Raw genomic sequence first — 57,671 nt, forward strand, 5'->3', positions numbered from 1 at the left:
GATCGAATTGGCAAAACCTACAGCTAGTATGCGTTCGAGTTCCACGGAACTACCCCGCAGGGGGTAAGTTCCGTTTAATTTTTAACCGCCGATGAACGCGGATAAATGCCGATTGTTTATCTTAATTCTATCCTTTGACTCCCGCAGCAGTTTCAGTTGGCACAATGTATTTTTGCAAGAGCAAAAATAGCCCTAAAACGGGAACAATAGAAATAATAGAACCCGCCGCAACTAAACGCCAATCTAAAGAAAATGTTCCGGCTAAATTGGCTACCCCTAAAGGTAAAGTGTAATATTCCGGTCTGTCTAAAACTAGCAGCGGCCACAGAAAGTCGCTCCAAGAACCGATAAATACGAAAATTCCTAGAGTGACTAAAGCTGGCTTAATTGCCGGAATCATGACGTGCCACCAAATGCCTAATTCACTGCAGCCGTCGATGCGGGCGGCTTCTTCTAGTTCTTTGGGAACTGCTAGGAATGCTTGTCGCAATAAAAATATGCCGAAGGCTGAGGCTAGTCCGGGAAAGATTACCCCTAAATAACTATTTTTTAGTCCGAGTTGTACAGTCAATATGTATAGGGGAATCATGACTATTTGGAAGGGAATCATGATTGTGGAAATGATTGTGATTAAGATGGCTTCGCGGCCGCGAAATTTGAGTCTGGCTAAGGGGTAAGCGGCGAGGGCGCAAAAGAGGACGTTGATGCTAACTGTGAGGCCGGCAATTAGGGTGCTGTTGAACAGGTAACTGCCGAAGGGGTTGGTTTGCCAAACTTTGATGAAGTTTTCGAGGGTTGGCTGTTGTGGCCACAGTTGCGGGGGAAATTGAAAGATGTTTTCGTTGGGGGATTTGAGGGAGGTACTGAGCAGCCACAGCAAGGGAAACAGCATTAAAAGTGCGATCGCGCTCATGATGCTGTACGTCCACAGGGTCCTCCACCGCGAGGGAGTGTTGTTTGGGGAATTTGGTTTTTTAGTTTTGAGATTGTTCATTGTTGGGATATGATAATAAGTCCTTGCTTCGTGAGAAGCCTTGTTGTCCATAAGGGGATTATTGCCATGAAACCGTTTATTTACGAAACTATGTACATTCTGCGCCCTGATTTGGGTGAGGAAATGACAGACCAGGCGATCGCTAAATATCAAACTATTTTGCGCGATCAAGGTGCTGAAAACATCGAAACTCAGCACCGCGGCAAGCGCCGTTTGGCTTACGAAATCGGCAAGCACCGGGACGGAGTATACGTTCAAATGAACTATACAGCTCCGGGCGCTGCAATTTTCACCCTGGAGCGCGCGATGCGTCTGAGCGAAGAAGTGATTCGCTATTTGACAATCAAGCAAGATGTGCCAGATGCACCTGAAGCGGAAGCTGAAGCTGAAGTCGCCGAATAGCATTTGTGTCAACTTAACGTCTTATGTAGTACCAGTCTGCTGTTTGACGATTAGGGCCGCTTATTCCCCGGCACGCCTTTCTTAAGGGCTACCCTGTACACACAACTTGAAAAACTAACGTCAGAGCCTTTCGCTCCCCCTGGCATCCTCCTGAAAAAGAGGCTAGGGGGATTTCTGGAATTGTGGGTATAGCATAGTTTCTTAAGGGCGGGACTTGAGGTTAATTGAAATTATAAGTAGGTAAGGGGGATTAAACCGAGCTATGTAACAATATGTCAACAGGGCTAACTTAGCCACGCTTAGGTCATTTGGATACTTTACAATCCTTAATATAATTGTGTTTGACAGCGCCTACCTACTTACTAGATTTACAAAATTACGAAAGTGCTTTAATGTTTAAACAGTGAGGATTAAATCCTATCTAAAAAAAACTTCATGATTAGAAAAACCGTTCATAGGTTCATCACGTTAGTATTAGCAGGATTGCTATTGGCGATTAGTGGCGGCTGCTGGACATCGCGAAGTTTATCACAAATCCATCCTCATGTTTTTTATGTTGCACCAAATGGCAGTGATGCAAATAACGGTTCACTTGAGCATCCTTGGTCAACAATTAATCACGCAGCGTCGGTATTAAAAGCGGGTGAAGCAGTTTATATTCGGGCTGGAACTTATCGCCTCACTGAACAAATTCAAGCTAACAATTCAGGGACAGAAAAGGCTTGGATTACTTATCGAGCCTATCCTGAAGAACGAGTTATTATTGATGCGGATGCAGTTAAAGTAGAGCCTCCCTCTGGTAAAAAATCCCATTATCCTCACGATCAAGGTGCATTTTTATTACAAAATGTTAGTTATATTCAAGTCAAAAATTTAGAAGTTATTAATTCTCATAATTCTGGGATTACAGTTAGAAATAGCCATTTTATTAACCTTTATAATAATAAAACAGAAAATACGTTTTCCCCAGGTATTGGTGTTTGGTGGGGCGATCACTATAAAGTAATGGGAAATACGGTTATTAATGCAAACGACCTGAAGATGGCTGACTTTTTAAATGATTTCCCAGAAGCTCCCCATGAAGCAATTTCAATCGGTGGGGTTGAAAACTTTGAAGTTGCTTATAACTTAGTTAAGGATGGGAAAAAAGAAGGGATTGATGTTAAAGAAAAGAGTAAATATGGAACCGTCCATCATAACTATATTCACCACATGGCACGACAAGGATTATATATTGATAGTTGGTTTGGAGTCTTAGAAGATGTTGAGGTCTTTAATAATGTTGTTCATGATTGTAATGGTGCAGGATTTGCTTTAGCAGTAGAAGGAGGAGCAGAAGCAAAAAATATTCGATTTCACCATAACTTAATTTATGATAACTGGGGAACCGGAATTCTCTTTGCCCGATGGGGAAATGATGGGTTACGGCATAATATTAAAATTTATAATAATACGGTTCATCATAATGGTTATGGTAAACCGAACCCAGGAGAAAGCTTTTTTTGGATTACTGGAGGGTTATATTTATTTTCTGATAATCTTCAAAATGTTGAAATCAAGAATAATATTTTTAGCAATAATATGGGATTTCAAATCGGTTATAGCGATCGCTATTTGGCGGCTAACTCTGACATCGAAAAGATTTTTCGTCAAAAAGATCTTGAGATTAGCCAGAACTTAATCTTTGGAGAAAATAACACCACCCGTCCGATTTATGCTGGATGGCTTCCTGATAACTATGCTAATATCTATGGAACGAATGGAACTGCTGCAGTCAGAGAAGAACCTCAATTTGTTAATCCTGAAGAAGGGAATTTTTACTTAAAATCTCCGGTCAGTAACCCAACCTCATTAACTGCTAATTCTAACACATCTCAGATGAGAGTTGGAGCTTTTCCCCATGGAGAAAAACCCCATTTTTGGTGGCAGGGTAAGTTCCCACCTCAATTTCCTGATTTACCCCAATAAACCCTTCATTAAAATAAGTTGTGTCTGTAATAATTAATTGTTAATAGTTGTATTAAGTACCTAAACAAAATTAATTACACAACTCAATAATAATGATTTAAGTAGGTAAGCGGGATTAAACCGACCTATGTAATAATATGTAAACAGGGCTACCTTAGCCACGCTTAGGGCTAAGGATAATTTACAATCCTTAACATAATTGTGTTTTACAGCGCCTACCTACTTAGCTACTTATTAAATTTACTGTTAACTAAGGCAAATTCGACTTTCTTGAGAGGCAAAATTCTGCATCTATAACTCTGAACCAAACTATAAAGTTATTGTGGCCCTTGGCAATTAGGTAGCCGCTAAAATGTGGCTCTTAGAAGAGGAATATTGTCAAATTTTGCCAACTGCTGCTTGAGGTTGGGTCTGAATCAACTAGCCCAAGCTCGATCGCACTCCCTGCAACCTCGATCGAGATTCTCGCCCCATAGCCCCATTGTAAAGTTTTGTTACAATTTTAATTTGGTAGCTTTAGATACAGAATTGTCTGTTATAGTGATAGAAGAGAAGAAAAAACCAGCCCAACATTAATCTAAAGAATACCGAGGAACTCCCTATGTCTACCGAAAATCAAGCTCGCTCTCTGATGATGCGCCACCACCAACTGGTGAAGAACCGCCAGCAATCCATGCTCAACCGCACCGCCACCGAAGTCGGGATGGAAGATACGCACTACTGGGGTCACATTCAAGGCAAACCGCAGCCCAGCTTTCAAGCCAGTTACGATCGCAGCAACGCCACTATGAGCTAGGGCAAGCTCAATTTCGACAATTGTCTACGAAGTTATTACCTATAATTTGGAGAAATCAGTTATGTCAACTCAAGAACAAGCCCGCACCCTGATGATGCGCCATCAACACCTCGTCAAAAACCGTCAGGAATCCATGCTGAGCCGTGTGGCTGCTGAAGTTGGTTTAGAGGCTGTCTCTCCAGCGAGTATCGATCGCAAATAACTCCTTTTTTCAACGGCGAGATAGTTGAAGCTAGTTTGTTGTTTGCCAGCTAAAAATTAATAATGTCAGTTACAAAATTATCGCGACTTCTTCTTGAGTTATAACTCTAGATTGGAAGCCGCGATTAGTTTTATGGGGAATTGGGAATTGGGAATGTGGAATGGGAAATTGGGCTCAAAAGAATGGGGAATCTAAAATCTAAAATCTAAAATCGTTCGACTGAGCGCTCACGCCGAAGTCTAAAATCTAAAATCTAAAATCTAAAATCTAAAATGGTATAATCCCCTTTCAGCAGATTGAAGGCTACTAGGGAGGTCATGATGTCGGACTGGAAAGAAATTGACGGCGGAGTTACAGCACCCAGAGGGTATCGAGCCTCGGGAATTACAGCGGGCTTGAAGCCTTCAGGCTTGCCAGATTTAAGTTTAATTTTGTCAGAGGTAGACGCCATCGCCGCCGGAGTCTTCACCACATCGACTGTCCGGGCCGCTTGCGTGGACTACTGCCGCCAGCGTTTGCAAGCTAAACCCAGCGCCAAAGCAATTTTGTGCAATGCGGGACAAGCTAATGCTGCTACTGGCGAACAAGGTTGGGCAGATGCCCTCGAAAGTGCCAAATTGTTGGGAGAAGCGCTGAATATTCCTCCAGAATCGATTCTTTTGGCCTCCACTGGCGTCATCGGACAGCGGATAAAAATGGAGCCGCTGAGGGCGGGAATTCCCCGATTAGTTGCTGAGGCATCGGAAACTGGTTCCGATGCGGCGGCTAAGGCGATTTGTACGACTGATTTAGTGCCGAAAACGATCGCCCTAGAAACCATGTTTGGCGATCGACCCGTCCGCATCGGCGGGATTTGCAAAGGTTCGGGAATGATTCACCCGAATATGGCAACAATGCTGGCATTTGTAACTTGCGATGCAGCAGTGTCATCGCATTTGTGGCAAGAAATGCTGAGTCGGGCGGCTAACAGAAGTTTCAATCAAATTACTGTTGACGGCGATACCAGTACCAACGATTCGCTAATTGCTTTGGCAAACGGTCAATCCCGTACACCGGCAATTACGGAAATGGGGGCGGATGCTGAAAAATTAGAGGCGATGCTAACAGAAGTTTGCGTACATTTAGCAAAGGCGATCGCCCGTGACGGCGAAGGTGCAACTTGTTTGGTAGAAGTGCAAGTTAGTGGCGCGCTGGATGAAGTTTCTGCGAGTAAAATTGCCAAAACAATTGTCGGTTCTTCTTTAGTGAAAGCTGCTATTTTCGGACGCGACCCGAATTGGGGCAGAATTGCGGCGGCGGCTGGGCGCGCTGGTGTACCTTTCGATCAAGAGAATTTGCGGATTCAATTGGGGGATTTTTTGATGATGGAAAACGGACAACCTAAAGAGTTCGATCGCGCTGCTGCGAGTAATTATATGAAAGCGGCTGCGGAGGGGGAATATTTGAAGGCTGATACGGTTGTAATTCAGGTTAGTGTCGGGAATGGCAGCGGTTTTGCGAAAGCTTGGGGATGCGATTTGAGTTACGACTACGTGAAGATTAATGCGGAGTATACGACTTAAATAAGTCCACGGGGTTAGAAGTCCGGGCCGTTAGAAACCGCGCCTACACAAACAAAACCAGACGAGAGCGGGTTAAAGGCAAATTTCACACAATTTAAACTAAACTTCCCCCCACGGGGGGAAATTAAAAAATCTCAAACCTTTACTCACCGAGTTAATCTCAGCTTTTTTGCTCCTCATTTTAAAATCGCTAAAGCCCTTACCGAGATAAGCTTTTTATGATTTTAGCTAAAGAGCGCTAAAAATCTTATTCAGACTAAGTTTCAAGACTTTTTCAGCTTATTATTAATAAGTCTAATATAAAGTTTGAAAACACGCCCTAACCAAAACTATCGGAGACAAACACATAGCCACCACCATACCCGACAGCATTATCCACTAATATTAAGCCGTCATTGGTCTGCGGATCGCCACTCTGAGCAAGTCCATAATTCACCACGCGCAACAACCGCTGCGGCGTAAACGATTCTAATTCCACAAAATTACCTGCATCCAGCCATGCTAGTTCTTGTGCTGTTAAACCTTGCCTCACGGTGTCGGGTAATTGACGGGCGGTTTGTGCCATTGTTTGAGATTGCTGTACAAACATATCGCGGGTTTCCAAGATTTGACGGGGAGAAATTCCCAAATCCAAAATCGTGACGGCTTGATTTGCAAACCAGTTTGGACTGGTTCGTAATTGATGTACTAAACTAACTCCAGCAGGGTTCGCATCGTGCAGCGCATAGACTTTTAAATCGGCATTGCGTCGCAGCATTTCGATGACGGTGTTGAAGATGCTTTGGGGATAGCCACTAATACTAAGAATGGCGCAGTTGTTCTCAAAATGGACGTTGTTGGCAATTAGGAATTGAGCGATTTCGTCGCTGTCGCAGATGATGGCGCGATCAAAGCTGTAGGCGCTGACTTCGCGATCGATGCTGGCGGGTAAAGCTTCTTGGCGAGGTGCAGGGAGCAGTTTTTCTAATGTGCCGTTCACTGTTTGCCAGTCTCGCAGCCATTTATCGCTCTGCGCTTGATTAACGAGAAATATTTCACCCGTTATCTGTGGGCGATTTTTTTGTGAAATGCCGAGCCAGTAGGAAAATAGCCCTAGTGTAATCGCTACGATGTATCCTGAGAAATAATTAAGTATCAAGCTTCCTGAAATGCCTGTTACTAAAATAATTACCCCTAAAAGTTGTAGGTTTTTAGCCTTGTTTTTTCTGTTGTGAATACTTTGGCTAGGAGATTTGCTGCCTTCAAAAAGTGCCCAAATCCAAAGAACGTTGTAAACTGCAAACGAAATCAGAATTACTAATTTTAAATCGACCCCATAACCGCTCAAAATAGCCGCGGAAAAAATTCTCACAAAAAAGCCAAAGATTAAGTAGAACATAATCCAGTCGCCTATGTACCCTGATGTGCGATATTTAAGTCGTTTATCAATGAAATACAAAAACTGTTTTGGCGTGAAAAATAGCATATTATGACTGCAAATATCTTCTATCGCCTTTTTGAAAAAGGGATCGGTGAATGCCAACTTTTTATCAGTGACGGTAGTGGGTTCAAAGACAAATGGATGGTTGCACCGTTTACAGCGACCTGAGTTCCTGGTACGATCGCTCAAAATGTTGTCGGTATTACACTGGACGCATTTCATTCCCATTTCGGTTACTCCTGATTGATTTAATGGATTTATATCGTTGGCGGTTGTTTTGGAATGGTTTTACCGCAGAGGGCGCAGAGGGCGCCGAGGAAGAGAAGAGAGATAATAAGTAGAAGGAAGAAGGAAGAAACTATGCACAATGCCCAATGCCCAATGCCCAATGCCCTCTTAAAAGATTTGCCCGTTTAACAAAATGGAATAGTCTTCTCGCTGTCGAATTAATCGATCGCCCTTAGCATCAATCAACACCTCAGCAGGGCGGGGGCGGTGCAGAAAATGCGACGACATCGCATAACCATAAGCCCCGCTATCCAAAATCAGGATCGCATCTCCAATTTTGAGTTTCGGTAGCCAACAATTGCGCCCCAAATAATCCCGCGAATAAGTCGTGTTGCCGCAAATATCCGTTTGATGTCGCGATACATCGTCGGTTTCCCAAGTTGCGATCGCCCGATAGCCCCCGTACACCGCAGGCACCGATAGATTTGATACAGTCGTATCCACCCCGACAATTTGCCGATAGCCCAACCACTTCACCGACACAACTTTCGCAAGCAAAACGCCACAACCTGCGATCGCCGATCGTCCCGGTTCAATCACCAACTCGATCGGGCGAGATAGCGCACTCAATCGTTCAGTAATCGCCGCACCAAACTCCCGCCAGTCAAACACCGCACCGCCTCGATAGGGATAGCCAAAACCACCGCCAAAATCGAGAGTTCGCCAATCGGGCAACAGTTCGGCGATCGCAATTAGCCGATCGATCGCCTGCGTAAAAGCACTCGTGGCGTTCGTTCCTGTCCCCCGATAAAAATGCAATCCGGTAATCCTCAACCCCTGCTGCTGCGCGATTTCGTTGGCTTTCTCGAATTCGGCGGGACGCACTCCAATCCGACTGTCTCCCGTCAATTCCGGTGAGTTGAGGCGCAGTCCGATTTCGGCACGGATCGATCGCGGTTGACTGCGCGAATATTCGCAAAAATCCTGGAGTTGCGACAGACTATCGAAGTTAAATCGATCGATCTTCCATTCAATCAATTGCTGAATATCCGCCCTGTTGAGGTTACTGCCGGTGTAGACAATGCGATCGCTCGTAAAACCCGCTTTCAGCCCCAAAAAAACATCTCCCGGTGTATTCGCGTGTAGCCCCCAACCAGCCTGCTGAATCAATTGCAACAGAGCAATATTGCCGTTGGTGACGCTAGCAAAATGAAACTGAACGTGCTGATAGTCGATCGATCGCGTAATATGCTCAAGAGTCTGATTGAGGATCTCGGCCTGATACACATATAAGGGCGAACCATAAGTTGACAAAAGTCGCTTGGCTAATGCTTCCGAGAACGGTGGCGAATGTATTTTGGTTTCATTCTGTAGCAAAGATTCAGTCATATAGAAGAAGTTCGGCAACGGATTTTGTAACGGATGTAACGGATGTAACGGATGTCAGTCTGATGGAAGTCGGAAGAAGAAATAAGAAATAAGGAAGAAGGAAGAAGGAAGAAGGAAGAAGAAAGATTGTAAAATCGAGTGAATAGTAGTCAACAGTCAACAGTCAACAGTCAACCTCCTTCGATATTTCCAAATGCGCTGCCCGATAGCCGGTGGCAACCAAAACACATGATCCAGCGATCGCTTGCCCGGAATTTCGCCTAAAACCTCGGTTCGCCATGCCTGCCACATCAGCAGCAGCCAGAGATTATTGCCAATATAGCGATCGCGCATAGCAACTCCGAGTTGTCCCGATAACATCGCGTCGGCCAAATAAGGTTGCCAGCAATTTTGCGATCGCAACACATTCGGATTCAGCCGATCGCCGATCGCAGCCCAAAACTCCCGGTAATACCAAACCTTCAACGGCACACCCATCCCGCGCTTTTCCCGCCAGACAATTTCCGGCGGCAGCCAGCGTTCAGAGGCTTTTTTGAGGATGTATTTTTCGCACGCACCTTGCAGCAGCAGCTCGCCAGGGAGTTGAAACGTCCACTCCGTGAGGTCGGGGTCGCAGAAGGGCGATCGCACCCACAAACCGCAAGCAAACGCCAATGCCGTTGCCCTCGGCTGAATATTTTGGGCACCTTTAAGCATCAGCGAAGCGCGCCGTAGCCTCGCTAGCAGGGAAGGACAGGTTTCGGGATCGATCGCGTCTTGCAGATAAACGCTCACATCGTGAGACTGGATGCGATCGAGCATTTCTGGCGAAAAAATTTGTTTTTCATAACCATAAAATCGCTGAAACGTCCGCAAATACTGCTGTTCAAAAGTTTCTTTTCCGGCAGGATGTTCTGCACTGTAAACTCCGTGTGCAATCAAAGGCTTGTTCGTCCATCCAGCAAATAGCTGATCGCCATTCTCGCCATTGAATACAACTCGCACGTCTTGCGCGGCCGCCTGTTTGAGCAAAAACAGCGGGGCTGTTGTGCCATCTCCATAGGGTAAATCGAGGGCTTTGGCGGTTGGCCCGATCGCCCGCAACACAGCATCGCCCGTCGCCGCCACTCGGATCAGCGGAATCTGGAAAAAGTCCGCCACCTGTTGGGCGTAGGGCAGTTCGGAATAGGCTTCGACACCAAAATCGAGGGCATAGGCGCGCACCTGCAAGCCTGCTTTCACTAGCAGCGCCGTCACCAGCGAGGAATCGAGGCCGCCGGAGAGTAAAACGCCCACGGGTTCGTCGATCGGCAAATCGGCTACTTGTCGATCGATCGCCTGTTGCAACAGCCCTTGCAATTGTGCGATCGCCTCATCCTCACGGCGCAGTAATTGGGGCGCTTCTTGCCAAGCCGATTGCAGCGATTCCCTACAGGATAGCTTCGCCGCCCGTACTTTCGGCCCATCGTTAACATCGGCGATTCCCCAAATCATCTCGCTTCCGGCTGCTACGGATGCAATTTGCTCGATCGGAGTTAACGGCGCGGGCACGTAGGAAAAACAAGCATAACTGTGTAGCGCGATCGGGCTAATTTGAGGGGAAGCAATCAGCGGTAGCAGCAATTGCATCCGCGTCGAAAACCAAATCGTTTCTCCCAACTGCATCCAGTAAAGCGGCACTCGCCCAAACGGATCGCGCCCCAGCCGTAGCTGTTTCGCTTCTACCGCCGCCCAAGCATCTCCCGGTAAATCGGTTGGCTGAAATCGCCCGCAAGCATTCAGCGTCACTGTGTCAGCCGTGAGTACAGATGCAGAGGCGATCGCCCACTCGGATAATTTGCCCTGCCGAATGCAGTAATCTGGGACTAAACGGCTGAGCGTTTTTGTGCGATCGTCCTCTCCCCAGTAGCCGATAAAATGTGAAGGTTTGTCGATCGCACCCATTAGATGTCTCCAATAATTATTGTGGAACAGGCCGGAAAGCCTGTTCAAAACAGGCTGTTTTTGGATAAGTCTATGTAGATATCTCCCATAATGATTGTGGAACAGGCCGGAAAGCCTGTTCAAAACAGGCTTTTTTGGATAAGTCTATTTATTTCACAGTGAAAGATTCAGTGCTGATCGCGCGCCCATCCAGCGACATCCGAACTTCCCATTTGCCTGGGGCAGCAGCAGATCCGAGATCGTAAAAGCAGTGCGTATTCCAAACCGCAGTATCGATCGTGCGAGTTTGATACCTGCCCTGATGAACAACGTCACCGCTGGGATTAATCCAATCGCATTGCAGAGACAACTGATTGCCGATCGGAGCATTTTTCAACGTCACCTGGTAGTAGATGCGGGGGTTGATTAGACGGTTGACTTGAGTAAAGCTGTCACCACCTTTTTTCGATAGCGCAATCCTGTCTTCTCCTCCCACAACTTGAGCAGTTTTTTGTTGCTGATTTTGCCCGAACAGCACGCCTATACCGATCGCAGAAATGACAACGGCTGTCGAGGCGATCGCGATCCAGCGATTCCGTCGCTGCTGTTTTTCTAAGACTTCGCGGCGGCGCATTTGGGCGATCGCATCTTCTAAAAGCTCATCAGGAAGATTCAACTCCCGTAAAATTTCTCTTACCTGATCTGGGGCCAATTCTAACTCGCGCTGCTGCGATAACTTGTCGATTTCAGCGACTACCTGTGCTAACTGAGTGTGAGTGAGCCGAGTTTCCATAAAGTTCTTTCCAGTAAAAATTAGATATATAAATCACCCCTCTCTTCTCTTCCTCTGCGCCCTCTGCGCTCTCTGTGGTTAAATTATCCATATTATTCAATAAATAGCTCTCAAAGTCAATTCATAAAAATCATAACCTTGACCTCATAAAAATCATATTTATAGAACTTAGTATAGATACCCAAAAACCGTTTTTTATTTTCCAAAAATACTTCGTTGCAACCCGCAGATTAGGTAAAATAGCCGATTTATTTGTGGGAGTGAGTAAATCCTGACTTATATAAAATCCAGACTGGCAACTTCCTCAACTTTTTGAGACTCGATTAAAAAAGGCAATTTGCCTAAATCTAGTTTTTCCTGTTGGCGATTCAACCAAATTGCGTTTAATCCCGCATTTTTAGCACCACAATAATCTGCTTTGAAGCTGTCACCGATATGCAACACCTTCTCGGCAGTGCAGTTGTGCTTTTGCAAAGCCGCAGTAAAAATTTTAGAGTCGGGTTTTGCTGCACCAACCTCGGTAGAAATTGTCACTGATGTGAAATAACCAGCTAAATTTAGTGCTTTTAATACTGCATAAATTCGGGAATCGAAATTCGATACTACTGCTAATTCAATTCCTTGTTGCTGCCACTTATTTAAGGCTGGCAATACGTCGGGATAGACGAACCAAGGTTCGGCGGTGGCAAAATGAGCGTAGAGTTCCCCAAAGAATGTGGAAAAGTCTGAAAATTGGTTAAAAATGCCTGCTATTTGGAATGCCTTTGCGGAAACTGCTTGCCACCACTCAAATTCTAATTGGGGAATTTTTGCTGATTCTATCCCTGGAAATGCCATTGGACTTGCGGAGGCGAAGCTTTGGGAAAATGCTGTATTTAACTCTTCACTATTAACTGTTACTCCAAACCTCTGAGCTATTTGTCCGTATACCTCGCCGACGCTACCGCGAACATCAAATAGTGTACCGGCAGCGTCTAAAAAAATTACTTTTTTCATTGGTTATTTGTTATTTGTTTGTAGTAAGAACTTTAGTCTTGATTGCCTAGGATTTTAGGTTTGAGGACTTCAGTCCTCACTACAAACTTTTTTAGTTGTGAGTTGTTTGCGGATTCACCACACCAGAATGATTGGCAATGTTGCCCGCAGGTTCAAATCGGCCTCCTAAATATTTCGCTAGGAATTCTTCGGCGACCGCATAAAAGTGCAGGCGATTTTCTGGGCGCGCAAATCCGTGTCCTTCGTCTGTATAAAGCACGTATTCTACAGGTTTGCCGGCTTGCTTCATGGCATTGACAATTTGCTCGCTTTCTGATTCTTTTACTCGCGGGTCGTTAGCACCTTGGGCGATTAGTAAAGGTTTCTGGATGCGATCGACAAAAAATAAAGGCGAGATCGATTTCAGAAACTCTGGTTCTGTTTCCAGATTTCCGACGCGGTGATACATATTTGCTTTGAGCGGTTCCCAGTAAGGGGGAATAGTTTGCAGCAGTGTAATCAAATTGCTCGGCCCGACAATATCGACGGCGCAGGCAAAAACATCGGGACTAAAAGTCAATCCCGCTAAGGCAGCATAACCACCGTAAGAACCGCCCATAATCGCAATTTTATCGGGTTGGGAAATTCCTGTTTCTACAAGCCAATTAACCCCATCTAGCAAGTCGTCGTGCATTTTAGCCGCCCATTCGCGATTGCCGGCATTGAGAAAGGCTTTGCCGTAGCCGGTGGAACCGCGAAAATTGATTTGCAAAACGGCGTAACCTCGGTTTGCCAGCCATTGGGCTTGTGGATTGTAACCCCAGGTATCGCGTGCCCAGGGGCCGCCGTGAACCAGCAAGACTGTCGGTACGGGTGTTGAGACACCAACAGGTTTTGTCAGGTAGCCGTGAATGGTTAAACCATCTCTTGCGGTGTAAGAAATGGGTTCCATTGATGAGAGCGGTAGCCCTTCGAGTTTTGGTTGGTTGCTGAACAGGAAGGTGAAGGTTTTGGAGGCGCGATCGAACGCATAGTAGTAAACTGGGCCGTCGTCTGTCATGTAAGCGACTAGCCAAGTGGTATCGGCGAGGTTGCGGCTGGTGATGGAGAATTCGCCGGGGCGGAATTTGCCGAGCTCCTCAAAATCCTCTGCTATGCTTTGGTCTAAAATCTGCCACTCTTCCTTGTCCTTGTAGAAGGAAACCGCCTGAATCTCTCGCTTGGTGGGGTGTACGACAATGCCGCCGACATCGTATTCTGGGTCAGAGGCGAGATCGGTTTCTTGTTTGGTTTCTAAGTCTAATGCGATCAAACGTTCGGCGTTAGCATCATGATTGCCGATCATGTAAAGAATTTTGCCGTTTTCTGAGAACATGACGGCACCACCTTCCTCATCGGGCCCCCACCTTCGCAGGCTTTCCCAAGACTTGTCGGCGGTTTCTCGAAACACCAATTCTGAGCCACCGTCAGCAGTGGTGGCTGTGGCCGCCCGCACTTGGAATTGGGCGTCAGCAGTCCAACCGACGATGTTACCTGGGTTGTCGGTGTCAAATTCAACTGCACCATTTTTGAGGTTGATGCGGTAAACGTCGTGTTTGCTGCGATCGCGGATGTTCATTCCCACTAATATTTCATTGGGGAAGTTGCGGTCAAAGGCGATCGGCTGAGCTTGAACGCCTTGAAATGGTGTCAAGTCGCGCACCTGATTTGACTGGATATTGACTAAATATAAATGCCAGTTTTCATCACCGTCTGCATCTTGGAGGTAAATTAAATCTTCGCCGCTGTAAGCCCAGAAAAAGATGCGAATGCCTCGTTTTTTATCTGCTGTCAATTGGCGATCGTCTGCTTGACCGACGGTACGCAATTGGACTTGCAAAACGTTGTTGTTATCTGGTGCAATGTAGGCGAGATACTTGCCGTCGGGTGAAAGTCGGGGGCTAGTTTTTTCGGGATTTCCGAACAGAATTTCCCGCTCTATCAACGGTGGAAGTTCAGTTTTGGGCAGTTGAAATGTGGAATTTTGCATTTTTTATCGTGCCTAATATTCTCTGAATCTACACTCCGACAGAAAAAACCAGATTTTTACCAAATATGCGGGTAGTAGTCAAGTATTTTCGTGAAAAACCCGGTTTCGAGACCGCCATCATAAGTCCTACAATTAACAATCACCCGTCAACGGTCAACAGTTAACTGTCTACAATTAACTAGCTTTTAAGCAACTCCTGAATCGGCTTGCTAATCCAATTGAAACCAACTTTTAGTTGATGGTCAAATGTTGGCATCCGATAGAGATAAGCTAAGCGGCGAGCAATGTGAGCTAGTTGTCCGTCGAGTTTAATTCCTAAACCGGCCAGGGTGGCGTTGTCAATTCCTAATGTCATCATTTCTCCTAGCGGCTGATAGCGGAAAGGAAGTAATGGGCGGCCGGTGAGGGAGGCCCAAATGTTCCAGGCGGTGTAGTCAGCTTGCTGGAAGGCTGTTTGGGCTGTTCCGGGGACTTTTTGACCAGTTGCATCGTGACATTCTGCTAAGTCTCCTAAGGCAAATATGTCTGGATGGTCGATAATTTGCATTTGCGAATTGACTATTAATTGACCGCGGCGGTTTTGTTTGAGGGGTAGCGATCGCACTGCTTGACTAACTTGAGTTCCTACTGTCCACAGCACTATGTCTACGGGGAGAACATCTAATTGTCCTTTATAAAGTAAGGATATTGTGTCCGCTTCGATCGCCTCTACTTCTGTTTCTAAGTCGATCCACACTTTCCGTTTTTCTAAAGCTTCGCTGGCGGCTTGGCGGTTAAACTCCGGTGATGTCCGCAGAATCATGTCCCCTTGCTCAACTAACCGCACGCGACCTTTTTCTCCGAGTCGATCGGCTAATTTACAAGCTAATTCTACTCCTGAATAACCGGCCCCGACGATCGCCACCCGAATTTTGTCGTTGTTGCTGGCTTCTAAAAACCGCAGTCTTTCTTCTAAGCGGTAGGCGTCGTCGAGAGTGCGAAACGAGTAAGCGTATTCAACGGCACCCTTGACCATATCTAGGGGCGTTTCGCCACCTAAAGCTAAAACTAGGCGATCGCACGGAATTTCTGGCCCGTCGTGCAACTGTACTCGCTTTTCCTCCACATCAATGCCGGAGACAGTACCCTGACAAAAGCGCACACCTGTTTTTTGCAAGAGTTCGGCAAACGGTGGGGCAATTTCCCAGGTTTGGAGTTCGTCGGTCAGCAGTTCGTACAGCAGGGGAACGAACAAAAATCGATCGCGGCGGTCAACTAGGACAATTTCGGGTTTTTCGGTTTTGGAGAAGGGTAACTGACTCAAGCGCAGGGCTGTGTAGAGTCCGCCGAAGCCTCCGCCGAGAATGCAAATCCGGGGTTGTTGTTGAGTCATGGTGTTTTGTTTGAGGGGCGATCGGTAGCAAGGAAACTTATCTTATTCTAACGAGAGTGAGGGAGTGAGGGAGTGGGGTAGTGGGAGTGGGGAAGGGGGAGAGTGGGGGAGTCGGAGAGTGGGGGAGTGGAAAAATCTTCCCTCTTTCCCTCGAACCTCAACATCGATCGGTTAAATCCGTTAAACTCACATCTGGCACCATTCTCAATAAGGCAGGAATTACGCACTCAAGGGCGTTAAACCAAGGGTTTGAGATTGCTTCACTACGTTTGCAATTACAGAAAATCGTAGTACCTGCGTCCAGGACTATAAGGATTTTAGGGGATGGATCTCCTGCCAAACCCCTACTCCCCACAAGAAATTCATTCTTTGTGGAACAGGCCCTCGGGCCTTTTAAGCGAGAAGGGTGCAACATCTCAGTGAAATGCGTTCAATCCGTTAGACAATGCGTTTCCGAACAGTTTTCTATATCTCTAGGCTTGATTAGCTCTACCTATTAGCCAACCTCAAATTTTCTGAATGTTCGCAGAACTAATTTTGTACTATATTAGTTTATAACGAATTGTTACGCAAATTAAATTCACTTTTTATAGGGTCATCTACGCTAACACTTGCCCCCGCACTCACAAGTGAAAAAAAACCATGCAAATTTCTTCCAATTCTTCTAAATTTAAGAACGGCGAGCACAATAACGAAGACGGCTCATCTTTGTTAAAAAGCGAAGAACGATATAAAAATTTAGTAGCTAATATTCCCGGTGCTGTCTACCGCTGTACCTGCGAGTATACGGACGCCGGGGAATTAACACGGACAATGGCGTTTTTAAGCGAGGCTGTTCAAGAAATATCAGGCTATCCCTCTTCTGATTTTATCAACGATCGCGTCCGTTCTTTTTCCAGCATTATCCATCCTCAAGACCGCAAAAATGTGGATGCTACTGTCAAAAAAAGTGTAGCAACCAGAACTTCGTACATCCTTGAATACCGGATTGTCCGGGCTGACGGCGAAATTAGCTGGGTTTACGAAAAAGGCAAAGCTGTTTGCTGCGAGGCGGAAGAGGCTAGAGGAAAACAAGAGGAACAAGGGGAAATTGAGGGCTTTTTGTCGGCTGTGGTTTCGCCGGTTTCGCCGATCGCAAATTCTGTATGTCGGGTTGTTTATCTCGACGGAGTGATTTTGGATATTACTGAACGAAAGCGAGCTGAGGAAAACCTGCGAAACACTCAAGATTTTCTCAATGCGGTACTGCAAAATCTGCCGATTAGTGTCTTTATTAAAGATGCGGTCGAGCAAAAGTTTATTTATTGGAATACTGCTAGCGAAGAATTGTTTGGCTATTCGAGGGATGAAGTTATCTTAAACAATGCTGCTGGCTTTTTGGACTCAGAGCAGGCAAATTACTTGCAAGCACAAGATTTAGAAGTATTTGCAACGAGAAAAGGCGTCGATTTGCCCGAACAAACTCTGGAACTTCCGCGCCTGGGAAAGCGGATTTTGCACACGAAAAAAGTTCCTTTGTTTGACGATTCTGGCGCGCCTAAGTACATTTTGGGTATTGCTGAAGATATTACGGAAAGCAAAAACACTGAAACTGAATTGTCGCGCTTGGCCATTGTGGCTCAAAAAACGCAAAATGGTGTAATTATTACTGATGCTCAAGGCTGCATTGAATGGGTGAATGAAGGATTTACTCGGATTAGCGGTTATGTGCTGGCAGAAATGCAGGGAAAAAAACCGGGTGATGTACTGCAAGGCCCTGAAACAGACCCGCTAACTATTGCTCAACTGCGATCGGCTTTGGCTGCAGGCGTGCCGTTTAATCAGGAAATCTACAATTACAAAAAGAATGGAAAGGGTTATTGGGTGGCGCTTTCTATCGCCCCAATTTATCAAGAAAATGGTGAACTCGAAGGTTTTATTGCGGTGCAAACTGATATTACGGATCGCAAGCAAGCAGAGGAAACACTCAGGGAGAGGGAGAATTATTACCGCTGCATTGTCGAGACGGCTTCGGAGGGCGTTTGGATGTTTGACAGCGAAAGTATCACGACTTTTGCTAACTCTCGAATGGGCGAAATGCTGGGGTATACTGTAGAGGAAATGCTGGGGCGATCGCTATTTGAGTTTATAGATTCCGACTCTAGGAAAATAGCAGAAACTTACGTCAAGCGCAGGCGGCAAGGCATTAGCGAACGCCACGATTTTAAGTTTACTCGCAAAGACGGATCTCACTTGTGGGCGATCGTGTCGGCGACGCCGATGTTCGACGCTGAGGGCGAATTTTCAGGGGTGTTGCGGATGATTACCGATATTAGCGATCGCAAACAAGCAGAAGCAGAATTGCGCCAAACTCTCAAAGAGTTGGAATTTGAAAAATTTGCTTTGGATCAATCGGCAATTGTCTCGAATACCGACGAATTCGGAGCGATTACCTATGTCAACGATCAATTTTGCGAACAATTTAAATATTCCCGAGAAGAACTGATCGGCAAAACCCACAGACTTGTCAATTCTGGCTATCATTCAGCAGATTTTTTCAAGAAGCTTTGGTCAACCATCCGCCAGGGCAAGGTGTGGCGGGGAGAAATGAAAAATCAAGCTAAAGACGGCACATTATTCTGGTTGGATACTACGATTGTACCTTTCTTAAATACGAACGGCCAACCCCATCAATATGTAGCAATTCGCAAAGATATTACCAAGCGCAAACACGCAGAAGAAGCGGTGCGACTTTCCGAAAGTCAATTGAGGGCTAAAAATCAAGAATTGGCCAAAGCCCTACGGGACGTGCATAAAACTCAAAGCATGATGGTTCAAAATGAAAAAATGGTAAGTTTGGGGCAATTAGTCGCTGGGGTTGCTCACGAAATCAACAATCCAGTTAGCTTTATTTACGGCAACGTCATGCACGCTGACGATTACTTTAAAGACTTGCTAAAACTGCTCCAACTTTACCAGAAGGAATACCCGCACCCAACACCGGCAATTAAACAAGAAATAGATGATGTAGATTTGAATTTTCTGCTCAAAGATTTGCCAATGCTGTTAAGTTCGATGAAAATGGGAGCCGAGCGAATTCGCCAAATTGTGCTGTCACTGAAGAATTTTTCGCGATTAGATGAAGCCGAACAAAAGCAGGTGGATATTCACGAAGGGATTGAGAGCACTTTGTTGATTTTGCAGCACAGGTTGAAAGAAACCGCAGGGCGTCCTAAAATTTTGCTGCTCAAAGAGTTCGGCAATTTGCCCCGCGTACAGTGTTATGCAGGACAGTTAAATCAGGTTTTTATGAATATTATTGGCAATGCAATTGATGCTTTGGAAGAGGCAATGGAGACTGGACAGTGGGCGGAGGGGGAACAGGCGCCTATTCCTTATTGTCCTTCGCCGACGCTGCGGATTTGTACGGAGGTAAAATATGAACAGGATACTTTGATGCAGGCAGATTCTGCTGTTTCTGATGCTTCGGTTCGGCATCCTTCTCATATTGTGATTCGGATTGCTGACAACGGCCCGGGGATTCCGATAGATGTTCACGAAAGGCTATTCGATCCGTTTTTTACTACGAAAGAGCCTGGTAAAGGTACTGGTTTGGGGCTGTCGATCAGCTATCAAATTGTGGTAGAAAAACACGGCGGGCAGCTTAAATGCCATTCCGCACCGGGTCAAGGCACGGAATTTGCGATCGAGATTCCTGTCGGCAAAATAGTTAGTTAGTAAGGTGCGCCCATCAGCACCCTACTGTTAGTTAGGTGCAATTCCTACAAAATTTCATCCCACAGTTAGGAAATAATCAAATGAATTACAACGTAATTTATGACGGCAATTGCAATCTCTGCGTTACTTTGGTACAGTTACTAGAAACCTTAGACCAAGGCACGCGGTTTGAGTATATTCCCATGCAAGATTTAGAGGAATTAAATCGCTTTGGGATTACGTCTGGAGACTGCGAAATGGGGATGATTTTGATAGATGGCAACACCCCAGAACGGCGCTGGCAGGGCAGCGATGCGGCGGAGGAAATCGGGCGGATATTGCCGGGAGGCGAGGTGTTTGTGGCTGCTTATCGGGCAATGCCGGGGATGAAGTGGATGGGCGATCGCGTGTACGAACAAGTCCGCGACAACCGCTATACTTTGTTTGGCAAGCGATCGACTACTTACAAATCTGTTTATCCGGTTGGCTGTAGGTCGATCGACAATTGCGATAATAGCAAGGACTAAAGTCCTTACTACAAACAGGTTCGCAGTGAAAACTGAATTCCTCAAAAAGATTGATTAAACAAATCGAATATCTGCTGGCAAAAGTCTTTGAGTTTTTGCGCCGACTCCACCGCAGGTTCGGTTTGGCCGAGAAAATTCCAATTTTCCACGGTAGAAAAGTGCCACTGCTGACCGCTATGATCGTAACCGGCGGCCTCAACTCCGATCGCCCGCCGATATCCTTCGACCGGATCTTGGTAAAATCGGATTTGAATCAAAATGCTGCGGCTTTGCAGCAAGCGACTTCTACCGGGAAAATGGAAGCCAATGTCGATCGAATCTGGATCTACAAGTTCTCTGGTATCCTCGTCATTCATCCAAGGTTTCAAATCGACTTTTGCATCCGGGAATTCGGACTTGAATAAATTAACAACCGTAGCAATTTTGCTGGCAACTTCTATATTTTTGGCTTGTTCGGCAGCGTTCACTCGAAAAACTCCTATCAAATAGAGTTATTACATGATTTAGCTAACAATGTAACTGCATACTACCTGCTTTAAACAGTGAACTGTGGACTATTTGATAGATATTTAGGAGTTGACAAATTTCCCCGTGTGTGTTAAGCACCAGTCATAACATTTGAGAGTTGAGATTGGAGATTAAACAATTGGCAATGACTGATTCCGTAAACGTGGTGAATAAATTTTATCAAAGCGGCAGGGCGATCGCAAATTCCGTACCTTCTCCCAGCACCGATTCGCAAGTTAGTTTACCGCCGTGGGTTTCTTCTACAATTTGCCGGCTGATAGACAACCCCAAACCAGTACCTTTTCCTACTCCTTTGGTAGTAAATAAATGGTCAAATATTTTCGACTTGACCTCCGATGACATCCCTTGACCGTTATCTTTGATTTTAATCACCACGCTGTTGTTATCGTCCCCGAGATGAGTGATAATGGCGATCGTATTGGGTAAAGCTTCAATTTCAGCGTAAGTACGACCCTGATTGAATTCGTCAAAACACTCGATCGCATTTGCCAGCAAATTCATAAATACCTGATTCAGTTGCCCAAAATAACATTTAACTGGCGGGATATCTCCGTATTCTTTGATAATCTTAATCGCCGGGCGAGTATCTTTAGCTTTCAGGCGATACTGTAAAATCATCAAAGTGCTGTCGATGCCCTCATGAATATTTGCTGACACTTGATTCGCACTATCAGCGCGGGAAAAAGTCCGCAAAGACTTGCTAATATTGCGGATGCGGTCTGTACCTGATTTCATAGATAAAAGCATTTTCGGCAAATCTTCGATCAAATATTCTAAATCAATCTCCGATGCTTTATCCTCTAACTCATCTCCAGGATTAGGAAATTTTTCTTGGTACAGTTGTAAACAATCAATCAAATCTAAGCTAGCCTCAGCAGCCGCATCAAGATTGCCCGAAATAAAACCGAGCGGATTGTTAATTTCGTGAGCAACCCCTGCAATCAAGTTGCCGAGAGCCGACATTTTTTCGCTTTGAATGAGTTGCAGTTGCGCCTGTTGCAATTCATTGAAAGATTTTTCTAACTGTTGAGATTTTTCTTTCTCGCGCGCGTACAAACCAGCATTTTCTACAGCAATAGCAACTTGAGAAATTAACACTTTGAATACTTCTACTCTCTCTGCTGTAAAAGCCCCTACTGTCAAAGCATTTTCTAAATAAATTATTCCGCGCCGCTGAGATTGATAAATCATCGGCAAACAGAGGATTGATTTTGGTTGATATTTCTGAATGTAGGTATCTACCTTAAAAGGTTCGGCGACAGTCGCATTGTCTAAAACCAGATGCTTCTGACTGCGGTGTACGTAATTAATCACAGACAGGGGAACATCTTGACGATTTTCTACGGGAATAGAGGGTAAAAGGGTCACTTTATCCTCCGCAAAAGTGCCAGTAGCTTCTATGCAGAGGATATCGTTTTTCAGCAGCAGCAGCACTACTTTTTGAGCCGCCGCATTTTCTAAAATAATTTTGATTAATTTGGTCAACAATTTTTCAAGAACAATTTCACCGTTAAGGGCTTCCGCCGACTTAATAAAAGTAGTTAAGTCTAAGAAATCGCCTAAACTACTACTGGTAGTATTTTCAGTAGTTGTGCGGGTGACATCGAGGGTTGGGGTTTGAATTGTGCGCGTCTGTGCTGTTAAAAAAGGATGTGTTGATTCTAAGTGTTTAACTTTAGCTAGGGCTCCCCAGCGGATGTAGCCATAATAAGCTTTAGTCAGATATGCTTGAGAAACTATCTCTTTACCCCAAGCTTGATAAAATTCTCCTGCTAATTCATAGGCTAATGCTTCCTCTTGAATGTAACCGTTTTTGGCTGCTCCATCAATTGCGCGATCGTACAATTCCATTGCTTCAGTATTTTGCCCCAAAACTCGCGCTGTTTCCGCTGCAACCAAATCGTATTTGTGTTGATAATTCATCGGAGCATGAACTGCCCACTTTCTCATCTTTTTTTGGTTTTGTACAATTTTTTTTAGATATTGCTTTTGCTCTTCTTTGCCAGTTGCGGGATACAAGGCGAGGAGACTGAGAGAATAGTAAAAATTATTCACTGAAACTACATAAAATCCGGCTGCTGCTTCTTCATATTTCTCAAATAACCGTGAATTTTCTAAGGCTTGTAAGTAGTTTCGGAAGAGAAAATTTAGCATGGCTTTGGCATTATAAACCACACAAACTAGTATAAAGCTTTTAGATTCTATTAAAGCGGGGAGCGTTTTTAATTCATTGAAGCTCTCGCCGACTAAATAGCATGGTTCGACAGTTTTGCCACACAAATTGAGGGCAGTCTGTTTCTCTACACTTATATACTGTACAGCCATTTCTATTTGAGATTGCTGCATTAGTTTCAGATACTTACTTATCTCCTCGTCAACCTGAGCGAGAGGCTCTCCCATCCACAGTTTATAAGTACAATATATATTAATAGAATAAGCTGCATATTCCAACTCTCCCGTTTCCATCCCAGCTTGAAAACTTTCTTTTAGATCGCCTAATCCTGACTTGACAGAGGCTTTCCAGTGGTTAATAAAAGCACCAAAGGGTGTATAAACTCTACTTTTGATTGAACGGGATGGAAATTTGTCTAACATCCTAATTGCCAGTTGACCGAATTGGTAGGCCAAACTACTGTCCCCTAGCTTGTACATAACTACCCCATAAAAAACGTAGGCAATACTCGCATAAGGCGAATTACCATATTTAATGCACAGCTTGACCATCCTAGATGCCAGTAGCGGTACCAGTGGGGGCTTAGCCTGAACAGCAGTGCTGATAATCCCTGATAAAATCCGCATGGCTGCTTGTTTGTCGGGATCGGTCATTTCTGGCAAGTTAGCTAAATCCTCAATTCGTTTCAATCCCAAGCTCAGTTTTGTATTAATCACTCCCGCTAAAATATTGAAAAAATTGGGGTTTTGAGGAAAAGAAATGCCTAACAGTTTTAGCACTTCCAGTCCTGTATTTAGTGCTTCTATCAGTCGGATTTGAGCATTGTAAGAGTGGATTTGAAGTTCATAAACATTCACTTTTTCCAGTAGAGTTTTAGCTTTTTGCAGTACGATATGGACCAGTTTTTTTGAATCTTCATAGTTGATGTTTAAATATTCAGCTCCGGCTGTTGACTCGTAAATTGCTAAAGTTAAGTCATACTGACTTTGCCAACAATCCACTGGCAATAATTCCATAGCAACCCGCAAATACCTAACAGCAGCTTCATAAGCAGCCGCCGCTTTCGCCTTGCGTCCAGCAGTTAAATTTAATTTGGCTAACTGCGTCTTTTCAGCAGGCTGGCTAATGGTGTCAATTCCGACATTCAACTGATTGACGATATCAAAGATATTTTCTTCTAGCTTGTCTGGGGGAGTATTCTGTAACAGTAATTGACCGATCTTTAAATGGGTAGATTGCTTTTGATCTTCTGGAATTAGCGAATATGCGGCTTGCTGAACGCGATCGTGCAAAAATTTGTAACTAACCCGCGAAGTGTCTAAGTTGAGATAGATTGATTCGGCTCGATCGAAAACTAAAGGAATGCGATAAGCATCGCTCAAGGGCAGAATCAACCCTGCTTGCAAAGCTGAATAAAGTTCAGTGGCTGTAGCATTAGCTGAGTTTTCGCGGACAAGTGACAGGACATCAAGAGTAAATTTATCCCCCACGCAAGCTGCTAATTTCAAAACTTCTTGCGCCGCTGCGGGGAGCTTTTCAATGCGAGAAGCTACCAGTTCCACCACACTTTTATCGGTGATTCCAATGGCTTGGATTTCATCGAGACTCCAATACCAGCAACTTTGACTTACCTCATTTGTAATGTGATTAAATTCAAATTTCAAAAGAGAGTCTTGATAAAGTGCTTGGAGTAATTGGGTCAAGAAAAAAGGATTGCCACCTGTTTTATTCCCGATTAAATTGGCTAGATTTGTTACTTGTTCTGTGCAAGTGTTAAGTGTTTCAGTCACTAATTCGGTCACATTTGCTAAATCCAGCGGTTGCAACACGATATTGTTGACTCTTGTACCAGTTTTTTCAATCTCTTCAACAGTCTGAATTAAGGGGTGGGTCGGACTAACTTCATTGTCTCGATAGGCACCGATTAGCAACAAATATTCTTGGTCAGGGTCAGTTATCAGTATTTGCATCAACTTTAATGTTGCTGAATCTGCCCACTGCAAATCGTCTAAAAAGATAACTAGGGGGTGTTCTTTTTGGGCAAAAACGCGAATAAATTCTTTGAATACCCGATTGAAGCGATTTTGGGATTCTACAGGGGGGAGTTCTGGGACTTCTGGCTGTTTGCCGATGATTAATTCAACTTTTGGAATTACGTCGGCAATTACTTGGCCGTCTGTTCCCACTGCTGTTAAAATTTTAGTGCGCCATATTTCTAATGAAAGTGCACTTTCTGTTAGTAGTTGCCGCAGCAATGAGTTAAGTGCTTGGATTAATGAGGCATAAGGAATGTTGCGTTTTAATTGGTCAAATTTGCCGCTGATGAAGTAACCTTTTGACCTAGTAATTGGTTTGCTAACTTCGTTAACTACGGCTGATTTACCGATGCCTGAGTAGCCTGATACTAGCATTAATTCGCTGCTTCCTGATGCGGGCGGGTTTTGTTCTAAGGTTGTTGGTTTTTCTAACAAATTGTTGGCTAAACCAGCCCTTACACGTTCAAATGCTGCTAGCAATTCATTAACCTGATTTTCCCGACCGTACAATTTTTGGGGAATTAACAATTGGCTGAGAATATCTAAACGTCCGGGGATGAAGTCGGCAATTTGTCCGGTGGTTTCTAACTGATGCAAAGAAATTTCTAAGTCGGCTAACAATCCGGCCGCACTTTGATATCTATCTTCGGCATTTTTTGCCATCAATTTCATCACTATCTCAGAGATGGCGACAGGTATTTCAGAATTGATTTTATGGGGATATGTTGGTTGAACTGCAATGTGGCTATAAACTACTTCTAAGGGGTCGTTGCTGGGGAAAGGCAATTTTCCCGTCAGCATTTCATACAAGGTGATGCCGAGGGAATAAAAGTCGGTGCGGTAGTCGAGGGTACGGTTCATTCTCCCGGTTTGTTCGGGTGACATATAGGCTAATGTGCCTTCGACTGAGTTGGGATTGTTAAATTGCGGATTTTCTTTGTTGAGTTTTGTAGCAATGCCGAAGTCGGTGAGTTTTACTTGTTTTGTTTGCGTGTTAATTATGATGTTGCTGGGTTTGATGTCTTTGTGAATAATGTGCTGAAAATGCAGGTAGTGTAAGGCTTTGACTATTTGGATGGCGATGTTTAAATTTGCTCGCAGGCTCAAGGTTTCTCTTTCCAGAAGTTTTGCGAGGGATTCCCCGCCAAAGTCTTCTAAAACGATTCCTAATCGATGGTCAAATGTTTCGAGACTGATGGCTTTGACGATTTGTTCGCTGTCTAAATTTTTGCGGATTTGATATTCGTGCTTGAGCCTGGTAATGGCTTCGAGGGTGGGATATTCGGCTTTGAGGACTTTCAGAATTGCTGGGGGCGCATGTGTCGGTGTTTGTCCGCGATAGATTATTGTTTCGACGCCTTCGTGCAGAGTAAGATTGATTTGGTATTTGGATAATTTCAACATAATTTTAATTATAAATTACCGGATTTAATTGTCATTAAATTAACACTACTTTATCTTGATTTTGTGTGATTCAGATCGTGTATTTTTCGCTCCCAAATCACAGCGAATATATACTAAGTGACAACGCGGCCGTGTTCGCGGGTGTCAACAAAAATCTTAAATGTAATATCTGTCTGGTGTGTGAATCCAGAATGATTTCGCTCCGCCCTTTTTAAGGGGGATTGGAGCGATCGCACTGGGCCTAAAATACATAGGAGGGGATGGCAGCGATCGCACTGGGCCTAAAACAGGCAATTGAACGGGTTCTCAATCGCTGACTACCGTAACTTCACAGATAGTAGGAATAGATTCCGGTTCAGGCAAAATACGCACGCGGGCGAATTTTAAACCGCTGACTCCTTGCAGTGATTCTACCATGCCAGTCTGAACTTTTGGTTCTACCCAACCTTCGCGAGACAAGTAGCGCAAGTATTGTTGGTACTCTTCCCATTCGTCTTCGGTTGAATAAACTACCGTTAACATTCCTGGCTGGGTAATCCGCTCTTGTGCGTCTTTGTCAACGGCTTTTTCGATACGTTTTTTCACGAGTTCGTAGCGGATGTCGCGAGTGCCTTTTACGTCAAACATTTTTTCGGTGTTTTCGTTGTGAAAAATGTCGATCGTGGTATTCTGCACTAAGACTAAATGGGCGAGTTCCATGTTAATTTGAGACTCGGCTTGCAGGCGAAAAACTGTGCGACCGCAGTCGCAAATTGCTCGCAGTTGTTCGTACCGCAAACTGTGCAGGTGAAACTGGCTAAATTTGGGGTCGATCGATTTTCCTACATAAATCATGTGATCGAGCCCGTCGGTGCATTCGATGTCGCAGTAGTGGGGAAGAATTTGCTGCATTTTTTCTTGCCAGCGGGCCCAAGTTTCTTGGAGTTTGGTGCCGATTAGGTTCAGCATTTGGTCGTAGCGGGTGCGATCGCTGTAAACGCAGTTGTGTTCGTTTTCACAGGCTGCTTGGTAAGCTTCAACGGCTGCCTGAACCCTGGGGTCGCACTGCACAAAATAGTCAAAATATACTTCTAAATGCTCGTTTAAATACTTGGCTGCTCGCACCTCCATATCGACTGTTACTTTTTGTTTTAAACGCTGAATGTAGTCGAGCAAGTCGAGCCGCAGTTGCTCGCCGAGGTGGGTAGTTTGTGTTTGACAAACGGCATCAGCTATGACTAAAGCTAAGCGGAATTGTTCGAGCAAATCAGTTTGAATGGCTCGGTTTCTTTCGTCGCTAGAACCGCGAATGTCCGAAATTCCGTACAGCGGATGAACGTCAGCAAATACGATTGTTTCTGGGGGCAGTCCCCAACTTCGCCTTTCTGCTTCTTGGGCGAACCGCCACTCGACTGCGGGGTGGATGTTGTGAATGTGGGTAAACCGCTCCTGGATGGCTTGCCGCAGGGCTGCAATGAAGGCGGGAATGAGTTCTTGGGCGTGTTGAGCGTCAATGCCGTTGAAGTGGTTGGGCCGATCGCACAACACCCCCACGACGCCCAAAATCCGCTGCCCGCACCCCTCGCGGCTGACAGATTTGACTACCAGGGGCACCAGCAGCATCGATCGAGTTCCCATTCTCCGCAAAGTTCGATCGCACTCGGTTTCGCACTCCCTACGCAAGTCTGGCACGTTCCAAACTTGATTTGCTGCTGTGGCCTTCAACAAGTGAGAAGCTTCTAGGGAGTGCATTGAATAAAGAATCGGCTGCAAATGTTGGCCGTCTTTTGCAACTAAGAGCTGTACCTGTTCGCCGTCGAGGCGCAGCAGCAAAGTGCCGTCAGCATTGAAGAGCGATCGCAAACACCGATCGATTCTCTCAAATTTGTCAGGTCGCAGCATCGAATCTCGATCGATCAATAACTGAGTCAGACGGCGAATTTGCTCCTGCAGGGTGACATCAAAACCTTCTAGCAGCAGCAAACCTTCTACGCGGTAATTATCCAACTGCAATCGATCGGCTAACTTTTCCAGTTGATTCGGCTGCATCAACCAAGCTTCCCGTTCCGCAACAGGCATTAATTGTAAAGGAACATCCGCAAATTCATCTATTTTTGAGTCAATCCGAGTAATTTTTAACTGTTCCGAACCGAGCCAAAATTCAATAAATCTGGGTTCTGGGTGTTTGGGGTTTTTTACACTCGCCGTCACAGGTTCGTCTAGCACCCGCAAACCGTCGATGTCAATTTGATAATATTGCTTAAATACCCAGTGCAAAAGATGGCGGCGGTACAATTGTTCTGCTGTTTTGCCCCCCCAATCCTCGAACAGTTCCAGCAGAGTGAGGTGGGTTTCTGCAAACCAACCGTTGGTAGATTGAGTTGCCAAAGACGTTTCCTCCCAACCGGCCAAGCGACAAAATGCCGCGTTAGCATAACGCAGGGCAAAAGTTCCCGGTTCCACTACTGCGATTAAAACGCGGCGATCGCCAAGAAATTGAAACAGTCGCTTTAAATCTTGTTTCCACGTTTTCAAGCGTTCCATTTCAGCAGATTGACTAGGTACTTGGCCGGCCAAAGCTTCCAGTAGCTGTTCTATACTTGGTTCGCTGGGCAGATTGTTACTGTCTTGCTCTTTTGGGACGCTATCTGTAGCTGGCAGTGATTTTACGGAGTTGTTGTTGTTTTGAGGGGAAGACGATTTAGGAGTAGACATGAGTAAAACACCTGAAAGCAGTGGATTTTGCCAAAGAATATCAGCGATCGGCGATTATGGCTTTGTAAAGAGCTTAGATCCTGTTTGTAAAGTTTGTGTATGGGTATCGGAAACTGGGTTTTTTCTCGGACGATGGGCCCAGGGACTTTTACTTTTATTCACAAACAACCTCTCAGTCTCGACGTTATAGGTGATATTAACGTGTTTACCGCCTGGGGGGTAACACCCATTATAAGCGGTAGACAGTAGCGGATAGTGTCAGCAACTAATGCTATTTGACTCAGAGGCAAGATATATAGCAGGTTTGGGTTGAATGAAGCACAGCCCTGGTAATTGGTAATTGGTAATTGGTAATTGGTAATTAATAATTGGCAAGCTGGTTGCTTGTCACTAACTTAGCAAATTGGCGACCAAAATTCCAATATTACTTGCTATTTGGCAAGGCAAGAATTAACATATATAATACAGCTAACAGGATTTTTGAAAGGACATAGTTATGGCTTTAAAGGTTAACAATCTCATTGGCGATGTGAATGGATTTCCTGTATTTGCTGGGGGCGGGCCACGTGTTTTGGCATTCGCTACACCCGATGAGATTGACTTAGATGACGGAAGTTTGTCGTCTTTTCCCTGGGGAGTTTGGGGACTCGACGGCAACGATACTATAGGAGGTTCGTCGGATTCCAACGAACGGCTGTTAGGTAATAATGGCAATGATGTGATCGGCGGGGGCGGCGGGAACGACATCATTTACGGTGGCAAAGATGCCGATCGAGTGGACGGAAATGAAGGCAACGACGTAGTTAGGGGCGATGCCGGCAACGACATTATTTTTGGAGGCTTCGGCAGCGATATCCTGCGGGGAGGACAAGGAGACGACGATTTAGAGGGCAATGAGGGCAACGATTTCTTAGCAGGCGATCGGGGAGTTGACGTGCTCACGGGAGGCCCCGGTGGTGACATATTTGTGCTCAGAAGCAACGATGAAGCATTTGGTATAAATGGAGCCGATGTCATTACTGATTTTAAATTTGACGAGGGCGATCGCATCGGTTTGACGGAGGGTTTAACAGAACTAAACCTTTTCTTTGAAGACGACAATTTGATTGCTTACGATAATGACGGAATTATCAACGACATGGTGATTAAAAACATAATTACCGGACAGATTGTGGGGATAGTTCTAAACACGGACAACTTTGAACTTACTGGTGCATTTGAACAAGCGAGTCCGTTTGCATTGGCAGTTAACGGTTCTCAATTCCAGTTTTTAGCTTAGTTATGTGTAGGGAATTAGACGGGCTATAGAGCGAGTTGCGGCTAGGGGACACGGCAGTGCCGCGTCCCTACAGATAGCGGGCAATCTATCTATACGCAACCGTACTTTGCAGAATAGATATTAAAACATTTATCCCTTTATAGATTTTTTAGGCTCATCATTATTCCTCAAAGCCGTCGAATCCTTGAGACGGAGGTCATTAATTGAAAAAGTCGAAAAGGGCGATCGCACCCTCTTCACAGTCCAACTAGCGATCGCAGAATACATAAAAACTCACATTTTATAGCAGTTTTGAGAACAGGCAAGATGCCTGTTCCACAATATATGAATTTTAGGGCAGCAGTTTTAGAAACAGGCAAGATGCCTGTTTCACAATATATGAATTTTGTGGCAGCAGTTTTAAGAACAGGCAAGATGCCTGTTCCACAATATATGAATTTTCTTGTGGGGTGGGCTCCTAGCCCGCCCTGAAAGGATTATTCAAAAATTAGCAAAACATTAATCCAAACATCCGCATTTAGCCTTAAAATTAAAAAGACTGACTAGCCAACAATGCCCTATGTTTGAAGCCCTTGCCGATCGACTCGAATCCACCTGGAAAAAACTGCGCGGACAAAATAAAATCTCCGAGTCCAACATCCAAGACGCGCTCAAAGAAGTCCGCCGCGCCCTCCTGGAAGCCGATGTCAACCTCCAAGTCGTCAAAAACTTCATCGGAGAGGTAGCGGCCAAAGCACAAGGCGCAGAAGTCGTTTCAGGCGTCCGTCCAGACCAACAATTCATTAAAATCGTCCACGACGAACTCGTGCGCGTCATGGGGGAAACCAACGTACCCCTAGCCACCGCAGACTCCGGGCCCACAGTTGTCCTGATGGCTGGTTTGCAAGGAACCGGGAAAACCACAGCTACCGCCAAACTAGCGCTGCACCTCCGCAAACAAAATCGTACCGCACTGCTAGTCGCAACCGACATTTATCGACCAGCCGCGATCGACCAATTGCTGACCCTCGGCAAACAAATCGACGTACCAGTATTTGAATTAGGCAAAGACATTGACCCCGTAGAAATTGCCCGCCAAGGCATCGAGCACGGCAAAGAAATTGGCATCGATACCATCATCGTCGATACAGCAGGCCGCCTGCAAATCGACCAAGACATGATGGCAGAATTGGGGCGCATCAAACAAACAGTACAACCCCACGAAACGCTGTTAGTTGTTGATGCCATGACCGGCCAAGAAGCAGCAAATTTAACGCGCACCTTTCACGAACAAATCGGCATTACCGGCGCAATCTTAACCAAATTAGATGGGGACAGCCGCGGCGGTGCAGCCTTGTCAGTGCGGCAAATATCCGGCGCGCCGATTAAATTTGTCGGCGTCGGCGAAAAAGTGGAAGCCTTGCAACCATTTTATCCCGATCGCATGGCATCGAGAATACTCGGCATGGGCGATGTCTTGACGCTAGTAGAAAAAGCGCAAGAAGAATTCGACATCGCCGATGCCGAGAAAATGCAAGAGAAAATGCTCACGGCAAAGTTTGACTTTACCGACTTTCTCAAGCAAACCAGACTGTTAAAAAATATGGGTTCCCTCGGGGGCATCCTGAAAATGATTCCCGGGATGAACAAACTCTCAGACGAACAAATGCGGCAGGGAGAAGTGCAGCTAAAACGCACCGAAGCCATGATTAATTCGATGACAGTTGAAGAACGCCGCAATCCCGAACTTTTAGCAAGTTCTCCGTCCCGCCGCCGCCGCATCGGCAAAGGCGCCGGCTACGCTGAAAACGACGTAACTAAGCTGGTCAGCGATTTCCAGAAAATGCGTACCATGATGCAGCAAATGAGTCAAGGCAACTTCGCCGGCATGGGAGGAATGCCCGGAATGCCCGGAATGCCCGGAATGGGCGGCCCCGGAATGCAGCCCGGTTCCCGCGGCTATATGGGTGCCCAGCAGAAGAAGAAAAAGAAAAAAGATAAGCCTAAAAAAGGTTTCGGACAGTTGTAGAAAGCGTCAAACATATTGCACCATTGTCAAAAATTTGTAGGGGCGGGTTCACAGATCGTAATTGCCTAAAACGCATAATTTCGTAAACCCGCCCCACCCCGTGCGAGAGTCCTTTAACTTTTTTTTGTTGCCGAGTTCAATCTAAAAAAAACTGGAATTGAAGATGGTACAAATATTTACTGAACCAGAAACCATCTCTATAGAATTGCCTAACGCGATCGGCCTCTTTGTCACCCCAGAACAATTCGAGGCCCTAGCATTGGCAAATCCCGACTTGAGATTAGAGAGAACCGCAGCAGGAGAATTAATAGTGAATCCACCCACCGGAGGAGAATCCAGTAGCCGCAATCTCAGTATCAGCGGGCAACTCGGCAACTGGTGTGAAACACACGAAGATTTAGGAGAAGGCTTTGACTCTTCTACCGGATTCATCCTCCCCAACGGTGCTCGTCTTTCTCCCGACGCTTCCTGGGTGAGTCGAACTCGGTGGGAGGCCTTGACACCAAAACAGCGAAAAGGCTTTGTTCCCCTGTGTCCCGACTTTGTAGTAGAATTGTGATCGGCATCCGATAGTCTCTCCACCCTTCAAACTAAGATGCGGGAATATATCGACAACGGCGCAAGATTGGGCTGGTTGATTGACCCACAAAACCGGCAGGTAGAGATTTATCGACAGCAAGCAGAAGTAGAAATATTAATCAATCCTGCCGAGTTATCCGGGGAAGATGTATTGCTAGGATTTGTGTTGAATTTAAGGCGAGTGTGGCGTTAGATAGCTTTTGATACCAAATCCGCACAATCCCAGATTCCGCACCCCCCAACGGGCAGCGTACCCTGCAAAAGTGCGACTCGAAGTCGATCGTCAGAGACAATAGTGAATCAAAATATCGGAAATTATGTGTTACTGAGCATAAACCCGTTAGGAATTCCTAAACATTAACCTTCGGGCATGAGGTAAATTTTATTAATTCATAAAATATCAAAAATCATACCCAAACTAACTCTTAATTCTCAGCAGAATTGAGTTCGCATGATGAGAGTAGGCTTTTGGGCCGTTCCCACAAGAGATTCATAAAATTTATTGCGGCCCAACTAAATGGCAGGTCAGCTTACTACCCCTACTTTTATGCCTAATAGTTCGGTCGCCTTTTCGCTGTCTACAGGCTTAGAAAATAAATATCCTTGCCCCAACTCACACCCCAACTCTCGCAGTTTCTGTAGCTGTGTTGGCGTTTCTATGCCTTCTGCCACGATATCCATACCTCGGCTGCGAGCCAGCGTCACAATCGTCTGGATAATTTCTACGCCACAGTTATCTGCCCCAATGCGGCTGACAAAAGAGCGGTCAATCTTTAAGGTATCAATGGGAAACTCGTGTAAGCGGCTTAAAGAAGAGTAACCGGTGCCAAAGTCGTCGATACACAACTGAATGCCTAGAGCTTTTAGCTGCTTCAACATCTTTTCTTCCCTGGATACTGTTTCTAAAATGCAACTTTCAGTAATCTCTAGTTTTAGACAGTAACTGGGAATGCCAGTCTGCTGCAAAATGTCCTCAATTCGATTGAGTAGGTTTACTTGCTTGAGCTGCACGCCGGAAAGATTGACATTAATCGCCAAGGGAGGTGTGTGGGGAAACTGTTGCTGCCAAATACCGATCTGGTGACAAGCTTCCTGCAAAACCCACCACCCTAGTTCATTGATCAAACCAGTTTCTTCCGCCACAGGGATAAACTCGGCAGGCGGGTAGATAATGCCAGATGCGTGATGCCAGCGCACCAAAGCTTCAAAGCCACTCAGTTGCCCTGTAGAAAGGGAGACAATTGGCTGGTAGTGAACGCAAAATTCTTGTAGCGCGATCGCCCTTCTCAAGTCGTTTTCCAACTGCAAGCGCGCCATCGCAACAGTTTGCATCGCTGGAGCGAAAACTTCGTAACGCCCTCTGCCTTGAGCTTTAGCGTGATACATTGCGATATCCGCATCTCTGAGCACGTCTTCTGGGCGATCGTAACCCATTGTGCTAAAGATAATGCCAATGCTGATCTCGGTAAATACTTCATAATCATCCAAATTAAACGGCTGCCTTAATTGATGTTGGATGCGTTCAGCCACCCTGTTTGGTTCCTCAATATCTTTAATATCTTCCAGCAACAGCACAAATTCATCTCCTCCAAACCGCGCAACTGCATCTGTGTGGCGCAAACAAGCTTGCAGTTTACGAGCAACGCTTTTTAGTAATTCATCCCCAACCAAATGCCCGAGGCTATCATTCACTACTTTAAAGCGATCTAGGTCAATAAATAGCACCGCATATAAATAATCTTCACGTCTGTACGACAAGTCGATCGCCTGTTGCAGCCGATTCATAAACCAAGCGCGGTTAGGCAACTCCGTTAGCGCGTCGTGAAAAGCATCATGTCCTAATTTTTTTTCCCTTTCCAACAACTGAACATGAGCCTGTTGAAGCTCGTTCACAGCTTGTCTAAGTTCAGCCGTTTGAGAAGCCACCCGTTCCTCTAACTCAGAAGTGAGTTTCTGCAAGGCCGCTTCCGCCTCTTTTCGCGCTTCAATTTCCTCTTTGAGAAGCACATTTTGCTCTTCTAGGGTCTTGGTCACATTTCGCAGTCTCAGGTGTAGTTGCACGCGGGCTAGGACTTCTTCTTGCTGAAAGGGTTTGGTGATATAATCTACTGCCCCCATTGACAGACCTTTAACCTTATCCACGCGATCGGTAAGAGCAGTCATAAAAATCACAGGGATATCTTTCGTTGCCACAGATGCTTTTAAGCGGTAGCAGGTTTCAAACCCATCTATACCCGGCATCATCACATCTAACAATATGATATTTGGCGAAACTTCTTGTAGCTTCTCAATAGCACTTTCCCCATCCTTAGCCACTAAAACCTTGAAGCCTGACTCCTTCAATAAATCGAACAGAATTTTTAGGTTATTCGGGTTATCGTCAACAATTAAAATTACATTTTTTTTGTTGTTAAACATTTTACTCCTCTAAATGTCTTTTTACAAAAGCTAGTAGTTTTTTTTCTTCAAAATTATTGGAAAATTGCAAGATTTTATTAGCAAAGGGTAGATAGTTGCCGTCTATCTGCTTGAGTCTATTGGCTTCCTGCTCAACAACTTCAATATCGCCGATCCGAGCCGCATTAAACAGCGCTACCAGCTCTGTTGATGGTGGTATCACAAGCTCACCACTCTGAACATTTAACACATTAGTTAAACCTTCCCGCTGTTCGTTCCCTAAATCAGCAGGTTGGTCGTAAATCCATTCGATTTGCAAGTAATTCTTTAATACTTCCAGCAATTCGTCTACTTCGATAGGCTTTGACAGGAACTCGTTACAACCTGCTTCGTGGCTATTTTGGCGATCGAAGTTAAACACACTGGCGCTGGATGCTATCAAGATTACATCTTTAAACTCTGATGATTGTCGCAAGCGTCGCGACATTTCAAATCCATCCATTACTGGCATCACTAAGTCTGTAATAATCAGATCGGGGTTAAACTCAGCAGCTTTAGCTAAACCCTCTGTTCCATTACAAGCTTCCATGATTTGAAAACCTAGGGGTTCTAAAATATTTCTAAGAAGAGAGCGATTTTCTAAGCGATCGTCTACTAGCAGAATTTTAGTTTTATGACCTTTAAATCCAATTAAATTCATTGAAGTATTGCTCGAATTGGGCTCAATATATTCAGATGATTTAGTCAACTCTAAATCTAGAGAAAAAATGCTGCCTTGACCGAGTATACTCTCCACTTTTATTTCGCCTCCCATCATTTCAACAATTTTCTGTGCGATGGCTAATCCTAACCCAGTGCCTTCTGCCTTCTGTTGGCTATTTCCAACTTGTTCAAACGGTAAAAATATTTTTTCTAACTGTTCGGGGGCCATCCCAACCCCAGTATCTTGGATATGGAAACGAACTTTAGTAAGTGATGATTGGTCAGAGTCTTCCCCGTTACCTATTACGCCTACCTTAAAAATAACACCTCCTTTTTCTGTAAATTTAATAGCATTGCCCAAAAGGTTAATCAAAACTTGGCGCAGTCGTTTTTCATCAGCATTGACAGCGTTAGGAAGTTGATTTAATACTTGATAATTAAATGTAATTTCTTTTTGTTCGGCTCGGATGCGGCACATTTCCACCACGCCCATCAGAAAAAAAGGAAAATTAAAAGCTGAACTGTAAAGTTCCATTTTACTGGCTTCAATTTTAGAAATATCTAAAACATCGTTAATCAGGGTGAGTAAGTGCGAACCACATTGGTGAATAATTTGGATAGCATCTTTTTGTTTAGGAGTGGTAGTTTTATCGCGTTCCATAATTTGAGCGTATCCTAGAATTCCGTTCAGGGGGGTGCGGAGTTCATGGCTCATGTTGGCGAGAAATTCGCTCTTGGCGTGGTTAGCAGTATCAGCGGCAATTTTTGCCTCTTTTAGCTCACTTGTCCGTTCTTCTACTCGATTTTCTAGCTCTGAGTTGGTTTTTTCTAAAGCAGCAAAAGACTCGCGCAATTGCTGTGCCATTTGGTTAAAAGATTCAGCGAGAACTCCCAGTTCATCTATGCCATTTACGTCTACTTTTTGGTTTAATTGACCGCTAGCGATCCCTCTACTCGCTTGACTCAAACGAAAAATAGGATGGGTAATCCAGCGGGAGGCGAGGATTCCTAACAACGTCGCCAGCACTAACGCTAAAACGCAGAGTAGGATAGTGCTGCGGGTATTGGCATTGATTTGCTCCATAAAGTCGGCTTCTGGAACAACTACAACAATCAGCCAATCAAGACCTCGACCATCTTGGAAGGGGGATACTTGCACGAATTCCCGCTGACCATTTAGGATGAAGTCTAGTTGCTGGTTGCTGCTAATTTCGGTGAAGTTACCAAAGCGTTCTATTAAATGCTGCGCTGTACCTTTTATCAAAGGAACGCCGCTTTTAATCGCTTTTAATCTTTGTGTTTTTTTGCCATTTTTGCTGTTAAAAAATGGCTTCTCGGCGGTGGAAGAAGCCACTAGCAAGCCAGAGCGTTCTATGATGAAAGTCTTTCCAGATTTACCAATTTTTAAACTTTGGAGAAACTCGCCGATTTGTGAGAGGAACAAATCGGTACTTACCACTCCTATAAAAGTCCCCTTTTTATCGTAAACAGGTTGGCTAGCGGAGATTCCTAGGCTAGGTTGAATATAATATTGATAAATTTTATTCCATTGGGGTTTGCCTGCAACTTTTGCGGCTTTATACCAGGGTCGAATGCGGGGATCGTACTCGGGGTGGGTTTCCTTAAACTGAGTCGGGTTGCCCTCTCTATCTGCCCTGATGATCGTATTAAGAAAATTAGTAGATTTATCGGTTATTTCAATAACAACACTGCCATCATCCTTATATCCAGCACCCGCATATTCTTTTCTTTCCCCTCCAAAACTAATGTAACTAACCGTGGGAAATTGCTTGAGCTGCCAGAAGAGGTAACTTCTCATCGCACCCATATTGTTTGGATTCCACAACCCAAAGCGGCGAATGGCATCAGCGCTGATGCCATTGACTAAATAAGGCGTTTCCAAGTAAGTGTTTAGTTGTTGATTGATGCGGGCGAGTACCTCCGTTCGTAATTGGCTAGTAACATTGTTGACGGCCGTTTTGCCGTTGCGTAGCGAGAGCCAACCTGTCAGTCCCACAGCAACAAAGATTTGCAGCACGAATGGTACGACTAAGACGAGGCGCAGCGGGATTTTTTGAGGGCTTTTTGCAACTTCGTCCTCACTTGCGATTAGTGTCATGGCGGAGTCATTTTAGTATTTGGATTGTATCAATAACAACAGTCGCTTACCCTTGGTCATTTAAAGCGATCTCTAGGGAAATTCTTGATTCCCTCTATATTAAGTACACCTCCATTTACTTGTAGGCCAAGACCTCAATATGAAGTTATTTAAGCATACAATTATATTCAGGACTTAGGCACTATACGGTCTGAAACCCAGAGCCATCCTGACCTCCAGAGCCACCCTTAAAAAGACGGGAACCACTCCCGGGAGAAACCGCTTCAAAAAAGGGGAACCGCTCCCGGGAGCCACTTGAAAGCCCCTTAGTCAAGGCATTGGGGCGATCTGGTAAGTCCTAATACTGTTGAGTGCATAGTGCCTAAATCAACCCTAAACTCAACTTTGCCATTAGTTCAGGTTAAATCAGATGCGAAGCTTAAAAAGATTTGGCTGCACGGGCGATCGCCGGAAACGCAGCGGGCTGATCGAGATAGCGTTGAAATCCGCTGTTTGGCAGTTTCGTTTTTTCTTCCAGGGATACGTCTAATCTCCAACACCCCATCTAAAAACGATAGTCGCACCCCCGGAGGCGAGAGATGCAGTTCAACAGCCTTAAACTCTCTCCAACTTAATCAGTCAATTAAGATATAGCAATCCTTGCAGGAGTCGTAAATTTTTGACCCCACCCCAACCCTCCCCTTATCAAGGGGAGGGAGTAAGAAATTCACAAATGATTTAGGATGGCTATAGGTTCATCAAGCCTTTCTAAAATTGTTTGTAAATTTGTTGTCATCCCAACCCCTGCTTACTCAATCTAATCTTAATGAGATTTGCGTTTATGGGTGTTCATCTGCCCGCATCTGCGATCGCAATTATTGCTGTCCCAAAGTTCCCTTGTACTCGTCGGGTACAAATTCCGTAACCACTTGGCCGCCACCGCCGTCGCCTTTGACAATCACAGTTTGATTTTTCAACTCTCCCGCCGCCCTCGGCCCAGTCAAATTAAACACCGGATTTAGTTGCTTGTAAACAACATTTCCTTCGGCGTCGAAAGTCTGGTTAGTTAAATACCACGTTACGCGATCGGTATTTAATTGAGCTTGACGTTTTTCCCCAATTCCCACTACATTTCCAGTCAAATAAAAGATTTTTTTCTCTAAATCTCCCCGCCCCGTATCCCCAGTCATCGTCACCTTTTCCACGCGGTGAAAAACCTTCACAGGCCCGGGCGATATGACAGATTGCGCCGGAAAATTCCAACTCATCAAACTGCTTTCTATTTGCAGCGGCGGGTCTGATGGCATCAACTGAGCGTTTTGCGTCAGCGTCGCAATCTTGGTTTTTAAGTCTACATCTACTTGGTCAGCAAAACCGCTATCTGTTACTGTTTTATCTTTGTATCTGTCAATTTGAGTCGGTTTGTCGCTGTTTACCTTTTGTTGATCCACAAACCACACTAAGTGCTCGGTTCGCAATTGCAAAGCCGGATCTTTAACATTCGCCACCACAGATCCGAATAACTCCATTCTCTTAGCCCTACTGAAAACCCGCGCTTCCTTCGCTGAAGCCGTCACCTGTTTGTTCTCTCCCGTCAAATTGTTGCGGACAACTAAAACATCCTCCTTTGGTCGCCACTCCAACTCATTTCCGCGCAATACCACTCCATTTTTTAGGTCTTTAGCGACTATGTTACCTTTGAGAAAAACTTGATTTCCTTCCTGAAATACCTGCCCCGTTTCTCCCTGAATGTCGTAAATTTCTTTGCCGTCCTGAAACAATTTGCCCACGGGTTTCTGAACGTTAACTATCTTTTTATCTTTGCTATAAACGGCATTTTGCGAGTTTACTTTCCAGAACGTCTCGCCCTTTTCGTTTGCTTGTTCTAGAGTTACTTTGTTTAAAGTTAAAGTGCTGTTTGACTGTTGAGCAGTTTTGAGATCCTCCGCTAATTTGTTCTTTTGAGTCTCTTGCGGAACCGCACAAGCACCAATCCCCAAAATCAGTGCTGATAAAAATAGCAGCATCAATTTTGGGGATTTGAAATTGGGAATTTGGGATTTGAGATTAATCATTGGGAAGGGGGAATTGGTAATCGGTAATTGGGAATGGGGAATGAGGAATTGGTAATTGATAATTGGGTATTGAAAAACACTTAATCAAAAATTAAAAATGTGTCATACTTGGTCTAAATTTTTAACTTCTAATTCTTAATGATTCAACCCATTAACGCTCACCTATTAACCTTTACCAATTACCCCTTACCAAATCCCTATCTGTCGTCGTGTTCCTCCATCAAGCTCAGACCCGACAAAGGGCGGTAAGCATAATTAGGGCGCGATGTTTTTTGGATGTCGTCCTTAATCATTTCCAAATCGATATAGCGATCGGCTACATTAATCAAACTGTCGCTCGTCATCGATCGCAAACTCACCACCTCAACCCGCACGCCGCGATAGCTCACAGCGTCTACAGCATAAGCCAAATCGCCGTCACCGCTCACCAGTACCGCCGTATCGTAAGACCCCACTAAAGCCATCATATCCACAGCGATTTCTACATCTAAATTCGCCTTCTTAGAACCGTCAGGCAACTGTACCAAATCCTTAGAAATCACCCGGTAGCCGTTGCGGCGCATCCACAGCAAAAACCCCTGCTGTTTCTCGTTAGTGCGATCGACACCCGTGTAGAAAAAAGAGCGCAGCAGCCGCGAACCCGCAGTTAAACGGCACAGCAGCTTAGTGTAATCAATCTCAATTCCTAACTGCAAAGCCGCGTAAAAAAGGTTAGAACCGTCAATAAAAATTGCTACTCGACCGCGATTTTCTAGAACCTGTTCCGGCGTAAAAAGATCGTTGCTTTCTATTCTATTCAACATGATTGTTATGCCTCAATTTTTATGAAAGATTGGTAAGGAAATAAGTGCTAATTCGTAGTCTGTCATAACACCCAGAGCGCTGGCTGCCAACTATGAAGGTACTGTTTACAGCAGTTCGAGCCGCTTAAAAACAGGTTGGGGTTCCCCCAGAGTTTGGTTTGCCGGCAAAGCGCCCCAGGCAGCATGAGCTGCAAAATTCGCTAAACTGTTAACTGTAACTCGATCGTTAAAGTCAATTGAAAAACCTAGCTGCTGATAGATAGCGTTGCTGATATTTGGAATAATCGGCGATAAAAGGTAAGATGCTAGTCTAACAGATTCCAGAACAGAATATAGCACTTGTGCCACACTTTCGATCTGTCCCTGCTTGTACAAACTCCAAGGTGCTTGCACGTCAATAAACTTGTTACCGGCTCGCACTAATGCAAGCACGGCTTCGGAAGCCTTGCTAAAAGCCAACTCTTCGTAAAAACCCGCTACTTGAGCCCCCAAATCCAGGCTCATAGCCTTGAGAAGGTTGTCGCCGTCAATGTTTTCTCCCAACACATTCGGTACGCAACCACCGCAATATTTTCGAGCCATGTTTAGGGTACGGTTAAGCAAATTTCCCAAATCATTTGCTAGCTCAGCATTCAATATATTGATAAACCGAGTTTCGTTAAAATCGCCGTCCTCTCCGAACTCAATTTCTTTGAGAAAATAGTAACGCACTGCATCAGCGCCGTATTTGTTGACCAATTCGACAGGGTTTAAAGTATTACCCTCCGTTTTCCCCATTTTTTTGCCGTCTTTGGTCAAAAACCCGTGTGCGAAGACGCGACCCGGCACCGGCAGATCCGCTGACATCAGCATTGCCGGCCAGTAAACTGCGTGGAAGCGAAGAATATCTTTGCCGATCAAGTGCAAGTCAACCGGCCACCATTTAGATAAAGCATTCTCCAACATCGGGTCGCTGTCCGGATCTAGCAAGGCGGTGACGTATCCCAGCAAAGCGTCAAACCAGACGTAGATGCTGTGACTGGGGTCAACTGGCATTGGCAGACCCCATTCGAGATTTACTCTAGAAATCGAAAAGTCTTGCAGTCCAGAGTTGACGAAACTGAGCACTTCGTTGCGTCGGCTTTCGGGCGCGATGAAGTCGGGACGTTCTGCGTACAATGCCAGCAGTTGGTCTTGATACCGCGACAGACGGAAAAAGTAATTTTCCTCGTCGCGCCACTCAACTTCCTTGCTGGTGTGGACGGAGCACCGATTTCCGGGCAACAATTCCCGTTCATCCTTGAATTCTTCACAGGAGACGCAGTACCAGCCTTGCTGCTGGTTCAAGTAGATGTCGCCGGAGTTCCAGACGCGCTGGAAAAATTCTTTGACAATGTACTCGTGGCGCCGCGAAGTTGTGCGGATGAAGCGATCGTACTGGATGTCGAGTTGCTTCCAAAGCGCCTCAAACGCCGGAACCACTGAATCGCAGTGAGCTTGGGGCGATCGTCCCAAACTCTCGGCTGTCCGCTGAATTTTCTGCCCGTGTTCGTCCGTCCCCGTAACCAGCAAAACAGATTTGCCCCGCAGCCGCTCAAATCGGGCTAGGGCATCCGCAGCCATAGTCGTGTAAGCACTGCCAACGTGAGGTAAATCGTTTACATAATACAGAGGCGTTGTTATCGCAAAGGTATTTTTAGTTTTATCAGTCGATTTCATTGAATGCTAAAAGAAAATTCCCTAAATTCCGTTTCGATCTTAACTCAGCGGTTAAATTTTTTATGGAGTGGCAATCAAGCCAAATTCACTGCAAGTTATTTGCAATTGTTTAACCCGGGCTATTCCCAAAAGAAATATTGCTTTCATATCAACACTAATCTTTTTTAGTTCTTTTTGACGAACTCTCTAAAATGTCTTAATATTTTGACATTCTGCTGCCTTGGGAAGCGACGATCGCGGGCTTCGGGCAGCCTCAATTTATTTGTCGCAGCAGCTATCCCTAGAGCGGGCGATCGCCCACCCGGTTTGCAACAAAACTGATGGGTTGGGCTGCTAAACCTGCCATTCGACTAACACTCGGCGACCACTTTCTGTAAATGTGCGATCGCTCGCCATCGCAATCTTTTTCTTCCAAGCGCTGGAAAGTCGCTCCCCCGTAACTCCTGCCACTTTCCGAGCCGCTCACGGACGCAGAAACCGGGTTGTTTTGGAAACTCTCTGGTCAAGCGCGAAGCTTTAGTTTCTTACCCCAAAACATAGTATAAAACCCACATTTCGCACCCTCAACTCTCACTATCGGTTTTTACTTATTTTGATCCAGCAATAAAACTATAAATTCTACTGTTATACCGTATATTAACGGATAAATAACTATTTAAAAGCATAATTTATTACTTCAAGGATATAGTTTTCTGCGTAATTATACTGTGTAACACCCCTGGGTGCGGAATGTGGGATAAAAGCCTAGGTTTTTTGTCACAAAACCCGGTTGATAAAGGTTGCGGGTACGTCCACAGACAATAAAACCCCAAGCCAGTTAAGCTTGGGGCTCTCACATTAGGGTGCATCTAACAAGGGATGATCCGATCGCCCTCGATCGCCATCAGGAAAACTCACTCGATTTCCGCCAATAGCTTCTGACAAATAATTGGCTGCAGCTTCCACAACCGCGATCGCATTTTCATAAACCATCCGCGTCGGCCCCAAAACCCCAACACTACCCACCGGCACTGATCCCCGGCGGTAAGTCGAAGAAATCAGAGTACAGCCACGAATTGGTTCTAAAGAATTTTCCGAACCAATACGCACCGTTACCCGCTTCCCGGGGATGTCCAACTCAGGCGATTCAAAAATCAAAGGCCAAAGCAGTTCTTGCTCTTGTTCGAGCAGTTGCACCAGGGTTTGAACTTGCTGCAACTGCGAAAACTCAGGCAAGCGCAGCGCTTCTGCTAAACCGCCGATCAGAATCCGCGTGTAGGTTGGATTGCTTTGGCGGCTGCTCAAAGCAGTCAGCATGGTTTCCATCCACTCAGCGTACAGTTCAAAGTCCCGGTCTAACTCGCTCCAGTCTACAGTCGAGAGTTCCGAGAGCGATCGTCCCCGCAACTTGCTGTTCAAAAAATTCGACAAAATCTGCAATTGGCGATCGACGATTTCGACATCAGGCGTGTTACCTTCTGCGTCCCTCGGCAACTGCACCAAAACCGACTGAGTTTCGTAAGCATCCGTCACCACGATCAGCATCACCTTTCCCGGCTCTAGCTGCACCAGTTGCAAGTGGCGCAAGCAAGCCATATTGGTTTGCGGTATGGTGATCATGGCTATGTAACCGCTGATAGTTGCCAGGATTTGAGCCGCGCCGCGGAGTGCCGCGTCCATGCGGCCGTCAGACCAATTGAGCTGGTCTAGTACCTGTTCGACCTTGCGGGCCAGCGTATCAGACGGCTGGATCAACTGGTCTACATAAATTCGGTAGCCCGAGTCAGAGGGGACTCGTCCTGCCGAAGTGTGGGGCTGATAAAGCAGTCCAGCTTTTTCAAGAGTCCCCATCGCATTGCGAATTGTAGCTGGGCTGACGCTGAGGTTGAATTCGTCAGCCAAAGCTTTTGAGCCAACGGGTTCCGCTGTAGCTATGTAGTGGCGAACCGTTGCCCAAAGGATGTGTTGTTGCCGATCGGTGAGGTTAACGCGCACAGATATTTAAGCAGAATTAGAATTTAGAGTTGAAAGCCACTATTTAATCGAAACGTCTGTCCGAAGAGGGCGAGCGGGCAGACTTATCTATTTAAGATAACAGATTTAGGCGAAGGCAGAAGGAACAGGGAAGAAGCAAGAGGTAAGAAGGAACAGGCAACAGGGAAGAATGTTTTAACTTTTAACTTGTATAGCAACCGCCCGGACGGTTAGGACGTTCTTAATTGCACTTTCCCCATCCGGTCAATTTCTTCCTTCTCTCCTAGATAACAACTAAAGCCTTCTTCCTTCTTCCTTCTGCTATAACTTTCTATTTGGTAGCTTCGTTTCCCCGAACCGGATCTCGGCCCAATGCCCGATTCCTCGGCTTTGTTTTGCCCAATTCCCTTTAATTGTGTTCTTTCAGAATATTTTGCAGATAACTAGCCACTGCATCCGGCTGTTCCACCATTGCCAAATGGCCACAATCGGGAAGCTGAAGGACATTCTCGCCGCAACCTTGGAACATCCAGTGAAAGCTAGCCAAATGCAGCACGTATTTTGGTTCCATAATTTTGTCTTTAGTACCGGCAATAAAATAAACAGGCTGCTTGAGTTGGGAGACAATTTGTGGCAACAGGTGAATCTCCGGTTCTGTGGTGGAGTCCAACAAAGCCCCCAAAGCTGCCTCTGGATGAGCTCCCACGAAATCTATTAAGCGCTGCCGTCCCCAGGATCTGCCGATCGAGCGGGCTACAGAATCGCGGGCAAACAGGTAATCTGCTAACGGCAAGTGAGGCAGCCAGCCGGGACGCATTGTTACTAGCTGCTTGCCGACCGCTCGAAACCGCTCGAATTCTTCCTTAAGATAGATGCCGCCTCCTGCATTGATGCAGACCACCCCTTTAACGCGATCGGACAATTTGCTGGCTCCCCATAGAGCGATCGTACCGCCCAGAGAGTGTCCCACCAGCCAAGCAGAAGATATATCGAGTTTTTCGAGTAAAAGTTCCAAATCGCGAGCGTAAGCTGCGGGAGTGTAGCAGGAATTTAGCGGTTCGGAACATGGGCGATCGTCGCCGGGGTTCGATTGAGAATCGCCAAACCCCCGCAAATCATAGGTAAGGCACTGATAGTTTGATGCCAAGCGATCGGTCAAAGGTTGCCAGTAGTGGCGGCTTAACAGCCAGCCGTGGACAAATACCAGAACCGGGGAAGTTGCAGTCGGAGCCGTCAACTCGTAAGTGTGCCGAACCCCTAGGATGTCGATTGTTGCCATACTTTTATCCTACCCGCTCCATAAGACCTATGTAAACCTATGTATAGCCTTTCTCAGAAAGAGAGAGTACGCCGAAACCCTGTGTTCTCAAGCTTTTTCAGTGGAATTGTTTACCTCATCTACCCAAGAAGCGCTATAAGTAAGTCAAAAAGACTCAACTTTATCGATTTACCGCTTACTTCCTGCTGCAACGCGCGGTCTTAAGTTGACGCTACAAGATTTTTGTCCACTTCACTGGCAATTTTGGCCTAGCTTGCCCTTTTATCCGATCGCCCTAGAATAAATATTCCTTCAAACCAGCGTTCTATGTTTTTTGCAGTATTCAAATTTCTGTCTGCTGTACGATCGCAAGGGGGACATACATCAGCGAGATTTTTTAAGGGCATTTTGCGCCCATAATTTTCCCAACTTTAGCCGATTATAAAGTCGTAAACTATCGGGATATCAGTGTCAATTTAGACAAACACATATTTTTGTATGCTAGTTACCCATTAAATTAGTAACTCCCATATTCAACTATTAAAGCCGCACCAAAGTTGTGAAAATTTAAGAATTTTTCAAAAAATTAGCACTTACTTGTATATTGTTACTTTGCCATGATTTGGGGCTAGCAATACGTAATTTTATGGAGCGCATTTTTGCGGATATTTGCGACTGACTTTTGCGTGTAGTTGCGCGAGCTTATTTACTGCATTTATACGGTTATAAAATCGGGCTTTACGACTCACCACGCGCTGTTTGCGCTTCAAGTTAAAGTACGCCATCAAACTTAAAAAACTTGACAACATCGTTTCGGCGTGTCTCATGTTTATGAAAACCGCTATCTACACTCGTTTGTACGAACAATTTTGCCGAGCTTTTTATCCTATCTCACTGGACAACTTCTGCAAACTAATGTCTACTTATAGAAATCTAGTTATTTAGGGAGCATCGGCAGCTTGCCCTAAAATCGCTCGCCTAGCAATCTTTGTCGCACCCCCTCAGCGATTTTCTGACCCAGATACTCGGGAATTAAACTTTCATTGGGCCCCAACAAGTAGAGGATTAGGCGAGTTCGCCCCCGCCAAACCAGCAAATTAGCATTTACCACCAACAAATCCTCTTGCCAGATGGCATACATAACTTTGTAAAAAAGTCCAGGTTGATTATCTGCTTCAATCAGCAAAGCTGGCAAGTGGAAAACCGGATCGACGTAGAATTCAGTTGCTACATCTTCCAAACCCGCGTCTAAATTAAATTCCACCGCCAACATCTCTTCAACCTCAAAATGTCCCGCCAATGCCTCTCGAACGGCTCTACAGACGTTTTCTGCTGTTTTATCTGCCAGTACCTTGCCACCGCGAGATACGACCAATTTGATAAATACCAGCATGGGCGGGTAAATTTGACCGTACAGACTCAGACTGTGAATTGTCAGTCCGTAGGCGGCGAGCACTCCAAAAATATCGCTCAATAGAAAAGACTGGTTCCGGTAAGCAAAATGCAGGGCACTTTTGTTACCTTCGGCTCGGATTTCGATGACTGCTTGCCGAGTTTTGTAAAGCTGGTAAGCTAATTTGAGGTTTTGCAACTGGATTTCGCTGCTGACAAATTGCTCATAAAACTGCGGAAACGCTCGGTTAAAGCGCTTGAGAAGTTCTAGTGTAGATGGTTTTAAACCCGAAGCCATAATTGAGGAGAAGGTGCGGGAGATATACTAGGTATTGACTCTCCCATGCCTTATGGCAATGGGATTTTCGATTTGACGATTCGACTTAAATTGTCCCCGTCTTCTCACTAAAAGCAAAAGTCAAATCGGTCGGGGAACCGATCACAAGAATGTCACCGTTGCGTCATTCCAGTGGTATTTCCCACCAAGGGTATAAGTCCCGGCGCGATCGGCGGCACTCAAAAGAAGCACTTCCCAAAATGCCTCTGTCCTGGTTCGGCAACAAATTTTACCTTAAAAGCGGGTTGTCCGCGCACTGGCTAGCAGAACAGTTCTACGAAACTTGACAAGAATCAAGAATCAAAAAAGCGCAGACTCAATGTTGGACGACAAATCCCTGTTTTCGGCGTAAGATGAGTGTACCGTAAACTGTTCCTCAAGAGGCTACCGGCAATTCATCCCACGCCGATCGGAGTGGGTTTATCTGTCGGGTTCTCTTTCTCGTCGTCCAACTTCTACTACCTTAACCGCGCCTGCATGGGTTTTTGGAAAAACTTATTTAGTAGTTCTGAGTCTGCCTCTGTACCCCAAACACCGGAAATTGAGGAAGATGTGGCTGTTGGGTTAGGCGATCCGCTTTCCCCAACGTTTCGCAAACCCGCCAGCGGCAACGCTCGCATCTTTTTCAGTTGCGATCGGGACATTGACCTCTACGAACTCGAAGAACTTTGTAATGCAGTGGGTTGGTCCCGCCGTCCCCTGCGTAAAGTCAAAAAAGCTATTCAGCACAGCTTCCTAGTCGTCTCTATGTGGGAGATGCGGGGCAGCCAGCGACGGCTGGTGGGTTTCGCCAGAGCGACTTCAGACCATGCTTTTAATGCCACGCTTTGGGATGTGGTAGTTCATCCCGACTACCAGGGCAAAGGCATGGGCAAGGCGCTGATGAAATACATCATTAAAAAACTCCGCAGTGAAGATATCAGCAACATTACCTTATTTGCTGACCCTCAGGTGGTGGATTTTTACCGCAATTTGGGCTTTATGTCCGATCCAGAGGGGATTAAAGGTATGTTTTGGTATCCTGATTAGCTCACAGGTGCAGGTCGGCGTTGATTTGTTGAGGATATACAATACAATATTGACGCTGCCAACACCGAATGCACCTGTGCGCTGTGGTCAGTTAGGCTTTGATGTATCTCGGCACCAGCGCCGTTATGAAGTTGTGCAAGTATTGTCAGTCAATTTGAGATTTGAGACTGCGGCGTGAGACTTCGGCGAGCGCTCAGACCATCGGCGCTCAGTCGAAGGGCCAAGTCCCCGTCAGTCGAGTTGGCCTCAGTCGAAGGAACTATTTGAGATTTGAGATTTATTCCACAGATGAATCTGGGAGATTGAACTAGGATCTAAAATTGTGAGCAGCTCACGATGGCAGTCAGGGGCTGGTATCGGTTGTTGGGTGGGGTCAAACCGCACAACCTGAAAACAACTTCGCCTTAGCTGCATCGAGAGCTAAATATTTAAAAAAGCTTGACAAGCAAGCGGTTTTGTGTGTTAATGGTTAGAGGTTAGCTAACTATACCACCGGGATGTAGCGCAGTTTGGTAGCGCGCCTGCTTTGGGAGCAGGATGTCGCAGGTTCAAATCCTGTCATCCCGATCGCACAATGTTAAATAATAGATTGAAGCAGAACTGTCTCTGATGTTTACATTTCGTCAAAATGAAAACAAATTGAGGCAGTTTTTGCCGATCGTGTTAAGTCGCCAGTCTTTGCGTTAATGTGTTTCAGGATCGCTCCTGATGGAAAAAACATGAAATCATTAGTTCGTTTGGGCGCAATATTGGGAATTGTCGGCAGCACTCTGCTGGCCCCCTCCCCCATTGGTAAGATGTCTGCACTGGCGCTGCCGGAGCCGCAAATTTTGGAAAAATTGCGCTCGGTGCCAGTATTTACGATTACAGACGCTCAGGGTGCGCCCCTGATCGCTTCTGTTCCCAAGCAGGGTCAGGGTCAAACTGGTAATGCTTCCGTGGCGGGAATTTTCATCAGCCAGAAAGATGCTCAAGCTTTTGTCGATCAACTGAAAACCAGAAATCCTCAGTTGGCTGCCTCGGTGCGCGTGATGCCAGTATCCCTGGGCGAAATTTATCAGATCACTCAAGCAAATAAAGGCAAGCCGGAGGAAGTGCAATTTGCTTTCGTTCCGGCTCCGCAGCAGGTGCAGTCGGCTAAAACTGTACTTCAGCAGACTGGTCAACAAGTTAACGAGTTCAACGGTGTACCTCTGTTTTTGGCCAGAGGCGGTGCGGAAAATGGTTATTTGACGATTCAGCGGGGTCAGCAAGAGGTGATTCCCTTGTTTTTTAACAAGGAGGATTTACAGGGAATGGTCGATCGTTTTAAGCAGCAGCAGCCCAACGTGACAGCCACAATTAAGATTGAGGTGGTGAACTTGGAGAGCGTTTTGGAAGCTTTGCGTACTGAGAACGACCCGTTTTTGACCCAAATGATTTTGATTCCGTCGCGGGAGTCGCTGGAATTTGTGCGATCGCTCCAACCTGCTGGTGCGGGCCAAAATCCACAGGTTGCTCCGGCTCCAGCTCGGCCGGCTACTGCCTCTCCGACTCCAGCTCGGCCGGCTCCTGCTCCGAGTCAACCTCGACCGGCTCGCTAATAGTTAGTCAGCAGTCATTAGTCATTAGTTATCAGTCATTAATTAGTAGGTTGGGTTTCTCGACTCAGCCTACTAATTACCAATTACTAATTACTAATTACTCAGAAGTGTTGAATGATAGGAAAAGATTGCTAAAATTGGTCTAACAATGTATAATGGCAGAGTTATAAATTATTAATAATCAACTGAAATGCTATTTTCTAACTTCCCCAAAATTGTAAAACGGTATCTCGCCCATTTACCCAAAGATGATTATCCAGTTTTAGATAGCTTCACATTTGTCTCCTGCTGGCTAGGGTTTAGTTTTGACCAAAGTCTGGATACTATGCGTTCCCTATTTTCCCGTTTAAACAGTCGAGATATTTCCCTAGATATATCAACTTTTTCAAAGGCTAGTAAGCATAGAGATATTGATGTTTTTGTAAAAATCTTTGAAAGATTACAAGCCGATATAAAAGGTCAATTAATTAACAAAGATTGTCTCAGTTTCTTCCCTTTAGATTCAACGATAGTTACCTTGACAAGTAAATTACTATGGCAACAGGAATACCATCAAGTAAAATTATTTGCTGGAACGGACAATGAACGGGGAATAATTGATGGAGTACACATTCATTTTGGTCAAGGTCATGACAGTGAGCATGGAGATAAAACTATAGCAGCCACACCTCAAAATGGAGTAGCTGTAATGGATAGAGGTTTTTCTAGCTCTGAACGCGTTCAAGCATTAATGAAACAAGAAAATCAATATTTGGTACTACGAATTAAGAATAATTCTACTATCAACATGAAGGAGAATGGAACTTATGAAGTGTGGAGTGACCAACGAAAAGTTCAAGTAAGATTAGTGAGTTTTTCAGATTTAGAAACACGAACTGAATTTAGGTTTGTCACTAATTTACCTGAATCAGGAGAATTAGCATACACTAATGAAGAAATTGGAGAAATTTATCGCAGACGATGGCAGATTGAATTGCTGTGGAAATTCTTAAAGATGCATTTAAAATTGGCTCCTTTAATTACTAAAAATACTAATGGAATCAAGATACAAATCTATGCCTGTTTGATTTGTTATTCGTTGCTTCAGTCAGTTGAAATTCCTGATGAAATTGGAAATAAACTCTTAGACAAATTACGATATTTACAGGCTTTTATGTGTGAGAAAATCAGCTATATTCACTGGTTTAAGGAACTTGTTTTCAATTGCTGAAATCAGCATTTTATAGGATTCGTATGTCTATTTTCAGAATCCTATCAATAAGCGTTCAACACTTCTGCTAATTACTAATTACCCGTTAGCAATTGCGAATTACCCATTAACAATTACCGATTACTAAAAAGCCTTATGTTTGCTTCTGGTTTAGAGCTTTGGCAGTGGGTGAATCAAGCTAAGGCAGAGGCGATCGATTATGATATTCCTCTAGCAGAAATCGACTGGCTGCTGCAAGAGCTGGCTGGTTTGGATAGGTTGGCTCTGCGTTTGGAGTCGTTTAAAGATTTGCCAAAAATTGAATTAAAGTTGTCTTTATCTGAACTTGCTCAATTGTGGCAGCGGCGCTTGCAGGAACGGGTGCCGGTGCAGTATTTAACGGGAGTTGCACATTGGCGCCATTTTTCGCTGAAAGTAACGTCGGCGGTGCTAATTCCGCGTCCTGAAACGGAATTGCTGATCGATTTGGCTGTAGAAGCTGTTAAAAGCCGTTTAGAAGCAGAAAATATCAATCAAAAATTTACCCCCCCCAACCCCCCCTTAGTAAGGGGGGGAGAAGATTTAAACTTATCCGAGCTTCGGGGGGGAGAATTTGCCAAATCGCATTGGGTGGATTTGGGGACGGGCAGCGGGGCGATCGCGATCGGCTTGGCTTCTGCGTTGACAAATGCTACGGTTTATGCAGTAGATTGCAGTTCGGAAGCTTTGGCAGTTGCCCGACTGAATGCTGAGAATTTGGGTTTTGGATCGCGAATTAATTTTTATCAAGGTTTTTGGTGGGAACCGCTAGCATTTCTCAAAGGTCAAGTCAGCGGCATGGTGTCTAACCCGCCTTACATTCCCAGCAGCACGGTGCTGAGTCTGGAACCGGAGGTTGTCCGACACGAACCTCATCTGGCCTTAGACGGCGGTTTTGACGGGTTAGAGTGCATCCGGCATTTGGTAGAAACGGCTCCCGATTATTTAGAATCCGGGGGAGTTTGGTTGATTGAGATGATGGCGGGACAAGCTGAGGCGGTAGCTGATATGCTGCAAAGTCACGGGAGTTACGGTGAAGTTCAGATATTTTCTGATTTAGCAGGAATCGATCGGTTTGCCTTAGCCTACCGTCTTTAGGTTTCAAGAATATGCCAAAATTCTCAAATCTTAAATCTAAAATGGCATGACACAAGTTTCGATCGATGCCCTAGTTCAAGGGGCAATTTCTGGCAATCATATCGTCAGTTTTCCTACAGATACTGTACCCGCTTTGGCTGCGCGGCCCGATCGCTCGGAGTTGATTTTTGCAGCTAAACGTCGCAGTCAAGACAAACCGCTGATTTTGATGGCTGCATCGGCCCAGGCCTTGTGGCCCTACGTGCAGGGAAGTCCAGCAGAGTTAAAATTGTGGCAGCAAGTAGCCGAATCCTATTGGCCGGGGGCGTTAACTTTGGTGCTGCCGGCTTCGCCAAAAGTCCCGGCGGCGATGAATCCCATCGACCCAACTACAATCGGAGTACGAGTGCCTAACCTTCCCCTGGCCCTAAAGATTTTAGAGCAGACAGGCCCTTTGGCTACTACCAGTGCTAATTTATCCGGTCAGCCGCCTCTGGAGTCTGTGACAGAAATTGAGGCTCAGTTTCCCGAAGTCGTGACATTAGTTCCTTCTGAATTAACAGCGACAACAGCTTCGAGTTTGCCTTCCACTGTGGCTAAATGGAGTGGCAGCGATTGGGAAATCTTGCGACAAGGCACGATCGAGTTAGAATGCTAAAAGCTAAACTCCAAGGCAAAGCAATATGGCGCCGATCGGCTGGAGCGACTTTATATATTTAGGTATGGGACTGGGGCTGGGTTTGGGAAGCAGTTTGATTTGGCGTCTGCGGCAAAAAAGCTCGCAACAGCCCGAACCTGCGCCCAATGTAGCCCCACCTCCTCAAGAAATTCACTTAGAGAAGTTTGATGCCCTTTCTGACCAACTTAAGCAAACTCAATTGGCTTATCAGATGGCATCGGAGATGAGCCAATTTAAGGCGGGTTTTTTGGCTCGAACTTCTCACGAGTTGCGATCGCCCCTTAGCACTATGATTGGTACGCTGCAATTAATTCTCTCGGATTTGTGCGACGATCCTGCTGAGGAACGAGAGTTTGTCGAGCAAGCTCACGTCGCGGCACTCAAGCTGGTGAAATTGATAGATGAAATTATCTCTGTTGCTAAAACTGAACACGGCACTGAAAGGATGGAGATTGAGCCGATTCAGTTAGCTAAGGTTTTTGACGAGGTTGATGATTTAACTTACTTGCAAGCTGCTAATCGCGGCATTCGTTTGGAGATATTGCCGCCAGATCCGGGGATTTATGTATTGGCAGATTTGCCGAGGTTTAGGCAAGTTTTAGTCAATTTGGTAGATACTGCTGTTGCTCAGATGGAGGAGGGGAGTATTTCTGTTTCTGCCCATACTTCGCCGGAATCTGGATACGTTCACATTTGGGTGGACGATCAGCGTTCAGTGAGTGCTTGGAGCGAGTCTTGGGATTTGCTGAAGCACGATTTGGAGTGTGATGTTACCAAGAGCAGCGATAATTCTCAGGTGTCTTCTGGAATGAGGTTATTGATGAATCAGACTCTTTTAAGTTTGATGAGCGGAAAGTTGGAGGTTCTGGCTGTGCCTTCTGAGTCCGAAGAGTGCAATTTTAACCGGACTCAGTGTTCTATTCCTTTGGCAACTTTGTGATGGAGGAAGTTCGGCCACGAGCATCTCACTTTTTCACCCAAGCTAGAAATGGGAGACAGGAGTCAGGAGTCAGGAGGCAGGAGGAAAGATGAAGAAGGAAGGAGCCAGAAGAAAGGTTTTTACAAATATGAGATGCTCCTGTTCGGCCACGAGCAATTTACGGGATGTAACTGAGATATTGCACCATTGTAAGCAACAGGCAAGATGCCTGTTGCACAAGAGAGGAATTTTATTGTGCAACAGGCCCGAAAGCGCAACAGGCAAGATGCCTGTTCCACAAGAGATGAATTTTATTGTGGAACAGGCATCTTGCCTGTTCATAAAAGGCTATGGAGAATGGTGCAACATATGAAAGGTAACGGAGGTGGGGAAGAGGGCAAAGGATTTAACAGATTTAACGGAGGTGGGGAAGAGGTTCGAGGGAATATGAAACAAGGAAATTATTTATCAGAAAATTGGGTTGAAAACCCCGTCCTTTTAGGACGGCTTTGTTCTATAGTGTAAGAGTCTACAGGCTCAAGACACGTTGAAATAGCTACGGTGAGAAGCGTACCTAGACAGCTCGGAGGGGCACTGTTTGACTACATCCCTGAAGACAAAAGAATTGAATCGCAAAAAGTCGCCACAGGGCATTGGGAGACTTAAAACGGACAAGGAGGGAAGGTAAGACTACTTCGGTAGCGCATCCCAATGAACTGTCAAGGAATCCTCTCACTTTTAGGGAGAGGAGGTATGTCAAAGGGAGTAAGGTGCGCCCTTACGCACCCTACATATTATAGATTTTGGTGCCAATCTGGTGATTATTTAACAATTAGCAGTTAGCAATTCGCCGTTGCTAATTTCTAATTCGAGATTCTCTTCTAGAAGCTGATTTTCAAGAACCATGGTGGTGCTAGCGTTTTGCTGAAAACCGATGCGCTCGTAGAAGCTTTGTTTGTAAGTTGTCATCAGGTAAACTCGCTCTACTCGGCACATCCGAGGGTGACTCAAGACGGTTTGCACTAATTTACGGCCGAGTCCTGCACCTTGGTAATCCGGGTGAATGGCGACATCCCAGATGGTAGCTCGATAGATCCCGTCTGAGGTGGCTCTGGCAAAGCCGATCGCGCGTGAGCCATCCCAAACTGTAACAACTGGTTCGCTGTTGGCGATCGCAATTTCCCAATCTTCTATCTTGCGTTCCCTCGCCCAAAAGGCGGCGGCTTTAAATAGTTCTTGGATCTGTGCGATGTCTGCGCGATCGCGACCTATACAAAATTGAATGTGACTGGAATCCCTAGTCGTTGATGTCATGCTCAATCTTCCTTCAAGTTGTATCTAAACTTTGTTACTTTTACTGTCTTAGCGGGTATAGTTGATTTTGCTTGGGAACAATCAATGATTTAATTCCCCATTTACAAAACTATTTTTATTCAGACATATTTCCTAACTAATTTCGGTGATTATTAATACTTTTTGGGGTAAATCTTGTAAAAAAGTTTTTGACTCAAAATTCCCAACTTATAATTCCTACCATTTGAGATTTGAGAGTTGAGATTTTAGATGCGAATGACTGATTTGGTATGGGTTTACAGTTCGCTTACAGAGAAACCAATTTTTTTGTGGTTACAGCCCACCGCACTGACAAAAAACCCGGTTTCTGAAATTCTTAATGCGTAACTGAGAGCTTAATATATGCCGTAATGGCTCAAAAATCATCTATCGATCGAGAGATGTGTTGACTCCACGGGAACACCCGAAGATTGTGCTGTGGAGTCAATTCTTTAATCTCTAATCTCAAATCAAGTGATATCAAATCCGTTAGCATCGGAATAGTAAATTCGAGTTCACGGTTGACGGTTGACGGTTGACAGTGAACAGTCAAGCGTCAACCGTCAACCGTCAACATCATTCCGGTGTAACCGGAAATGATATGAATCAGTTTTTCAGCCAGCGGGCGGCGTCTTTGGCGTGATAAGTCAAAATCAAATCAGTACCAGCACGCTTGAATCCTGTCAAAGTTTCCATCACTACTCTTTCTTCATCTATCCAACCGTTGAGGGCGGCGGCTTTCACCATCGCATATTCCCCAGAAACGTTGTAAGCAGCAACTGGTAGGTTAGTTGCTTCCTTCACGCGCCAGATGATGTCCATATAAGCTAAAGCGGGTTTAACCATGAGCAGATCTGCGCCTTCGGCAATGTCGAGAGCAATTTCTTTAAGAGCTTCGCGGCCGTTTCCGGGGTCCATTTGATAGGTGCGCCGATCGCCAAATTGCGGAGCAGAATCGGCAGCATCCCGGAACGGGCCATAATAAGCTGAGGCGTATTTTGCCGCGTAAGACATGATGGGAATATCTTCAAATCCAGCGGAGTCCAGTCCTTGGCGAATTGCTCCGACAAAACCGTCCATCATTCCCGAAGGCGCGATAATATCTGCACCAGCTTTAGCTTGAGCAATTGCGGTTTTCTTCAGCAATTCTAGGGTGGGATCGTTCAAGACGCGGCCGCTTAAATCTCCGACTTGCAAATAGCCGCAGTGACCGTGACTGGTATATTCGCACAGACAAGTATCGACGATGACGATTAAATCTGGTACGGCTTTTTTAACTGCTTCCGTCGCTTGTTGGACGATGCCGCAGTCGTGCCAAGCACCTGTCGCGTCTGTGTCTTTATCTGCGGGAATGCCGAATAAAATAATAGCGGGAATGCCGAGGTCGTAGACTTCTTTTGCTTCTTCTACTATTTTGTCTACCGATAGCTGGTAAACTCCCGGCATCGATGTGACTTCTTTAGCAAAAGCTTCCCCCGGTACCGCAAATAGGGGGTAAATTAAATCGCTCGTTGTCAAGATATTTTCGCGTACCATCCGGCGGAGTTGGGGATGGTTGCGGAGGCGGCGGGGGCGGTGAGTTGGAAACATAATGTTTTTTTTACGGTAGATAAAGCCCTGTTTTTGAGGACTCGCGGCGTTTCTTTAAAAGTCTAGAGCTTATTGTTGGCCGATCGCCCTGTACTTAAGTAAAGTTCTGTAAAAGCCAGGATGTCGATTGTTTGTAGTAACTGAGATGTTGCACCATTCTCAATAACCATTTTATGGGCGGGCTAGAAGATCCCAACCCGTACTCCCCACAGGAAATTCAGTCTTTGTGGAACAGGCCCGAAAGCCGGCTCTTGAGAATGGTGCAAGAATTAAGTAGTAAGGAATGCAAGTCCTTTCTAGCTTTTCTCGTTTGCAGACTCAGGCGTAAATGTGGTTGGATCGGTTGGTACGGATATCTCGCTGGCTTCATACCTATAACCAGGCTGCCCAGAAGCGAGGATAGACTGTAAATTATAAATGTATCGAATAGTAACGGTCTTATGTACAAGCAACTAATTTCAAAGATGAAACCCCTTTTGAAACCACTATTCGCGATCGGTCTGGTACTGACGCTAGCCCTCGGTAACGCTGATGGAGCTCTGGCTGCCCGCAGCGGAGGACGCAT

The 57,671-nt window shown here is 45.4% G+C and carries 41 protein-coding genes, 1 tRNA gene and 1 pseudogene (1 of these 43 running past the window's edge); 20 read left to right on the forward strand and 23 right to left on the reverse strand.

Annotated elements, in window-relative coordinates; genetic code table 11:
* Positions 1-127: 127 nt before the first annotated feature.
* Positions 128-1,045, reverse strand: a complete 918-nt coding sequence (locus tag QUA71_RS17410) for a carbohydrate ABC transporter permease (RefSeq protein ID WP_445243795.1) — start codon at positions 1,043-1,045, stop codon at positions 128-130.
* 15 nt (positions 1,046-1,060) lie between these two features.
* On the opposite strand from QUA71_RS17410, the gene rpsF reads away from it, so the two are divergent.
* The 5 genes from rpsF to argJ all read left to right on the forward strand — a co-directional run bounded on the left by rpsF (position 1,061) and on the right by argJ (position 5,924).
* Positions 1,061-1,396, forward strand: coding sequence for a 30S ribosomal protein S6 (rpsF, locus tag QUA71_RS17415; RefSeq protein WP_015176119.1), 336 nt, complete (start codon positions 1,061-1,063; stop codon positions 1,394-1,396).
* A 435-nt stretch (positions 1,397-1,831) separates the two neighbouring features.
* The gene (locus tag QUA71_RS17420) at positions 1,832-3,364 is read left to right on the forward strand and encodes a right-handed parallel beta-helix repeat-containing protein (protein WP_333286828.1); all 1,533 of its coding nucleotides are present in this window, start codon (positions 1,832-1,834) and stop codon (positions 3,362-3,364) included.
* A gap of 601 nt (positions 3,365-3,965) precedes the next feature.
* Complete coding sequence (locus QUA71_RS17425) at positions 3,966-4,160, forward strand: hypothetical protein (protein WP_006631905.1); 195 nt, start codon at positions 3,966-3,968, stop codon at positions 4,158-4,160.
* A 61-nt stretch (positions 4,161-4,221) separates the two neighbouring features.
* Entirely contained in the window at positions 4,222-4,362 is a 141-nt protein-coding gene (locus QUA71_RS17430) for a hypothetical protein (RefSeq protein ID WP_006631904.1), read from the forward strand.
* Between the two features lie 320 nt (positions 4,363-4,682).
* Positions 4,683-5,924, forward strand: coding sequence for a bifunctional ornithine acetyltransferase/N-acetylglutamate synthase (gene argJ / locus QUA71_RS17435; protein WP_333286909.1), 1,242 nt, complete (start codon positions 4,683-4,685; stop codon positions 5,922-5,924).
* A gap of 319 nt (positions 5,925-6,243) precedes the next feature.
* On the opposite strand, the gene QUA71_RS17440 is transcribed toward argJ, so the two are convergent.
* From QUA71_RS17440 to QUA71_RS17470, 7 genes are all read right to left on the reverse strand, one after another.
* Entirely contained in the window at positions 6,244-7,572 is a 1,329-nt protein-coding gene (locus QUA71_RS17440; protein ID WP_445243796.1) for a hypothetical protein, read from the reverse strand.
* Positions 7,573-7,740: 168 nt separating this feature from the next.
* Positions 7,741-8,961: a decarboxylase gene (locus tag QUA71_RS17445; protein ID WP_333286832.1), complete on the reverse strand. Its 1,221-nt coding sequence runs from the start codon at positions 8,959-8,961 to the stop codon at positions 7,741-7,743.
* Between the two features lie 156 nt (positions 8,962-9,117).
* On the reverse strand, positions 9,118-10,884 hold the full coding sequence (locus QUA71_RS17450; RefSeq protein WP_333286834.1) for an asparagine synthetase B family protein: 1,767 nt from the start codon (positions 10,882-10,884) through the stop codon (positions 9,118-9,120).
* A 148-nt stretch (positions 10,885-11,032) separates the two neighbouring features.
* Positions 11,033-11,656 (reverse strand): DUF3859 domain-containing protein, encoded by a 624-nt coding sequence (locus QUA71_RS17455; protein ID WP_333286836.1) that lies wholly within the window; start codon positions 11,654-11,656, stop codon positions 11,033-11,035.
* Positions 11,657-11,932: 276 nt separating this feature from the next.
* Positions 11,933-12,652, reverse strand: a complete 720-nt coding sequence (locus QUA71_RS17460; RefSeq protein WP_333286837.1) for an HAD-IA family hydrolase — start codon at positions 12,650-12,652, stop codon at positions 11,933-11,935.
* Between the two features lie 91 nt (positions 12,653-12,743).
* On the reverse strand, positions 12,744-14,660 hold the full coding sequence (locus tag QUA71_RS17465) for a S9 family peptidase (protein WP_333286839.1): 1,917 nt from the start codon (positions 14,658-14,660) through the stop codon (positions 12,744-12,746).
* Positions 14,661-14,838: 178 nt separating this feature from the next.
* Entirely contained in the window at positions 14,839-16,032 is a 1,194-nt protein-coding gene (locus tag QUA71_RS17470) for an NAD(P)/FAD-dependent oxidoreductase (RefSeq protein ID WP_333286841.1), read from the reverse strand.
* Positions 16,033-16,674: 642 nt separating this feature from the next.
* Here QUA71_RS17470 and QUA71_RS17475 point away from each other — a divergent pair.
* The gene (locus tag QUA71_RS17475; protein WP_333286843.1) at positions 16,675-19,749 is read left to right on the forward strand and encodes a PAS domain S-box protein; all 3,075 of its coding nucleotides are present in this window, start codon (positions 16,675-16,677) and stop codon (positions 19,747-19,749) included.
* A gap of 80 nt (positions 19,750-19,829) precedes the next feature.
* The gene (locus tag QUA71_RS17480) at positions 19,830-20,255 is read left to right on the forward strand and encodes a DCC1-like thiol-disulfide oxidoreductase family protein (protein ID WP_333286845.1); all 426 of its coding nucleotides are present in this window, start codon (positions 19,830-19,832) and stop codon (positions 20,253-20,255) included.
* Between the two features lie 41 nt (positions 20,256-20,296).
* Here QUA71_RS17480 and QUA71_RS17485 read toward each other — a convergent pair whose 3' ends face one another.
* The 3 genes from QUA71_RS17485 to QUA71_RS17495 all read right to left on the reverse strand — a co-directional run bounded on the left by QUA71_RS17485 (position 20,297) and on the right by QUA71_RS17495 (position 29,090).
* A complete protein-coding gene (locus QUA71_RS17485) occupies positions 20,297-20,722 on the reverse strand; it encodes a hypothetical protein (RefSeq protein ID WP_190656362.1) in 426 nt (141 codons plus the stop codon).
* Positions 20,723-20,942: 220 nt separating this feature from the next.
* On the reverse strand, positions 20,943-26,396 hold the full coding sequence (locus tag QUA71_RS17490; protein WP_333286847.1) for an AAA family ATPase: 5,454 nt from the start codon (positions 26,394-26,396) through the stop codon (positions 20,943-20,945).
* Between the two features lie 306 nt (positions 26,397-26,702).
* Positions 26,703-29,090 carry a GAF domain-containing protein gene (locus QUA71_RS17495; RefSeq protein WP_333286849.1) on the reverse strand — a complete coding sequence of 796 codons (2,388 nt, stop codon included), beginning with the start codon at positions 29,088-29,090 and terminating at the stop codon, positions 26,703-26,705.
* A 496-nt stretch (positions 29,091-29,586) separates the two neighbouring features.
* Here QUA71_RS17495 and QUA71_RS17500 point away from each other — a divergent pair, with 496 nt between their 5' ends.
* From QUA71_RS17500 to QUA71_RS17515, 4 genes and pseudogenes are all read left to right on the forward strand, one after another.
* Entirely contained in the window at positions 29,587-30,369 is a 783-nt protein-coding gene (locus tag QUA71_RS17500) for a calcium-binding protein (protein ID WP_333286851.1), read from the forward strand.
* Positions 30,370-30,675: 306 nt separating this feature from the next.
* On the forward strand, positions 30,676-30,840 hold the full coding sequence (locus QUA71_RS17505) for a hypothetical protein (RefSeq protein ID WP_333286852.1): 165 nt from the start codon (positions 30,676-30,678) through the stop codon (positions 30,838-30,840).
* A gap of 88 nt (positions 30,841-30,928) precedes the next feature.
* Positions 30,929-32,377 carry a signal recognition particle protein gene (gene ffh, locus QUA71_RS17510; protein ID WP_333286853.1) on the forward strand — a complete coding sequence of 483 codons (1,449 nt, stop codon included), beginning with the start codon at positions 30,929-30,931 and terminating at the stop codon, positions 32,375-32,377.
* A gap of 163 nt (positions 32,378-32,540) precedes the next feature.
* A pseudogene (locus tag QUA71_RS17515) lies at positions 32,541-33,149 on the forward strand (Uma2 family endonuclease).
* Positions 33,150-33,481: 332 nt separating this feature from the next.
* Here QUA71_RS17515 and QUA71_RS17520 read toward each other — a convergent pair.
* From QUA71_RS17520 to QUA71_RS17565, 10 genes are all read right to left on the reverse strand, one after another.
* Positions 33,482-35,374: an EAL domain-containing protein gene (locus QUA71_RS17520; protein WP_333286855.1), complete on the reverse strand. Its 1,893-nt coding sequence runs from the start codon at positions 35,372-35,374 to the stop codon at positions 33,482-33,484.
* Between the two features lies 1 nt (position 35,375).
* Positions 35,376-38,174 (reverse strand): ATP-binding protein, encoded by a 2,799-nt coding sequence (locus tag QUA71_RS17525; RefSeq protein ID WP_333286857.1) that lies wholly within the window; start codon positions 38,172-38,174, stop codon positions 35,376-35,378.
* Positions 38,175-38,592: 418 nt separating this feature from the next.
* Positions 38,593-38,718 carry a hypothetical protein gene (locus QUA71_RS17530; protein WP_333286859.1) on the reverse strand — a complete coding sequence of 42 codons (126 nt, stop codon included), beginning with the start codon at positions 38,716-38,718 and terminating at the stop codon, positions 38,593-38,595.
* Between the two features lie 310 nt (positions 38,719-39,028).
* A complete protein-coding gene (gene lptC, locus QUA71_RS17535) occupies positions 39,029-40,228 on the reverse strand; it encodes an LPS export ABC transporter periplasmic protein LptC (protein WP_333286860.1) in 1,200 nt (399 codons plus the stop codon).
* 197 nt (positions 40,229-40,425) lie between these two features.
* Positions 40,426-41,031 (reverse strand): LabA-like NYN domain-containing protein, encoded by a 606-nt coding sequence (locus QUA71_RS17540; RefSeq protein WP_006631885.1) that lies wholly within the window; start codon positions 41,029-41,031, stop codon positions 40,426-40,428.
* Between the two features lie 105 nt (positions 41,032-41,136).
* Positions 41,137-42,729 carry a methionine--tRNA ligase gene (gene metG, locus QUA71_RS17545; RefSeq protein ID WP_333286862.1) on the reverse strand — a complete coding sequence of 531 codons (1,593 nt, stop codon included), beginning with the start codon at positions 42,727-42,729 and terminating at the stop codon, positions 41,137-41,139.
* 280 nt (positions 42,730-43,009) lie between these two features.
* Positions 43,010-43,195: a hypothetical protein gene (locus QUA71_RS17550; protein WP_333286864.1), complete on the reverse strand. Its 186-nt coding sequence runs from the start codon at positions 43,193-43,195 to the stop codon at positions 43,010-43,012.
* A gap of 371 nt (positions 43,196-43,566) precedes the next feature.
* Positions 43,567-44,709, reverse strand: coding sequence for a heat-inducible transcriptional repressor HrcA (hrcA, locus tag QUA71_RS17555; RefSeq protein ID WP_445243797.1), 1,143 nt, complete (start codon positions 44,707-44,709; stop codon positions 43,567-43,569).
* A gap of 382 nt (positions 44,710-45,091) precedes the next feature.
* Positions 45,092-45,961 (reverse strand): alpha/beta hydrolase, encoded by an 870-nt coding sequence (locus QUA71_RS17560; RefSeq protein ID WP_333286868.1) that lies wholly within the window; start codon positions 45,959-45,961, stop codon positions 45,092-45,094.
* Positions 45,962-46,904: 943 nt separating this feature from the next.
* A complete protein-coding gene (locus tag QUA71_RS17565) occupies positions 46,905-47,630 on the reverse strand; it encodes a hypothetical protein (protein WP_006631881.1) in 726 nt (241 codons plus the stop codon).
* A 516-nt stretch (positions 47,631-48,146) separates the two neighbouring features.
* Between QUA71_RS17565 and QUA71_RS17570 the strand changes: the two genes are divergently transcribed.
* The 8 genes from QUA71_RS17570 (at position 48,147) to QUA71_RS17605 (ending at position 54,709) form a co-directional block, all read left to right on the forward strand.
* Complete coding sequence (locus QUA71_RS17570; protein ID WP_190656386.1) at positions 48,147-48,698, forward strand: GNAT family N-acetyltransferase; 552 nt, start codon at positions 48,147-48,149, stop codon at positions 48,696-48,698.
* 493 nt (positions 48,699-49,191) lie between these two features.
* Positions 49,192-49,265, forward strand: a tRNA-Pro gene (locus QUA71_RS17575).
* Positions 49,266-49,417: 152 nt separating this feature from the next.
* A complete protein-coding gene (locus tag QUA71_RS17580; protein ID WP_333286870.1) occupies positions 49,418-50,281 on the forward strand; it encodes a Tic22 family protein in 864 nt (287 codons plus the stop codon).
* 190 nt (positions 50,282-50,471) lie between these two features.
* Positions 50,472-51,491, forward strand: coding sequence for an IS4 family transposase (locus QUA71_RS17585; protein WP_333286872.1), 1,020 nt, complete (start codon positions 50,472-50,474; stop codon positions 51,489-51,491).
* Between the two features lie 135 nt (positions 51,492-51,626).
* On the forward strand, positions 51,627-52,607 hold the full coding sequence (locus tag QUA71_RS17590) for a HemK/PrmC family methyltransferase (protein ID WP_333286873.1): 981 nt from the start codon (positions 51,627-51,629) through the stop codon (positions 52,605-52,607).
* A gap of 46 nt (positions 52,608-52,653) precedes the next feature.
* On the forward strand, positions 52,654-53,244 hold the full coding sequence (locus QUA71_RS17595) for an L-threonylcarbamoyladenylate synthase (protein WP_333286875.1): 591 nt from the start codon (positions 52,654-52,656) through the stop codon (positions 53,242-53,244).
* Positions 53,245-53,269: 25 nt separating this feature from the next.
* Complete coding sequence (locus tag QUA71_RS17600; RefSeq protein WP_190656316.1) at positions 53,270-54,205, forward strand: sensor histidine kinase; 936 nt, start codon at positions 53,270-53,272, stop codon at positions 54,203-54,205.
* A gap of 204 nt (positions 54,206-54,409) precedes the next feature.
* Entirely contained in the window at positions 54,410-54,709 is a 300-nt protein-coding gene (locus QUA71_RS17605; RefSeq protein WP_333286877.1) for a hypothetical protein, read from the forward strand.
* Positions 54,710-55,009: 300 nt separating this feature from the next.
* Here the strand turns inward: QUA71_RS17605 and QUA71_RS17610 are convergent, their stop codons facing one another.
* The gene (locus QUA71_RS17610; RefSeq protein WP_190656314.1) at positions 55,010-55,498 is read right to left on the reverse strand and encodes a GNAT family N-acetyltransferase; all 489 of its coding nucleotides are present in this window, start codon (positions 55,496-55,498) and stop codon (positions 55,010-55,012) included.
* A 624-nt stretch (positions 55,499-56,122) separates the two neighbouring features.
* Positions 56,123-57,106, reverse strand: coding sequence for a porphobilinogen synthase (hemB, locus tag QUA71_RS17615; protein WP_333286879.1), 984 nt, complete (start codon positions 57,104-57,106; stop codon positions 56,123-56,125).
* Between the two features lie 440 nt (positions 57,107-57,546).
* On the opposite strand from hemB, the gene QUA71_RS17620 reads away from it, so the two are divergent.
* Positions 57,547-57,671, forward strand: partial view of a DUF1517 domain-containing protein gene (locus QUA71_RS17620; RefSeq protein ID WP_190656309.1) — the beginning only. 859 nt of this gene lie beyond the right edge of the window; only the first 125 of its 984 coding nucleotides appear in the window; its start codon is at positions 57,547-57,549; the stop codon falls past the right edge of the window.

The sequence above is a fragment of the Microcoleus sp. MON1_C5 genome (genome assembly GCF_036701875.1).
Classification (GTDB): Bacteria; Cyanobacteriota; Cyanobacteriia; order Cyanobacteriales; family Microcoleaceae; genus Microcoleus.

Coding starts and splice junctions, on each gene's coding strand:
- QUA71_RS17410 (WP_445243795.1), bottom strand. CDS start 1,045: ATGGACAACAAGGCTTCTCACGAAGCAAGGACTTATTATCATATCCCA.
- rpsF (WP_015176119.1), top strand. CDS start 1,061: ATGAAACCGTTTATTTACGAAACTATGTACATTCTGCGCCCTGATTTG.
- QUA71_RS17420 (WP_333286828.1), top strand. CDS start 1,832: ATGATTAGAAAAACCGTTCATAGGTTCATCACGTTAGTATTAGCAGGA.
- QUA71_RS17425 (WP_006631905.1), top strand. CDS start 3,966: ATGTCTACCGAAAATCAAGCTCGCTCTCTGATGATGCGCCACCACCAA.
- QUA71_RS17430 (WP_006631904.1), top strand. CDS start 4,222: ATGTCAACTCAAGAACAAGCCCGCACCCTGATGATGCGCCATCAACAC.
- argJ (WP_333286909.1), top strand. CDS start 4,683: ATGTCGGACTGGAAAGAAATTGACGGCGGAGTTACAGCACCCAGAGGG.
- QUA71_RS17440 (WP_445243796.1), bottom strand. CDS start 7,572: ATGGGAATGAAATGCGTCCAGTGTAATACCGACAACATTTTGAGCGAT.
- QUA71_RS17445 (WP_333286832.1), bottom strand. CDS start 8,961: ATGACTGAATCTTTGCTACAGAATGAAACCAAAATACATTCGCCACCG.
- QUA71_RS17450 (WP_333286834.1), bottom strand. CDS start 10,884: ATGGGTGCGATCGACAAACCTTCACATTTTATCGGCTACTGGGGAGAG.
- QUA71_RS17455 (WP_333286836.1), bottom strand. CDS start 11,656: ATGGAAACTCGGCTCACTCACACTCAGTTAGCACAGGTAGTCGCTGAA.
- QUA71_RS17460 (WP_333286837.1), bottom strand. CDS start 12,652: ATGAAAAAAGTAATTTTTTTAGACGCTGCCGGTACACTATTTGATGTT.
- QUA71_RS17465 (WP_333286839.1), bottom strand. CDS start 14,660: ATGCAAAATTCCACATTTCAACTGCCCAAAACTGAACTTCCACCGTTG.
- QUA71_RS17470 (WP_333286841.1), bottom strand. CDS start 16,032: ATGACTCAACAACAACCCCGGATTTGCATTCTCGGCGGAGGCTTCGGC.
- QUA71_RS17475 (WP_333286843.1), top strand. CDS start 16,675: ATGCAAATTTCTTCCAATTCTTCTAAATTTAAGAACGGCGAGCACAAT.
- QUA71_RS17480 (WP_333286845.1), top strand. CDS start 19,830: ATGAATTACAACGTAATTTATGACGGCAATTGCAATCTCTGCGTTACT.
- QUA71_RS17490 (WP_333286847.1), bottom strand. CDS start 26,396: ATGTTGAAATTATCCAAATACCAAATCAATCTTACTCTGCACGAAGGC.
- QUA71_RS17495 (WP_333286849.1), bottom strand. CDS start 29,090: ATGTCTACTCCTAAATCGTCTTCCCCTCAAAACAACAACAACTCCGTA.
- QUA71_RS17500 (WP_333286851.1), top strand. CDS start 29,587: ATGGCTTTAAAGGTTAACAATCTCATTGGCGATGTGAATGGATTTCCT.
- QUA71_RS17505 (WP_333286852.1), top strand. CDS start 30,676: ATGCCTGTTCCACAATATATGAATTTTAGGGCAGCAGTTTTAGAAACA.
- ffh (WP_333286853.1), top strand. CDS start 30,929: ATGTTTGAAGCCCTTGCCGATCGACTCGAATCCACCTGGAAAAAACTG.
- QUA71_RS17520 (WP_333286855.1), bottom strand. CDS start 35,374: ATGTTTAACAACAAAAAAAATGTAATTTTAATTGTTGACGATAACCCG.
- QUA71_RS17525 (WP_333286857.1), bottom strand. CDS start 38,174: ATGACACTAATCGCAAGTGAGGACGAAGTTGCAAAAAGCCCTCAAAAA.
- QUA71_RS17530 (WP_333286859.1), bottom strand. CDS start 38,718: ATGGGGTGTTGGAGATTAGACGTATCCCTGGAAGAAAAAACGAAACTG.
- lptC (WP_333286860.1), bottom strand. CDS start 40,228: ATGATTAATCTCAAATCCCAAATTCCCAATTTCAAATCCCCAAAATTG.
- QUA71_RS17540 (WP_006631885.1), bottom strand. CDS start 41,031: ATGTTGAATAGAATAGAAAGCAACGATCTTTTTACGCCGGAACAGGTT.
- metG (WP_333286862.1), bottom strand. CDS start 42,729: ATGAAATCGACTGATAAAACTAAAAATACCTTTGCGATAACAACGCCT.
- QUA71_RS17560 (WP_333286868.1), bottom strand. CDS start 45,961: ATGGCAACAATCGACATCCTAGGGGTTCGGCACACTTACGAGTTGACG.
- QUA71_RS17565 (WP_006631881.1), bottom strand. CDS start 47,630: ATGGCTTCGGGTTTAAAACCATCTACACTAGAACTTCTCAAGCGCTTT.
- QUA71_RS17570 (WP_190656386.1), top strand. CDS start 48,147: ATGGGTTTTTGGAAAAACTTATTTAGTAGTTCTGAGTCTGCCTCTGTA.
- QUA71_RS17580 (WP_333286870.1), top strand. CDS start 49,418: ATGAAATCATTAGTTCGTTTGGGCGCAATATTGGGAATTGTCGGCAGC.
- QUA71_RS17585 (WP_333286872.1), top strand. CDS start 50,472: ATGCTATTTTCTAACTTCCCCAAAATTGTAAAACGGTATCTCGCCCAT.
- QUA71_RS17590 (WP_333286873.1), top strand. CDS start 51,627: ATGTTTGCTTCTGGTTTAGAGCTTTGGCAGTGGGTGAATCAAGCTAAG.
- QUA71_RS17595 (WP_333286875.1), top strand. CDS start 52,654: ATGACACAAGTTTCGATCGATGCCCTAGTTCAAGGGGCAATTTCTGGC.
- QUA71_RS17600 (WP_190656316.1), top strand. CDS start 53,270: ATGGCGCCGATCGGCTGGAGCGACTTTATATATTTAGGTATGGGACTG.
- QUA71_RS17605 (WP_333286877.1), top strand. CDS start 54,410: ATGCCTGTTGCACAAGAGAGGAATTTTATTGTGCAACAGGCCCGAAAG.
- QUA71_RS17610 (WP_190656314.1), bottom strand. CDS start 55,498: ATGACATCAACGACTAGGGATTCCAGTCACATTCAATTTTGTATAGGT.
- hemB (WP_333286879.1), bottom strand. CDS start 57,106: ATGTTTCCAACTCACCGCCCCCGCCGCCTCCGCAACCATCCCCAACTC.